We start from the raw sequence: 53564 nt of genomic DNA on the forward strand, positions 1-53564 counted from the left end.
AGAAGCCTGGCATCACTTCATTCCCCGAGATCAGTGGGACGAGCGTTTGTCCGGCGACATGACGGGTGTGGATCTGGGCGCTGCGCCCGGCGGCTGGACGTATCAACTGGTGCGCCGCGGCATGCTGGTGACCGCCATCGACAACGGGCCGATGGCGGAGAGCCTGATGGACACCGGGCTTGTGCAACACCTGATGGCCGACGGCTTCACCTACAAGCCACGCCAGCCGGTTGACTGGATGGTGTGCGATATCGTTGAAAAGCCTGCCCGTAATGCTGCACTCCTGGAAACCTGGCTGGGCGAAGGCCTGTGCCGCGAGGCCGTGGTCAACCTCAAGTTGCCGATGAAACAGCGCTACGCTGAAGTGCGCCGTTTGCTCGACCGGATCGAAGAAGGGTTCAAGGAGCGGGGCGTTCGTGTATCGATCGGCTGCAAACAGCTTTATCACGACCGTGAAGAAGTGACCTGCCATTTGCGCAGACTGGACGTCGCCAAGACAGCGCGTCCGCGCAAGGGCTGACGTGGTTGTGCGAATTAGGTAACAATGACCACCCGTTTCTGGAGCCCCCCATGCCTGAATCCCTCGAAAGCCTCACCGTTGACGCCGTGCTGGATGCCAGCGGACTGTTCTGCCCTGAGCCGGTCATGATGCTGCATCAGAAGGTGCGCGACCTGCCGGCTGGCGGGCTGCTCAAGGTGATTGCGACCGACCCGTCGACCACCCGTGACATCCCCAAGTTCTGTGTTTTCCTCGGTCATGAGCTGATCGAACAACAGGCCGGTGACGGGACCTTCCTGTACTGGATTCGCAAGAAGCTGGACTGATCAGCTGTCGCTGCCTCTCACCCTTGCTCGCACCGAGCAAGGGCCAATGCCCGACCTCAGAGAGACCTCCATGCGCATTGTCGCTGATGAAAACATTCCCCTGCTCGACGCCTTCTTTGCTCACTTTGGCGATATCCGTCGTCTGCCGGGCCGCTCCATTGACCGTGCCGCCGTTGCCGACGCCGATATCCTGCTGGTGCGTTCCGTGACGCCGGTGACCCGCGAGTTGCTGGAAGGCAGTGCGGTACGTTTCGTTGGAACCTGCACCATTGGCACCGATCATCTGGATCTGGCCTATTTTCTGGAAGCCGGAATCCAGTGGTCCAGTGCGCCGGGCTGCAATGCCCGAGGGGTGGTGGACTATGTGCTGGGCAGCCTGCTTACGCTGGCGGAAATCGAAGGTGTCGACCTCGCGCGGCGCACTTATGGCATCGTTGGCGCCGGGCAGGTGGGCGGGCGACTGGTCAACGTATTGAAAGGGCTCGGCTGGAACGTGCTGGTCTGCGACCCTCCGCGTCAGGCGGCTGAATCGAGTGATTTCGTCACGCTTGATGAGATTATCGAGCGCTGCGATGTGATCAGCCTGCATACGCCCCTCACCAGAAACGTCAATTTGCCGACCTGGCACCTGTTCGACGAATCGCGCCTGCGCCTGCTCAGGCAGGGTGCCTGGCTGATCAACGCCAGTCGTGGGGCCGTGGTCGATAACGTCGCACTGCACGACGTGCTTCTTGATCGCGAAGATCTGCAGGCCGTGCTCGACGTCTGGGAGGGCGAACCGCAGGTCAACGTGCCGCTGGCTGATCTGTGCGTTATCGCCACGCCACACATCGCCGGTTACAGTCTCGACGGCCGACAGCGCGGGACTGCGCAGATTTATCAGGCGCTGTGTGCCTTTCTCGGACAGCCCGCCTCCATTCTGCTTGAAGACTTGTTGCCCAGCCCCTGGCTTGCCCAAGTGACGCTGGATGAGAGAACCGACCCGGTCTGGGCCTTGAACATGCTGTGCCGGGGCGTTTACGACCCACGCCGGGATGATGCCGATTTCAGGCGCAGTCTGGTGGGTGATACCGCCAGTCAACGTCTGGCCTTCGACGCGCTGCGCAAGCACTATCCGCCGCGTCGGGAGATCGAAGGGCTCAGGGTCGGTCTGGTAGGCGGCTCGGAGACTCTGACGAAGCTTGTCAGCGCGCTTGGCGCAGTGGTCATCCCGGCAGCCAGTTGAGCGGTACCGCGTCCGTTGATGGATGACAGAAAGAAAAAACCCGACTGTCGAGTCGGGTTTCAAGGCATTCGGTGTTGCTCAGTTTTGTTCTTCAGGGGTGACCCAAAGCTTGTCACACGCCTGGCAGGCGGCCTGAACCATTTCCTCGGTGATCACAACTTCGCGCCCATCCTGGTCGAGAATCGCGCCGCCGACAGGCAGGTCAGGGGTTGCTCGAACGATGGTGACTTCGCTGTTGCTGCGTTCTTGCAGGCTCATGGTTTTTCTCCTCTCATCAGGGTTGCGCTTTGAAATTATCGACGCTTGATGACCGCCCGATGACACTGTTGGGTCGTTCAAGCGTGTCTGCAGTCCAGCAGAAATAGAATACATCTGCCAGCCGTTGCTTATATCAATCCCTTATAGAGATGTCGTAAAGCTGTCATACCACATGACCCTTCAGACGCTGATCTAGTTCAGAGAATTTCGCCGACATCCTTGAGCGTTTTCGTCGCCTGAGAGGTGTAGGCTGACGGATCAGTCAATCCAGACGTACAGACAGGTTGGTTTTTCATGATTTCAGTGGGTCCCCGTCGTCAGCGTCAGGCCATTCGTCTGGCTGTGGGCTTTATCGCACCTTATCGATGGCAGGCGCTGGGTGCCTTGCTTGCGCTGGTTGTCACGGCAGGCATCACGTTGTCCATGGGGCAAGGTATCAAGCTGATGGTCGATCAAGGATTCATGACCCGCTCGCCCGAATTGCTCGAACGCTCCATTGGCCTGTTCATGCTGCTGACGGTCGGTCTGGCCGTCGGTACGTTCACGCGTTTCTATCTGGTGTCATGGATTGGCGAGCGAGTCGTTGCAGACCTGCGCAAGAGCGTATTCGATCATCTGATCGAATTGCATCCCGGCTTTTACGAGAACAATCGCAGTTCCGAGATTCAGTCGCGACTGACGGCCGACACCACCTTGCTGCAATCGGTCATCGGCTCTTCATTGTCGATGTTTTTGCGCAATGCCTTGATGGTGGTGGGCGGCGTCATATTGCTGTTCGTGACCAACCCCAAGCTGACCAGCATCGTGGTGGTCGCATTGCCATTGATCATCGCGCCGATTCTGATGTTCGGCAGGCGCGTGCGCAGTTTGTCTCGCGAAAGCCAGGACCGGGTGGCCGATGTCGGCAGCTATGTGGCCGAAGCGCTGGGGCAGATCAAGACCGTCCAGGCCTACAACCACCAGCAACAGGACAAACAGCGCTTTTCAATGACGGCCGAACAGGCTTTCGACACCGCCCGCAAGCGGATCCTGCAGCGTTCCTGGCTGGTCACGGTGGTGATCGTGCTGGTGCTGGGCGCCGTCGCAGTGATGCTCTGGGTCGGCGGGATGGACGTGATCAGTGGCCGTATTTCCAGCGGCGAACTGGCAGCATTCGTGTTCTATGCGCTGGTGGTCGGCATGGCCATCGGTACCTTGAGTGAGGTGATCGGTGAGCTGCAGCGGGCAGCGGGTGCTGCCGAGCGGATCGGCGAACTGCTCCAGGCTCGTAGCGAGATAGCGGCGCCGACCATTGATCTGCAACGCCTGCCTGCACGCGTTACCGGGCGACTGGCGCTTGAAGACGTCTGCTTTGCCTACCCGTCACGTCCGGAACGCAATGCGATCGACCACCTGACCCTGGCTATCCAGGCGGGTGAGACCCTGGCTATCGTCGGGCCGTCAGGGGCGGGGAAATCAACGCTCTTTGACCTGTTGCTGCGCTTCTATGATCCTCAGCATGGACGTGTCCTGCTGGAGGGTGTGCCGGTTACCGAGGTCGATCCTCTGGACCTGCGCCGCTGTTTCGCGTTTGTCTCACAGTCGCCCGCACTGTTTTTCGGCAGCGTCGAAGACAATATCCGCTACGGCAATGCTGCAGCTACGTCCGAACAGGTCGAGGCCGCCGCACGCATCGCTCATGCCCATGAGTTCATCCTCGACATGGCTGACGGTTACCAGACTCACTTGGGGGATAGCGGGATGGGGCTGTCAGGCGGACAGCGTCAACGTCTGGCCATTGCCAGAGCGCTGCTGGTCGATGCGCCAATTCTGTTGCTGGATGAAGCGACCAGCGCACTGGACGCGCAAAGCGAACACCTCATCCAGCAGGCGTTGCCGAGCCTTATGAAAGGGCGTACGACGCTGGTGATCGCCCACAGGCTGGCCACTGTCCAGAATGCCGACCGTATCGCGGTGATGGACAAGGGGCGGCTGGTGGCAGTCGGTACACACAAACAACTGATCGCCAATAATCCGTTGTACGCGAGGCTGGCGGCGTTGCAGTTCAACGTCGGGATGGATGAAGCGGGGTAGGGAGAAGCCGTGGGAGGACAGGCCCTCCCACGTAAGTCCGTCAGCGATACTCGCACAGGTAGGCAGTGTCGACACTGACCTTGAGCTGGAATTTGCTGTTGGCGGGGACGTCGAACTGACTGCCGGTGGCAAAGGTTTCCCAGTCGGTGCTGTCAGGGAGCTTCACGCTCAGCTCGCCCGAAAGCACGTGCATGATTTCTTTTTGCGCCGTTCCGAACTCGTATTCGCCCGCAGCCATCACGCCGATGGTTGCCTGACCTTCAGCCTGGCTGAAAGCGATGGATTTGACGGTGCCGTCGAAGTACTCGTTAACCTTGAACATGGGCGATTCCTTATGAAAGGGTTAAAAAGGCTCGCCAGTATGCCCAATGGGCGAAATGCCGTCACTTTTAATACCAAGGGCTTAATACCAAGTGACTGACGGTAGTTCGCGGCGTCTTGCGGCAGACACCGGACCGTGGGAGGCAGCTTTCCGTCGATGCTGTCGACGCGGCATATCGGAAGAACCGCATAATCGTTCATCATCAGGGAGCACCGTTTTTCAGTTGGGCAGAATCAATGGCAGCAGCCTGGCCGTGTTGCGGGCGTCCACCAGCGCGCGATGCTGTTGCCCTGTGAATTGCATCCCGGCCAGTTGCAATGCACTGTTGAGCCCGACCGGGCGTTGCAACTGGCGAGCCTGGGCAAAGCGTTGTTTGAGATTGACGTAGGGCATGTCGGACAAGGCGCTGGTCATGTCGTGCTGACGCCATTGTTCCTCCAGTTGCTTGCGGTCGTAATCGCCCCAGCTCGCCCAACCCACCATCCGGGCACGGTGATGACTCAGCCAGCGCTCGAACAGCGGCCACACAATGGGGAATGTGGCTGCACCGTCGATATTGTTCTGGCTGATGTGCGTCAATTCACGGCAGAAATGAGTCAGCACAGGCCTGCGTATCGGGCGCACAAAGCGCTCGAAGTGATCCAGTTCCCGGCCGTCCTGATTGACCAGCGTCGCGCCTATTTCGATGACTTCCATTTCCATGACGGGCCAACCCCCTTCTTCAGTGGTTGCCTCAAGATCAATCACCAGCCAATGCGGCATTATCAATGCTCCCGTCAGTATGCGTCAGGTTGAGCGTAGCCATTTACGGACGGCTGTGCCCGGTGCTCTCGTCAGCCGGCAATCATGTGGACGCTTCTTGATGCGCACCTCACTCTTGCATCGACCCTGACAGCCGTTATTCGTGCGTTTTTCGTAAGTCTGAAGAACTCCCGGGAAGCACTCTACTGAATCGATACTTGTTCGCTGATTTATGCAGTTGTTTAACGCGACGAAACCGCATAGCTTGTGCGGTTTTAATCGATGTCGTTTTTATGAAGAAACATGCAGTGATAATCGAGCTGTTTGCGCGCAGGGCAGTGGTGGGAACGCTTCTGGTGGCATCGCTGCTGGCTGCATCGCAGGCTGCCGCCGTTCAGATCGTTCGCGTTGCTGCGGTGCATTTCCCGCCCTACATGGTCCGCCCCGAAAAAGGCGAGGACGCGGGTCTTCTGCCGCAGTTGGTGAAAGCCTTGAATGCCGAGCAGGACGATTATCAGTTCATCATGGTGCCCACCTCGGTGCCGCGCAGGTTCAGAGACTTTTCGGAAGGGCGTTTCGACATCGCGATCTTTGAAAATCCTGACTGGGGCTGGAAGGAGATCGCTCACGAGACCGTGGACCTTGGTCTTGAGGATGCTGAAGTCTACGTGGCCCGCCGAGCCGAAGGGCGTCAGCAGGACTATTTCAATGACTTGCATGACAAGCGTCTGGCGATCTTCAGTGGGTATCACTACGGGTTCGCCAACTTCAATGCCGATCAGAAATACCTGGCTGAGCATTTCAACATCACGTCCACCTATTCCCACGACAGCAATCTGCTGATGGTGCTACGTGGACGTGCCGACATCGCGCCCGTCACGCGCTCCTACCTTATCGATTTCATGTCGCACAACAAGGACGAGGCCTCACAATTGCTCGTCTCTGAACGTGTCGACCAGGTTTACCGGCAGTACGCACTCATGCGTCCGCATGGCGCCATAAACGGCGTGCGCTTCAGTGAGCTGTTGCAGAAGCTGCGTGAGGACGGGGAGTTGGACATTATCTTCAGGCCGTTGAACATCAAGGTCTTGCCGATGCAGGCCGGGGTCGTTCTGGAATGAAGCAGGGCTGACGGGCTCAAGCGCCTTTCAACCCTGAGGGTCAGCGGTCCTTGGCGTCCTTGGCGTCCATTTCGGCATTGCGCTCATGGACACGCTTGAGTTGTTCTTCGGTCAACGGCAGCTTTTTCGCCGTGTCGCGCAACATCATCAGGCCACCTACGATCGAGCCGATTGCAACCAACAGAATTAACCAGGCATACCAGGGCATAACGCTCTCCTTCTTGTGATACCGGTTTGAGCTGCGGTGCAGCCCATTGGTTCAAGTGTAAGCGTCATGCAGAGGCCGCGCGCGATCAATTCGCGTGCGGCCTCATGGGTTTGCGCAAGGGTAACGTCAGAGGCCGGTCAGCATGGCGTCGGCAGGTGCATCGGCGCGGGACTTGGCGGTCAGGCTGAAGTAGATGAAACCGATCGCCATCAGGCCGAGAAAGATCAGGCCGATCAGCATGTTGAACCAGGCCATTGCGATCAGGCACACCACCGCCAGGGCCAGTGCAATGCCTGGAACCACAGGGTAGCCGGGTGCACGGAACGAGCGCTCGAGTAATGGCTCGGCCTTGCGCAGCTTGAACAGGCTGAGCATGCTCATGATGTACATCACGATGGCACCGAATACCGCCATGGTGATCATCGCAGCGGTCAGTGTCATGCCGCCCAGGTTGATCAGTCCGTCGCTGTAGATGGCGGCGATCCCGATCAGGCCACCGGCGATGATTGCCCGGTGCGGCGTCTGGAAGCGCGACAGTTTGGCCAGCGACGCCGGAAGATAGCCGGCGCGGGCGAGGGCGAAGAATTGACGCGAGTAGCCCAGAATGATCCCGTGAAAGCTGGCGACCAGACCGAACAGTCCGATCCACACCAGCATGTGCAGCCAGCCGGAGCTGTCGCCGACCACGGCCTTCATTGCCTGCGGCAGCGGGTCATTGATGTTGGACAGGGTGCGCCAGTCGCCCACGCCGCCTGCAAACAGCATCACGCCCAGTGCCAGGGTCACCAGCGTCAGGATGCCGCTGATGTAGGCCTTTGGAATGGTGCGCTTCGGATCTTTCGCTTCCTCGGCCGCCATGGCTGCGCCTTCGATGGCCAGGAAAAACCAGATGGCGAACGGAATGGCTGCGAACATGCCCGCGATAGCCTCCGGGCCGAATGTCTGCGAACCCGCCCAGCCGTTCAGGGCGAAGTTGCTGAAGCTGAAGGCGGGCGCGACCACACCCATGAACACCAGCAGCTCGGCCACGGCAAGAATGCACACCACCAGTTCGAAGGTCGCCGCCAGCTTCACGCCCATGATATTGAGGGCCATGAACACAATATAGGCACCGACTGCGGCATGCTTGGGATCAAGCCCGGGATACTGCACGTTGAGGTACGCACCGATCGCCAGTGCAATGGCCGGTGGTGCGAACACGAATTCGATCAACGTTGCCATGCCGGCGATCAGGCCGCCTTTCTCTCCGAACGCGCGACGGCTGTAGGCAAACGGTCCGCCAGCGTGGGGAATGGCGGTGGTCAGTTCGGTGAAACTGAAGATGAAGCAGGTGTACATGGTCGCAACCATCAGCGCTGTTACCAGAAACCCCAGGGTGCCTGCCACACCCCAACCGTAGCTCCAGCCGAAGTATTCGCCGGAGATCACCAGCCCGACAGCGATCCCCCATAAATGCAGTGTGCCCAGCGTTGGCTTGAGTTGAGTGCTCATTGTTATCTCCCTGAGGTTCGAAATTCGTCGAAACATTTTGTTGCAGGGACTTGCAGAGGCCGTGCCAGTGCACGACAAACCGTCGTATTGCTTCAAAAGAGGTCGTTTGCAGAACGGATCGATGAATCGTTTCAGGTAGATGTGCGGCTTTGGTGCGTGCCGGTCTATGGGTGTTCTCTGCAAGTGCGGTTCGCAGGTGGTTTTCACGGCAATCGAGCTGACGTCTGAAATGGAGACCATACGCGTTGCAAATACCGATCTACGGGTCCCGTCCATCCGCAGGTTCGGCTACAATGCGCGCCGATTTCGACTTACCTGAGAACCCGCCCATGTCCGCCTGCCAGACTCCCGTTATCGTCGCCCTGGATTTCCCGACCCGAGAAGCCGCCCTGCGTCTGGCTGATCAGCTCGACCCCAAGCTGTGCCGGGTCAAGGTTGGCAAGGAACTGTTTACCAGCTGTGCGTCGGACATCGTCGAAACGCTGCGTGACAAGGGTTTCGAAGTGTTCCTTGATCTCAAATTCCATGACATTCCCAACACCACTGCGATGGCTGTCAAAGCCGCAGCAGAGATGGGCGTCTGGATGGTCAATGTTCACTGTTCGGGTGGCTTGCGGATGATGGCTGCGTGCCGTGAAGTCCTGGACCAACGCAGTGGCCCGCAGCCGCTGTTGATCGGCGTCACGGTATTGACCAGCATGGAACGCGAGGATTTGGCCGGTATCGGGCTGGATATCGATCCGCAGGTGCAGGTGCTGCGTCTGGCGGCGCTGGCGGAAAAGGCGGGTATGGACGGTCTGGTGTGTTCAGCGCTTGAAGCGCAGGCCCTGAAGACTGCTCACCCGTCATTGCAACTGGTGACGCCCGGCATTCGCCCGGCAGGCAGCGCGCTGGACGATCAACGCCGTATCCTGACCCCGCGTCAGGCACTGGACGCAGGTTCGGACTACCTGGTGATTGGCCGTCCGATCAGCCAGGCAGCCGATCCGGCCAAGGCGCTGGCAGCGGTGGTTGCCGAACTGGCATAACGGGCGACAAACCCAGTGGGTTGCAGCAAGACCTGTATACAAAGATGGCTGCTCGGCGTGGCGTGACTCAACGGGACGCTGCGTGCCAATGCCGGGCGTTGGCACGCTCATCTGACCCGGATGACGTCAATCCACCTTCAGCATCAACTTGCCGAAGTTCTCGCCGCTGAACAGCTTGAGCAGGGTTTCAGGGAAGGTTTCGAGACCTTCCTCGATGTGCTCCTTGCTCTTGATCTTGCCTTCCTTGACCCAACCCGCCAGTTCCTTGCCGGCTTCGCCGAAGCGGGCAGCGTGGTCCAGGACCACGAAGCCTTCCATCCGGGCACGGTTGACCAGCAGCGACAGGTAGTTGGCCGGGCCTTTGACGGCCGTGGTGCTGTTGTACTGACTGATTGCGCCACAGATCACGACGCGCGCGCCAACGGCCAGTTGGCTGAGCACTGCATCCAGAATGTCACCGCCGACGTTGTCGAAGTAAACGTTCACGCCATCCGGGCATTCACGTTTCAACGCTTTGTGAATGTCGCTCTCCGCCTTGTAGTCGATGGAGGCATCGAACCCCAGTTCTTCGGTCAGCAGGCTGCATTTTTCCTTGCCTCCGGCAATCCCGATCACGCGGCAGCCCTTGAGCTTGGCAATCTGCCCGGCAATGCTGCCCACGGCCCCGGCTGCGCCTGAAATCACAACGGTGTCGCCACTCTTCGGCAGACCGACGTCCAGCAGCGCAAAGTAAGCGGTCATGCCGGTCATGCCCAGCGCCGAGAGGTACAGCGGCAGTGGTGCGAGATTGGTGTCGACCTTGTAGAAGCCCTTGGGCTCGCCGACGAAGTAATCCTGAACGCCGATGGCGCCCTGCACATGATCACCCTTGGCAAATTTCGGGTTCCTGGACTCGATGACCTCGCCCACACCCAGTGCGCGCATCACTTCGCCAAGCTGAACGGGCGGGATGTAGGACTTGCCCTCGTTCATCCAGCCACGCATGGCAGGGTCCAGCGACAGGTATTTGTTTCTCAGCAGAATCTGGCCGTCTGCCAGTGCCGGGACAGGGACTTCCTGGTAAGTGAAATCATCCCGGCGCACGGCACCGGAAGGTCGTTTGGCGAGCAGGAATTGGCGATTGGAAAGATCAGTCATGGCAGGGCCTCCTAATAGAGTCAAAAAGGGATTCAAGCCTCGGACGGTAACTGAGGCAAGCGGCGGTCGTTGAGCGAATGCCGCCTGATCCATATGGTTGATAGGAGTCCCTGTGGGCGGCTGCGTTCAAATTGATACACGTTGCTGTCCCAGAGCACGTGGCTGCGCCTTGAGTCGGCCAGGCGAGTGCTCTACATTGGCCGTTCATTGAAGTACGGATCACTGGTATGTCCTCGACAAACTCGAACACCCTTCACCCCACGGTTCTGCGTGCAGGCGACGCCGTCGCACTGGTGTCTCCGGCCGGACCCGTTGACCCGCGCAAAATCGAATCGGCGGTCGAGGTTCTCAAGAGTTGGGGTCTACGCCCGCGGGTCTATCCTCATGCACTGGGTCAATATTCGTTTTATTCCGGCACTGACGAAGAGCGCCTTGCCGACCTCAATGCCGCGCTGGCTGATCCTGAAATCAGAGCCGTGATCTGCAATCGTGGCGGTTACGGCATGCAGCGGATCGTTCGCCAGGTGAATATGGATGCGGTACGCCGTGATCCGAAGCTGGTCACCGGTTTCTCTGACATCACCGCCTTGCACGGCGCGCTCTGGAGTCATGCACGTCTGGCGAGCATTCACGGTCCGGTCGCCACCCAGCTGGAACGCGGCGGGCTGTTTGCGAGCGGCATGCGCCACGTGTTGATGAGCACCGAACCTGTGCTGCTCAAGGCTGATCCTGCCGCGCCAAATGCCAGCGTGCGAACCGGCGGAACGGCGCAGGGTGTGCTGCTGGGCGGGAATCTGTGCATGTTGAGCACATCGGTTGGCACGCCGTTCATGCCTGATCTGACAGGCGCGATTCTGTTGCTCGAAGAGGTGAGCGAGGCCGCGTATCGGGTCGATCGGATGCTTACTCATCTGGGTAACTGCGGGATTCTCGAGCGTCTGGCAGGTATCGCGCTCGGTGAGTTCAGCCCTGCACCCAACACGGGAGGCACGATCAGTCCGGCCCATGTGTTGGCAGAACGCCTGAACAGTCTGGGTATCCCTGTGCTGGGTGGGCTGCCTGTGGGGCACGGGGATGCCAATCACGCCGTACCTCTGGGAACACAGGCCGTTCTGGACGCCGATGCCGGTACGCTGCTGGTGGCGGCAGCTGCTCGCGATTGAGCCTGCTTCAAGCTGCCCGGCGTGGACTTAGAATCAGCAGCGTCAGCACACCCGCCACAATGCCCCAGAACGCTGAACCGATGGAAAACAGCGTCAGCCCGGATGCCGTCACCATGAAAGTGATCAACGCCGGTTCACGTTCGCCGGGCTCGGCCATTGCGACCGTCAGGCCGTTGATGATCGAGCCAAACAGCGCCAGTGCTGCAATCGACAGCACCAGTTCTTTGGGAAAGGCGCTGAAGAGCGCGGCCAGCGTAGCACCGAACACGCCCGCCACTGCGTAGAAAATCCCGCACCAGATCGCGGCCGTATAGCGCTTGTCCCGATCTTCGTGGGCATGCGGGCCTGTGCAGATCGCTGCGCTGATGGCCGCCAGATTGACGCCGTGGGCACCGAACGGCGCGGTCAGCAACGAGGCGATACCCGTCACGGAGATCAGTGGCGAGGCAGGCGTCTGATAACCATCGGCTCGCAGTACCGCAATCCCCGGCATGTTCTGTGACGTCATGGCCACCACGAACAACGGGATGCCGATGCTGATGGTTGCCGCCAGTGAAAATTCGGGATTCGTCCAGACCGGCAAAGCCACTTCCAGTGTCAGCCCATCAAAATCGAGCAATCCGAGCAGGTACGACAAGACGACACCTGCCAGCAGTGCCGCCAGCACCGAATAGCGGGGAGAAAGGCGTTTGATGACCAGATAGGTCAGAAACATGCCGATTACCAGACCGGTACGATGCTGCACTGCGATGAAAATCTCGCTGCCGATCCTGAACAGAATGCCTGCCAACAGCGCCGCAGCAAGCGAGGCGGGCAGGCGTTTGACCATGCGTTCGAAACTGCCGGTCAGACCGCACAACGTGACCAGAATGGCGCACGTGATGAACGCGCCGATCGCTTGTGGGTACGTCACGCCACCCAGACTGGTGATCAGCAGTGCGGCCCCGGGCGTTGACCAGGCAACAGTGACTGGAGCGCGATAACGCAGCGAAAGGCCGATGCTGCACACCGCCATACCCATGAACAAGGCCCACAGCCATGATGAAATCTGCACGCTGGTCAGCGCTGCTGCCTGACCCGCCTGAAACATCAGCACCAGCGAACTGGTGCAGCCAGTCATCATGGCGATGAAGCCTGCCACAACGGAGGAGGGCGATGAGTCTGCCAAAGGACGCAGAGGCAGCTTCAGGTGAGGGTTCATGCGGGTCTTCCTTGAACGGCAGGCAGCAAAAGGCGCACAGCCTATACGGATCGCCTGACAGGCGTGCGGTACAGCGGCATAGGCAATCGCCGGAACAGTTATTTCGGTAATCAGACGACCTGAATCACTCGGTGTCCGAATGGGCGGGGCGAGCGCTGGACTGCAGCGTCTGGCCAAGCGCTTCATTGACGGTCATCCAGCCATCCACTGCGTCCTGGCCCGCGTCGGCGAATACGCGTTGCAGCAGTTTGACCTGTTCGCGGCGCAACGCCTGTTCAAATCTGATCCCTTCTTCGGTCAGCGCGAGCAGTCGCTTGCGCTTGTCGTTTTCGGGCGCCTCGCTGTGCACCAGATCCATGGCGATCAATTGCCGCAGCGGGGCGTTGAGGGCCTGTTTGCTGACGCCCAGGACGGTGAGCAGCTCCTTGACGCTCAAGTCGGGATAGCGCGCGATGAAAAACACGATGCGCTGGTGCACGCGACTGAAGCCGCGTTTGTCCAGCATTTCATCGGCCTTGGCAGTGAAGGCCTGGTAGCCAAAGAAAAAGGCTTCCATGGCGCGTTGCTGATTGGCGGGATTTTTAAGGTCAAGCATATTGACGTATCCGGGTAGCGCAGCGTAATTTAAGTCAACAAGTTTGACTCATTTATATTGGGCTCTGCCAGGGATATTGCCATGCCATTCTCCGAACGCGTTTCCCGCCTCAAAAGTTCTCTGATCCGTGAGATTCTTGCCGCTGCCCAGCGTCCGGAAGTCATGTCGTTCGCCGGTGGCCTGCCTGCCGAGTCCATGTTGCCCAGGGTCGAGTGGGCGCAGATGCCTGTCGCGCTGGGCCAGTACGGCATGAGCGAAGGTGAGCCGGCGCTGCGTGAGGCTCTGGCGGCGGAAGCCAGAACGTTGGGCATCCAGTGCGAAGCCAGTCAGGTCCTGGTGGTCAGCGGCTCGCAGCAGACGCTGGACCTGGCCGCCAAGCTGTACATAGACAAGGGCACGGAAATCCTGCTGGAAGCGCCTACCTATCTGGCTGCGTTGCAGATCTTCCAGCTCTTTGGCGCTAACTGCATTACGGTGCCTCTGCAGGTTGATGGCCCTGACCTTGTTGCCATGCGCCAGCGTCTGGAGCAGCACAAGCCTGCCTTTGCTTACCTGATCCCGACCTTTCAGAACCCTTCCGCCGTGCGCTATAGCGGCGCCAGTCGCGAAGCTGTGGCGGCATTGCTCGACGAATTCGGCGTAACCCTGATCGAGGACGAACCCTACCGCGAGCTGAGTTTCGACGGTGGCAGCGCCAGGCCCATCGTCAGCCGGTTGAAGACGTCCAGCTGGATCTATACCGGGACTGTCTCCAAGACTTTGCTGCCCGGCCTGCGCGTGGGGTATCTGATCGCCAGCCCTGATCTTTTCCCGCACCTGCTGCGCCTCAAACAGTCGGCCGATCTTCACACCAACCGCCTCGGGCAATGGCAGGCCCTGCAGTGGATCGGCACCGATCACTATCGTGAGCACCTGATGACGCTGCGTGAGTTCTATCGCAGCCGACGGGACGCGTTCGAACGTGCGCTGCAGGAGCACTTCAGCGATCTGGCTGAATGGAACAGCCCACAAGGTGGCCTGTTCTTCTGGCTGACCCTGCGCCAGCCGCTGGATACGCGCACATTGCTGGATGCCGCGCTGGCGCAGGACGTCGCCTTCATGCCCGGCGAACCGTTCTTTGCCGACCCTGACGCCAATCATGGCCATCTGCGACTCAACTTCAGTCACATTGATCCATCCCGGCTGGACGAAGGTGTGAAACGACTGGCGTCTGTCGTGCGCGCGGCACAGAATCTCAAGGCAGCCTGAATCGATTCGATCAGCAGGAACTTCGGTCATAGAAGGGGCAGGGCGATGTACAAGGTTTATGGCGATTACAACTCGGGCAACTGCTACAAGATCAAGCTGATGCTCAACTTGCTGAATATTCAGTACGAGTGGGTGCCGGTCGATATCCTCAACGGTGAAACCCAGACGCCGGCCTTCCTGGCGAAGAATCCCAACGGCAAGATCCCGGTTCTGGAACTTGAAGACGGCACGTGCCTGTGGGAGTCCAACGCGATTCTCAATTTCCTGGCCGACGGCACGGCTTACCTGCCGACCGAGCCACGCCTGCGTACACAGGTCCTGCAGTGGCAGTTCTTCGAGCAATACAGTCACGAGCCATCCGTGGCGGTTGCGCGCTTCATTCAGTTCTATCTGGGCTTGCCTGCCGAGCGCATGGTCGAGTATCGCGCCATGCAGAAGTCCGGCTACCGTGCGCTGGCCGTGATGGAGCAGCAACTGGATCGCACGCCGTTTCTGGTGGGCGAGCACTTCTCCATTGCCGACATCGCGCTCTACGCGTACACCCATGTAGCGCATCAGGGCGGCTTTGATCTGGCGCCTTATTCGGGCATCCGCAAGTGGCTGGATCGGGTCAAGGTCCAGCCGGGATACGTGGGAATGCTGGATTGATTGCAACTGAGTGAGCGGGCTTGTCCACGACAACCGTCAACCGATACACCGAGAAAAGGAACATTTCCATGCGTTTCGCGATAACTGTCCTGGCCGCCCTGATGGCGCTGGGCGTTGGCTGTTCAGCCCAGGCCGAGGACTGCGATGCCACGCAGGCAAGCATGAACCAGTGCGCGGCCAAAGAATTGACAGCTCTGGATGCCGAACTGAACACGCAGTACAACGCGCAGATGAACTGGCTGAAAAGCCCGGCAAAGAAGCAGGCGCTCAAGGACGCCCAGCGCAAGTGGATCGCGATGCGTGATGCCGACTGCCTGTATCAGGTGGGCAGGCGCGAAGATTCAGGGTCGATCTGGCCATTGCTTCAAACCCGGTGTCTGGCCGAGCAGACCAGGGTACGGATCAAGCAATTGAACGCTTACGTGGCCTGTCGGCAGGACGGTTGCCCGCGCTGAAATTGCGCGGGCGCCGGGTTCAGACTGCGCCGAAGCGCTTGTCCAGATAGTCGATGATGATGTTGGACTCATACATCCAGACCGTCTTGTCGCCTTCCTCGATGCGCAGGCACGGCACCTTGATCCTGCCGCCTTCGGTGAGCAGTGTCTGGCGATCCAGCTCATTGTTCTTTGCGTCGCGCAAGGCGACCGGAACGTTCAGGCGACGCAGCGCGCGGCGGGTTTTCACACAAAAAGGGCAGGCGTGGAACTGGTACAGCGTCAGGTTCTGCGCAGATTGGTCCACTGCAGCCTGGGCTGCCGGATCACGTTTCTTCTTGCTCGGGCGAGTGAGGAAATCGATGCCGATGACCAGTTGGCCGAGACCGACCCTGAGTGCTTTCATGAACACGATCACAACCTCTTGCGATAGGGGGATGGAGCAGCAGCCCCGCCGGAACGCGTGACTGCCAGCCGGGGATCACTTGATCAGGCTGAGAAACTCGCTGCGGGTCGCTGCGTTTTCACGGAACTCACCCAGCATCACTGAAGTGATCATGGCCGAGTTCTGCTTCTCGACGCCGCGCATCATCATGCACATGTGCTTGGCTTCGATGACTACCGCAACACCCAGCGCACCCGTAACCTGCTGAATGGCCTCGGCGATCTGACGGCTGAGGTTTTCCTGGATCTGCAGGCGGCGAGCGTACATGTCGACGATGCGTGCAACTTTCGAAAGGCCCAGCACCTTGCCATTCGGGATGTACGCGACGTGAGCCTTGCCAATGAACGGCAGCAAGTGGTGCTCGCACAGCGAATACAGCTCGATGTCCTTGACCATGACCATCTCGCTGGCATCGGAGCTGAACAGCGCCCCGTTGGTCACCTCTTCAAGGGTCTGCGCATAACCGCGACACAGGTACTGCATGGCCTTTGCGGCACGTTTCGGTGTGTCGAGCAGGCCTTCGCGGGAGACGTCTTCGCCCAGTTGCCCCAATATGGCGGTGTAATTCTGTTCCAGTGTCACAGGACTGTGTTTCCGTGTGGGTTTCGATAAACGCGAAGGCATGACCCCTTCGCCAAGGCGCACATAGTAACTTACGCGCAGTGACTGGTGCACGGCGGGGCTGCAAAACGGCGTTTTGTATCGGTTTGCTTACTCGATGGCAACGCACTGGCTACCCATTTTTCCTGGGTGACGCGGTCTGATGGACAGGTTTTCAAATACTGTCCGTTGAAAGAGTGAATCCGGGATGTTAAGTCGAATGGTAAAAGTGGCGATGTTCGCCGTCGTGTTGTCGTCAATGTCGGGCTGCTGGCCGTTCTGGCCCGGTCCGGGCGGACATGGCGGTGGCGGGGGAGGCGGCGGTCACCACCAGGGGCCTGGCGGTGGTCCGGGCTTCGGTCCTGGTGGCGGTCGCTAAGGTCAAGGGCGAAAGGCCGCCTTACTTTCCCATCGCCAGTACGCCATGGGGATGGCTATCAACGGGAGAGGGCGACAAGGAACAGCCGTTATCGCTGAGCTGATCGTCGTGAAAAGTATTTTGATGACGGGGCAGAGATAACCGCGGTCCAAAATGCCTGTGCTCTCAAATGGGGGGAGGCAAGCACTGAACTGCCAGCCGGGTGTTTGCCCGGCTATTCGTCGCGACCTTCCATCATCGTACGCTTGAGCATCACGTACACCGCGCCCGCGCCGCCGTGCCTGGCCAGGCATGAGCAGAAACCCAGAACCTGGGAATGCTGACGCAGCCAGGTGTTGACGTGGCTTTTGATCATCGGGCGCTTGCCGTCCAGTCGTACGGCCTTGCCGTGGGTGACACGCACGCAACGAATTTCAAGTTTCGTGGCTTCGGCCAGAAATTCCCACAGTGTTTCCCGGGCCAGCTCGACGTTCATGCCGTGCAGATCCAGCGTGCCTTCGAAGCTGATCTGCCCCAGCTTGAGCTTGCGCATCTGGCCTTCCTGAACGCCGTCGCGCGACCAGTTCAGCACGTCTTCAGGGCCGACATCGATCACGAACTGATCTGACAGGCCATCGACTGTCACCGCATCGGTGCGCACGGTCGCCGACTGGCGCAGGCGGGCCAGCAACTTTCGATCAGTTCTGGGTTTGCCGACATCGGCGTGTTCGTGTTTGATGGGCTTGACGCCACGCGTCTCGCTTCTGAACAGGGAAAAATCGTCGTCTTGCATGGGGCCTCCGCGAAGGGGGCTAGTTTAACCGGGAAGACGAAGCGCTCATTCGTGTTTTTTCATCAGGTGGGCTGACATGCTCAATCCACCGGAGCTGCGTGGTCCGCGACCGCTTCTGCGCCACAGCCACATGCCCAGGAAAAACACCAGCAGACCGGCCACGGCAACCACCGCAGCGCCCGCCGGATTGGCGTTCAGATCGCCGAGTGCCTGAGGATGCAGGATCAGACTGGACCCTCCGGTCAGGGCCAGCGCCACGCCGGATACCAGAAACACGAAGGCAATCGTCTTGCCGATTCGTGTCCGCCAGTTACTCCGCCCTTTGGGACGCAGCCTGCGGGCGTCGAAACCATCGGATATCTTCATTCCGGTTTCCTCAGTGTTTATCGGCGCTCTGACCAGAACAGGCGGACCTGGGTTCCCGTTCCGGACGCAAGGGAGGGTAATAAGGGATGGGCGGTTACGTGAAGTGCTTCACACAGCCTGCCCGCGGCGGCAGGGCTCAGATCAGGTCTTTGGTCAGTGCCAGTGTTGCAAAGTTGTCGGCCATGATCGCCATCTCGGTGCGATGCACGACCTGGGCGCTGACCACGCCGTGTGGGCTTGGCAGGTCGCGGGTGGCGCAGGCATCGTCGACCAGCGTGCAGCGATAGCCATAATCCTTGGTAGCGCGAACGGTCGTGCTGATGCTCGAGTGGCTCATGAATCCGCAGACCACCAGATCCAGATGACCCAGGCTCTGCAGCAGTTCATGCAATCCGGTGCCGTTGAAGGCATTGGGCAGGCGTTTTTCAACCAGATGTTCGTCTGCCTGTGGCAGGAGCTCCGGGACCAGTTGCCCGCGCTCGCCCTGAGGGTCGAACAGGCCGCCCACGGTTCCGAGGTGCCGGACATGCACGATCGGGCACTTCACGGCGCGGGCCTTGGCGACCAACTGGCCGATATTGGCCAGGGCTTCGTCGACGCCGGTAAGGGCCAGCGGACCGCTGAGGTATTCTTTCTGCGCGTCGATGATGATCAACGTGGCATTGCTCAGGCTGGCCGGCGCATGAACACGGCCGCTGAGTTGAAACATGGTCTTGATGGAAGGCATTCGAGGGCTCCTTTTGAATGGGGCTTTTGCGACATTGTCCTCTGGCTGAAGGGTTATGGGAATGGTCACTGTTGCAAGTCACGGTTTTAATGGCCTGCAGGGCATCTGGATGGCCGGATAGCTGGCGGTTTGCCTTGATGGCGGGTCGCGAATGGGCGAAACTTCCAGGCCTGCACGCGCCGCTCAGAGATCAGGCGCCTCGCTTCGTCCTGCACCCGGCCTTTTCAAGTGGCCTGTCGTTTTCTCAAGGAGTCTTTCCATGATCACTTCCCGCTTGCGTACCGTGCGCGACCACATTCGTTGGGCCGTCAGCCGGTTTCACGAGGAAGATGTATTTTTCGGTCATGGCACCGACAACGCCTGGGATGAAGCACGACAACTGGTGCTGGGCGCTTTGCACCTGCCTTGGGAAATTGCCGACAGCTACCTGGACTGCCGTCTGGAAGTGGATGAGATCTCCGAACTGCAAGGGTTGATCAAGCGACGCATCAACGATCGCATCCCGACGCCTTACTTGCTCGGTGAGGCCTGGTTCTGTGGCATGTCGTTCATTGTCGATGACCGCGTACTGATTCCGCGTTCGCCAATTGCCGAGCTGATCGAAGCGCGTTTTGCGCCCTGGCTGGCCAGCGAGCCGACCCGCATTCTTGACCTGTGTACCGGATCGGGCTGTATCGGCATCGCGTGTGCCGACGAGTTCAAGGACGCCGAAGTCGCCTTGGCCGACCTGTCGTACGATGCGCTTGAAGTCGCCAACCAGAACATTGAGCGCCACGGCATGGAAGACCGCGTCTACACCGTGCAGGGTGACGGCTTTGAAGGTCTGCCTGGGCAGCGCTTCGACCTGATCGTCTCCAACCCGCCGTATGTCGATGCCGAGGATTTTGCCGACATGCCGGACGAATACCAGCATGAGCCTGAACTGGCACTGGCCTGTGGCAGTGATGGATTGAATCTGGTACGTCGCATGCTCGCCGAGGCAGCCGACCACTTGACCGAAAAAGGTTTGTTGATCGTTGAGGTGGGCAACAGCCAAGTCCATGTCCAGGCGCTTTACCCTGAAGTCGACTTCGCCTGGCTGGACTTCCAGCGCGGCGGACATGGTGTGTTCATGCTGAGCGCCGAACAGTGCAGCGCGCATCAGGCACTGTTTCAGTCGAGGGTATAAATCCCGCGTGGCGGCCCATCAGGTGCCGCCGTATCAACGGTGGGTCGCGATCCAGATCAGCAGGCCCGCCTGAAATACCGCAAATGTCACCAGACAGGCAATCGTGAAGCGCAGGCTGCTGTCTTCGCGCTTGTACTTGCCGACCCGGTCCTCATGCTGGCGGATGGTGACTTCCTGCTCCAACAGGTTTTTCTCGGCTTTCTCCAGCATGTGCGAAGCTTCGAGAATCTCGATGATCTGCACCTTGTCGTTGTTCCAGGTGCTGTGCAGATTGCCAACGTGCACGTCCTTGATGCTGCCTTTCATGTGCTGGGCGTCGGCGTAAACCACCTCGAAACCCAGCGTGCGCAAAAAGTGGTCGCGACGCAGGCGCGTGTCCTCGTTGAGGCCGTCCTTGCTCGCCAGCGCGACGCTTTCGATCTTGTACGAAGACCATTTGCGTTGCGCCCAGTGCACGCCGTGTGCGATCAGAAAGCGCCCGATGCCGCGGTTCCATGGCTCGATCTGCAGGCCCGACTCAGGGCCGAAACGCACCATACGTTTTTCATGGTCCACCCAGATATCCAGATTGTTCTGTTCCTTGCGCACGCGCTGGCCGGGCAGCTGAATGTTGATGCGCAGCAGGCTCAGTTCCTTGCTGTGACGCTCGGCGCGCCCGAACTGAACGAAACGCAGCGGTCGCCCACCCGTGGCACGGTCGGTGGGCAACGGCGAAAGGCGCAGCATCTGGAAATTCTCCGGCACCACGTCTTCCCACGGCTGGGGTGGTGTGGGCGCAGCGGCTTCTGCGCTGTCGGGTGCAGCAACGGTTTCGGTCATGGCGGTATCAGTCATGGAGGCGGTCCTTTCCATGGCGTTGTGCAGCAAACACAAAGCCAGCATTCCGCTATCGGCAGTGTTTGCCCAGACTGAAGGGCCAGACGGCGGGTTTACAGATTACTGGCGTCAAATCTTCCCTCAGGCAGGCGGCAAAGCCTGGATGAAGCGCAGAATGCGGGCCGTAACCTGCCTGGCCAGCGGTTGAGTGGGATTGCGATAGGACAGCAGTTGTTGCTCCAGATTGTCAGGAACAATGCGCAAGACGTGATTCATGCCCTCGATCAGCGCCAGTTCGGCATCCGGTTTGGCTTTCTGAAGCAGCAACGCATCGCCCACGCCCACCTGAATGTCGTTTCTGCCCTGAACGATCAACGCAGGCATTGTCAGCGAGCCAAAGGCGGCGATAGGGTCCTGCCGAAACAGCGATATCAGATAAGGCTGCACACTCGGTCTGAACACCACTTCGAGTTCTTGCGGCACCTTGTCATCGGTCTTGCCTGCCTTCAGCTCGTCCAGCAGTTGGTTGCTGCGCTGTAACAGCTCGGGGGGCAGGCGCTCCTGAAATTGTTCGCGCAGCACCTGATCCACCGGGCGACCGGTGCCAGCAACCGATATCACTGCGGCAGCGTCGGCTTTCTCGGCGGCAAGGGCCGCCACCAGCGCACCTTCGCTGTGACCCAGCAGAATAAGCTGACCGAGGCGCGGGTTGGCGCGAATCGCTCTGACCCACAACTGCACGTCGGCCACGTAGCGTTCGACACTCAGGTCACGCTCATCGGGGGTCACCGCCTTGCTGGCCGCCACGCCGCGTTTGTCATAACGCACGCTGGCGATGCCGTGGGTGGCGAGGAAGACCGCCAGACGCTTCATGCTGTCGTTGCGTCCACCTTCAGGGTTATTGCCATCCCGGTCGGTGGGGCCGGAGCCTGCAATGATCAGCACGACAGGCACCGGCCTGTCTGCGCGTGGCATCAGCAGCGTGCCGTAAAGCTTGCCGTTTCCGGTGTCCACGTTCATGGGGCGTTGCACGACGTTGGGGGTGGCTGCGCTGACCGTTGCGGCGAACAGGCTGAGTATCAGTGTCATCGGCAGGATCAGCAGGCGCAGCATGTTTGAAGCTTTCATCGAAGAATTACCAGATAACATCGCAGGGCCATCATAGGGCAGGGTCTCGCTTGGACGCACGCCTTAACGGAAGGTTCGAGGATGAACTGTACGGCGAGCCTGCGTATACTGGCGCGCTTGATTCAATGATCTGGTTTTTTGGCTGATTTTTCGGAGCGCCCGCATGTCCGGCAACACTTTCGGCAAGCTGTTCACTGTCACCACCGCCGGCGAAAGCCATGGCCCGGCGCTGGTCGCTATCGTCGACGGCTGCCCGCCCGGTCTGGCGCTGGACCTGCAGGACCTGCAGCGCGATCTGGATCGCCGCAAGCCGGGCACCAGCCGGCACACCACGCAGCGCCAGGAAGCCGACGAGGTCGAGATTCTTTCCGGGGTGTTCGAAGGCAAGACCACCGGTGCCTCCATCGGCCTGCTGATCCGTAACACCGATCAGAAGTCCAAGGATTACTCGAACATCAAGGACCTGTTCCGGCCTGCGCACGCCGACTACACCTATCACCACAAGTACGGTGTCCGCGATTACCGTGGCGGCGGTCGCAGCTCGGCGCGTGAAACGGCCATGCGTGTGGCAGCAGGTGCTATCGCCAAGAAGTACCTGGCGACCCAGGGCATTGTCATTCGCGGTTACATGAGCCAATTGGGTCCGATCCCGATTCCGTTCAAGACCTGGGATTCGGTCGAGCAGAACGCGTTTTTCTGTCCCGATCCTGACAAGGTGCCGGAACTCGAAGCCTACATGGACCAGTTGCGTCGCGATCAGGATTCGGTTGGCGCGAAGATCACTGTGGTAGCCGAAGGCGTCATGCCGGGTCTGGGCGAGCCGATCTTCGACCGTCTGGATGCCGAACTGGCCCATGCGCTGATGAGCATCAATGCCGTGAAGGGTGTGGAAATTGGTGCAGGCTTCGACTGCGTCGCCCAACGCGGCACCGAGCACCGTGACGAAATGACGCCGGAAGGTTTCCTGTCCAATCAGGCCGGCGGCATTCTGGGCGGGATTTCTTCCGGCCAGCCGATCATTGCGCATCTGGCGCTCAAGCCGACGTCGAGCATTACCACGCCGGGTCGCTCCATCGATGTCGATGGCAACGCTGCGGACGTCATCACCAAAGGCCGCCATGACCCTTGCGTCGGGATTCGTGCCACGCCGATTGCCGAAGCCATGATGGCGATCGTTCTGCTGGACCATCTGCTGCGCCATCGCGGTCAGAACGCCGACGTCAGCGTCACGACGCCTGTGCTGGCTCAGCTGTAATGAGCGTGGCCACTGTCGCGGACCGCTAACGTGGCGCCACTTCCCCAAGGGCAGCTTCCTTACTGGCGGCTGTCCGGTTTCTATCTGTGTTACTTCGCCTTGCTTGGCTCGTCCGCGCCGTTCATGGCGCTGTATCTGCACCATCTCGGGTTTTCCAGCGCGCGGATCGGCGAGTTGATCGCCATTCCCATGCTGATGCGATGCGTGGCGCCCAATCTCTGGGGCTGGCTCGGCGACTACACCGGGCGGCGGCTGGCCATCGTGCGCTTCGGCGCGGTCTGCACACTGCTGGCGTTCTCGCTAATCCTGCTGGATCACAGCTATGCCTGGCTGGCGATGGTCATGGCTCTGTACGCGTTCTTCTGGCATGCGATTCTGCCGCAGTTCGAGGTGATTACCCTCGCTCATCTGCAAGGCCAGACCGCTCGATACAGCCAGATCCGCCTTTGGGGCTCGATCGGTTTCATTCTGGCGGTGGTGGTGCTCGGGCGGTTGCTCGAATGGTTCAGCCTGGACCTCTTCCCTCATATGCTTCTGATGGTCATGGCCGGCATTGCGATCAGCAGTTGGTGGGTGCCCAATGCGCAGCCGCCCGTTTCATCAAGACCGTCGGACGAGGGTGGCTTTCTTCGGCAGTTGTCCCGTCCCGGGGTGCTGGCGTTCTACCTCAGTGTCGCGCTGATGCTGCTCAGCCATGGCCCGTATTACACGTTTCTGACCCTGCACCTCGAGGCGCTGGGCTACAGTCGCAGCCTGATCGGCGTGCTGTGGTCAGTGGGCGTGGTGGCTGAAGTCCTGATGTTCATGGTGATGAGCCGTGTTCTTCAGCGCTTTTCCGTGCGTCAGGTGTTGCTGGCCAGTTTTCTGCTGGCGGCGGTCCGGTGGCTGCTGCTGGGTGCATTTGCCGAACACCTGCTGGTCTTGCTGGTGGCTCAGGTGATGCACGCCGCGACCTTCGGCAGCTTTCACGCCGCTGCCATCCATTTCGTGCAACGTAGCTTCGGTCCGCGTCAGCAAGGCCAGGGGCAGGCGCTGTATGCCGCACTGTCCGGCGTCGGCGGTGCATTGGGCGCGTTGTACTCAGGTTATAGCTGGAATGCGTTGGGGCCTCTCTGGACCTTTGCCATCGCCAGCCTTGCGGCACTGGCCGCAGCCATCATGATTGTCACACCCAGGAAAGAGGAAGGTGTATGACCCGCGAACACTTGGCGCAGCAGATCATCGAAGCCGGCCGGTTTCTGTATGGACGCGGCTGGTCGCCTGCCACCAGCAGCAATTATTCGGTCCGCCTGTCGGCCAGCGAGGCGCTGCTGACAGTGTCCGGCAAGCACAAGGGTCAACTGGGCGTTGACGATGTGCTGGCCACCGATCTGCACGGCAACACGCTGGAACCGGGCAAGAAGCCATCCGCTGAAACGCTGCTGCACACCCAGTTGTACAGCTGCAGGCCGCAGGTGGGTGCTGTATTGCACACGCATTCCGTGAACGCGACCGTGCTGTCCAGGCTGACCGATGCCGACCATCTGGTGTTCGAGGATTACGAACTGCAGAAAGCCTTTCAGGGCGTGGCCACTCATGAGTCGCGAGTCGTGGTGCCGATTTTCGACAATGATCAGGACATTGCCCGTCTGGCCGCGAAGGTGCAGCCCTGGCTCAATGCCCACCCTGACTGCGCCGGTTACCTGATTCGCGGTCATGGGCTCTACACCTGGGGCGCGCAGATGAGCGATGCGCTGCGTCAGATCGAGGCGTTCGAATTTCTCTTTGAATGTGAATTGAAGATGCGCACGGTCTTGAACCGTTGACCGCCACGCGTTAAACACGTGTGTATGCCTGACCGGCCTGTAAAAGCCGGAAGGCCTTGCCAAGCCCAAGCCGAGGATTCAATGCCATGAGCAGCCTGTCCGTTTACCACGTTTCAAGCCCTGATGTGCCCAACAAGGTACTGACCCACCTTGAAGACATCACCTCGACCCTGGCCGAGCAGGGCGTGTCATTTGCGCGTTGGGAAGCTGCCGCGCCGATCACCCCGGGTGCTTCTCAGGAAGAAGTCATTCATGCCTATCGCACCCAGATCGATGCATTGATGACCGAGCACGGTTATGTGACCGTGGACGTCATCAGCCTCAACAACGATCACCCGCAAAAAGCTGAATTGCGCGCGAAGTTTCTTGAAGAACATCGTCATGGCGAAGATGAAGTGCGCTTCTTCGTTGCCGGCAGAGGTCTGTTCACGCTGCACATCGAGGATTACGTGTACGCCGTGCTGTGTGAAAAGAACGACCTGATTTCCGTGCCTGCCGGCACGAAGCATTGGTTCGACATGGGCGAAAACCCGCACTTCGTCGCCATTCGCCTGTTCAATAACCCTGAAGGCTGGGTTGCGAACTTTACCGGTGAAGACATCGCAGGCCGTTTCCCCAGGCTTGAAGACTGATGCGCCCGCCGTTTGCTTATGTACCGCTCTAAAGGAGCCAGACCCTGATGCCCATCAAAGCCATCCTCACGGATATCGAAGGCACCACCAGTGCGGTGAGTTTCGTGTTCGACGTGCTGTTCCCGTTCGCCAAACAGCACTTGCCGGATTTCGTTCTCCAGAACGCCGACACACCTGCCGTTGCACAGCAATTGCAGGCCGTGCGTGCCGACAGTGGCGAGCCACAGGCCGATGTGGAACGGGTCATCGAGATTCTCTTGCAGTGGATTGCCGAGGATCGCAAGTCCACGCCGCTAAAGGCACTGCAGGGCATGGTCTGGGAGCAGGGCTACAACGCCGGGCAGTTGAAGGGGCATGTCTACCCGGACGCTGTCGAAGCATTGAAGCGCTGGCACGCCGAGGGTTACCGGCTGTACGTCTATTCCTCGGGTTCGATTCAGGCTCAGCAATTGATTTTCGGCTGTTCTGAGGCGGGTGATCTTTCCGGCCTGTTCAGCGGCTATTTCGATACCACGTCCGGTCCCAAGCGTGACGCACAGTCCTACCGCACCATCACGCAAGCCATCGGCTGCGAGGCGGGCGAGATTCTGTTTCTGTCAGACATCGTCGAAGAACTGGACGCGGCGCAGGCGGCCGGCATGGCGACCTGTGGTCTGGTACGCGCCGAGGGCGTTCTGGCAGGCCATGAAAACGTATCGAGCTTCGCGCTGATCGACCCCGCTGCCTGGTCATAATATTCCCTCGAACGCTGTCGCCGGCAATTTCTGTCGGCAGCATCCTGCGCTTGAGTGGGAAGCTGCCTTTCTGTAAGTGCGTTAATCCTGTTTGTTTAACGCGTTGTTTTCAGGCGCTTTCTATCGTGTAACTTTCGCGCTTTCAAACCCTCGTCGAGCCAATACCACGGGTTTCATCGAGCAGGGCAGGGGAGCGGCCACGATGTGCAGTGCCATCACAGAAAACGCGACAATGGGGTTATTGATAGAACAGATGGTCAGTACGATCACTGAAATCGATGGTCAGACAGCGATCAAAAATGCCCTTCGATGGCTGAGACAGGAGTGCCAGTGTGAACGGGCCATGTTTTACCAGGTCAAGGACTTGCAGTTGCTGACGTTCGTGACGTCCAACGTCAATGATATCTGGGGCGAAGCCTACCGTCGTCAGCAGATGATTTCCCACGATCCGGTGGTCCGTCATTTTCGTAACAACCTCGGGTTTCTGGCATTGGACGATGCGATCAGGCAGTACCCTCCGCCCGCCTGGTATGAAGAAACAATCAATATCTGCGACCTTGCGCCGGCGCTTTCATACGGCTACACCAGCCACTGCCGGGGTGTCGACGGTGTGACGTCAATCCTCACACTGGCGGGGCTGAAGCGTAATACCACCCAGAACGACAAGTACCTGATCACCAGTCTGGTGCCTGTGCTGCATAGGGTCGGTCGTGGCATACAGTCCAGTTCCAGAGGGCTCACCCGCAAGGAACTGGAGATTCTTCAGTGGGCCAGAGACGGAAAGACTGCCTGGGAGATCTCGATGATTCGGGAGATTTCCGAAGCCACGGTGAAGTATCACCTGAAGACCATCTACTCCAAGCTGGGCGTCGCCAATCGGGCTCAAGCGGTGGGTGAGGCGCTGTGTCGAGGATTCATTACCTGACAATCAAAACCTGGCAGGCAAAAAAAACCGCGAGAACAAAAAATGTAATCGCGGCGAACAAGGGATGAGAGAGCGTACAACGACGTCACCGGGCACGGTGACGCGAAAACATTAGCGCGTATGGTAAGTCGGCAGATCGAAGCGGTGCTGACTTTGCAGCATCGAGATAGCCGGAAGCTCGCTGGCTTGTGCGGCCAGATCGCGACGAATTGCGCTGATTACCCATTCCAGTTGAACTGGAGTGTGCAGTTGTGCATAAGACACGGAGCGACGGATTTGTTTGCCTTCATCGTTGCGCAGCGACAACAACACGCCGCCGTCAGGACGAGGCTGGGTGGTCACGGTGTAGTCGGAGAATACGGAAGCGAATTTTTCTTGAATAAAAGTCATGTCTAGCGGCTCCATTGCTCATGGGATAACAAGCTTGGAAGTACTAGTGCAGTGTCTGTGCCACATTTGGTGTTAAATTTTTTCCTTTAAAATCAATAAGTTAAAATAAGTACTTTTTGGTGGCTTCGTGCATTTTGCATGAAAGCCTATCGGGCATCCTGCATTTTGCCGTTTGAGGGGAACCAAATGGCTGGAAAGCGGACCAAGTCGGTATTTTTTCAATCGAGGGCCTGACTTGACCCTGATCGAACAGCTGGCAAGACTTGCGGTCAGTGTGTTTACCGCTGCCGGGTACATCGGATTCCCGGATGACCGTGCGCCAAGGAGTTATTGATGACCGATTCAAATACCAGTCAACCGAAGACTATGACTGACGAAGAGACTGCCGAGTTCGCTGAACAGGTATTCAACGTTGCGCGTCAGGGCGATGCAGTGATGCTGGAGCGTCTGCTCAAAAAAGGCCTTCCTGCAGACCTGCGCAACCATAAGGGTGACACCTTACTGATGCTGGCCAGCTATCACGGCCACCTGGATGCAGTTCGTGTGCTGCTTGAGCACAAGGCCAACCCGGAAATTCGCAACGACAACGGTCAGAGCCCGATTGCAGGTGCGGCCTTCAAGGGCGACCTCGCGGTGGTGAAGCTGCTGGTGGAAAATGGCGCCGAAGTGGAAGGGGCTTCAGCCGACGGACGCACTGCGCTGATGATGGCTGCGATGTTCAACCGGATGGAAATCGTCGACTACCTGATCAGCAAGGGTGCCGATCCGCATGTTCGTGATGCCAAGGGTGTGAATGCGCTCGCGGCCGCCCAGACGATGGGTGCCACCGGAACAGCAGAGCAACTCATCAATCTGGGTGTTCAGCCCGTTTGACCTGGACCCTCTGGCTGTTATCAGCCTGAGGGCATAGAGGTGCGAAGGATTTCCCGCTATCCTTCGCGCCTCTTTTTTTGCCCGCAATCAGGATGTTTCTCATGAAAGACGCGCTCGCCGAATTAATCGGCAAAATCAGTTCGGGGTGCATGGGCGATGAAGAGATCCTGCGCGTGGCTGACGAAGCCGCTCAGGCCTACGCCGACCCGCAGGCTTTTCTAACCGCCAATCCTGATATCAACTATGACGACAGCTTTCCGATCCCGCTGGGTGAATGGGTTGTGGTGGGCAGCTTGCCCGAGACTGTCCTGTTTCAAGCCGATACCTACGCTGACCTGTTCGAACAGATCGTCCAGTCGTTTGGCAAGGATGTGACGTTCAACATCAAGTCCAAACAGCTGAGCAAGGTAGAGCCGCTGGTGGCGCTCAATCGAATCCAGATCCAGCTGAGCAGCATGAACAAGGAAATGGGTGGCTACACCCTGATGGATTTCAGCGAGCCGCTGGATGATGAATTGCAGGCGGTGCTGGTCTACGGCAAGGATGAAGCACGTGTGCTTGAACTGGCAGCGACGGCAGGCATTCATGCCGCGCCATCGCTGCAGGCGTTGCGCGGTTAACCCAGCGCAGTATCCAGAAACATCATCACCGCAAATCCGCCCATCAGCCCCAGTGTTGCCGATGTCTGGTGACCATTGCGGTGGGTTTCCGGGATGACTTCGTGTGACACCACAAAGATCATCGCACCCGCCGCCAGGCCCATGCTCAACGGATAAGCAATGGCGAAGCCGCTGGAAATCCCCAGGCCGACCAGTGCGCCCAGCGGCTCCATAAGGCCCGAGCCGATGGCGACCAGCATGGCTTTGAACGCTGAAAGCCCCGTCGCCCTCAACGCCAGGGCTATCGCCAGGCCTTCTGGAATGTCCTGAATAGCAATGGCCGTGGTGAGCGGCAGACCGACGTTCATGTCACCGCCCGCGAAGCTCACCCCGATCGCCATGCCTTCCGGCAGGTTATGCAGGGTGATCGCCAGCACGAACAGCCAGACCCGATTGATACGCTCCGAATGCGGCCCCTGCCGGCCCACGCTTTCGTGTTCATGTGGGGTGAACCTGTCCAGGCCCAGCATCAGCAACACGCCCAGCGCCAGACCGGTCACAACGGTCGCTGCCGCAAACGGCCCGGTGCCGGTGATTTCCCGAGCGGCTTCAAGCCCCGGCAGAATCAACGAGAAGGAGCTGGCGGCCAGCATCATGCCGGCTGCGAAACCCAGCATGATGTCCTGAGTGCGTTGCGCCACATTACGGAAAGCAACTGCCATGATTGCGCCGAGGGCCGTCGCGGCGAAACCCGCGGTGCCGCCCAGCAGGGCGTAATTGAAATTGGTCTGGCTGGTGCCGAAAAAGGCGTTATAGAGGCTGATGGCTCCGAGGATCACGACGATCACTGAGGCGAATATAAAGCCCAGGCTCACCAGCGGGCTGCTTTGAAGCTGGGCGAGCCAGGTCGCCCTCAGGGTTCTTGGGTGCGCGGAAGGTTGCATGCAGAGCGGTACCTTTTGCTGATGGGCCGGTAGCCAGAATCATGAGCTGAACACGATCAAACAGGTTGTTGAATTCGGAGCCTGAAAATAAGCAGTTGGTTCAACGGAACCCCGGAACTGCACGATCATCCTAGAAGTATCAGTAATCAATCAGGGGCAACACCATGGGTTCCACCTTCAACGGTCTGGTCGGTTTGATCATCCTGGCGCTCGATATCTGGGCCATCATCAATGTGTTGAAGAGCGGAGCGGAAACCGGGGCGAAGATTCTCTGGATCCTGCTGATTGTGCTGCTGCCTGTATTGGGGCTGATCATCTGGGCTATCGCGGGTCCGCGTGGCAACGTGCGCATCTGACGCCACACAGGTCTGATCGAAGACGCCTGATTACGTGAGTAATCAGGCGTTTTTTGCTTTCTGGGGCCGGAAGGGCGACACGTGCATTGTGGCCTGTGAGCACAGAGGTTCGACCTGTCATGTTCCGCGACGTAGAATGCGCGCCTTTGTTGAGGGCGGTCGGCCGTCCTGTCATCTGTCTTTTTCGGGAGCTTACCCATGAGTGATTATCAGGAAACGCTATACGAAGGCTACGGCCAGCGCTTTCGTATCGAAAAAATGCTGCACGAAGTGCGCACCGATCACCAGCACCTGGTGATTTTCCAGAACCCGCGCATGGGTCGCGTCATGGCGCTCGACGGCGTGATTCAGACCACCGAGGCCGATGAGTTCATCTACCACGAAATGCTTACCCACGTGCCGATCCTGGCTCACGGTGCAGCCAAGCGTGTACTGATCATTGGTGGCGGCGACGGCGGCATGCTGCGTGAAGTGACCAAGCACTCGACAGTCGAGCACATCACCATGGTCGAGATTGATGGCACTGTGGTCGAGATGTGCAAGGAATTCCTGCCGACTCACTCCAATGGTGCTTTCGAGGATTCGCGTCTGAATCTGGTGATCGACGACGGCATGCGCTTCGTGGCGACCACCGAAGAGAAGTTCGATGTGATCATCTCCGACTCCACCGACCCGATAGGTCCTGGAGAAGTGCTGTTTTCGGAAAACTTCTACCAGGCCTGCCATCGCTGCCTGAACGAGGGCGGCATTCTGGTCACTCAGAACGGCACACCTTTCATGCAGCTCAGCGGTGTACAGACCACGGCCGGGCGCATGAACGGCCTGTTTGCTGACTGGCATTTCTATCAGGCTGCCATTCCGACCTACATCGGCGGAGCCATGACCTTTGCCTGGGGCGCCACCGACAAGGCGTACCGCAAGTTGCCGCTGGAAACCCTGCGTCAGCGTTTTGCAGGCAGCGGCGTTGTTACGCGTTATTACAACCCTGACGTGCACATCGGCGCGTTCGCGCTGCCGCAGTACGTGCTCAGTGCGATCAAGAAACCGAGCAACGACTGAGTCCGGCATCCGACGTTTCAGGCCTGAGCGCCTGAAACGTCATGCCTGCCGGGTGGAACGCGACACAATTTTCACACTCCTTGTCTCAGAATTGCGCGCGACGCTGAACGCGCAGATAGCCTCTGACCCTGAACAAGACGCGTTGAACGAGCCCCAAACGCCTGTCGATCAAGTACTATCTGCCCCCCTTGCAGCCTGCCGCTCACTCGATGGAGCGCCGGTATCGCACGTCTGAACCCAACCCTGAATCCACCGGATCCTGACAACCATGGCCAAAACGGACGCCCAGATTCATCGGCAAGCCTTGTCCCGCCTGCAAAACCCGACCGTCAAATCACATCTGGCTTATACATTGCTCAGCGGCCTGGCCCTGATGGTGATGTACACGCTGCTGCGTATCGGTCTGTTGGTCTATAACCGCGAGATGATTGGCGACACACCTGCGTCGACCTTCATCGAGGCGCTGTTCAACGGCATGCGTTTCGACCTGCGTCTGACGGTCTATCTGCTGATTCCGCTGATGCTGTCGCTGTTCAGCGCTCGGGCCATGGCGGCGCGTGGCTTCTTCCGGTTCTGGCTGACCCTGGTCGGCAGCATCACGCTGTTCCTTGGCCTGATGGAAATGGACTTCTACCGTGAGTTCCATCAACGCCTGAACGGTCTGGTGTTCCAGTACGTCAAGGAAGACCCGAAGACCGTTCTGAGCATGCTCTGGTACGGCTTCCCGGTCGTGCGTTATCTGCTGGCCTGGGCCGTGGTCACCTGGCTGTTGAGTCTGGTGTTCAAAGGTATTGATCGCGTTACGCGGCCGCGCAATGCATTGTCGGGCGGCGGTGCTGGCACTCGCTCCATTGCGCCATGGTACATGCGCATAGGTGTCTTCTTCCTGGTCTTGATCGTTGCCGTGATCTGCGCCCGTGGCACCTTGCGCCAGGGTCCGCCACTGCGTTGGGGGGATGCGTATACCACTGAGTCGAATTTCGCCAACCAACTGGGTCTCAACGGTACGCTGACCTTGATCACGGCTGCCAAGAGCCGGATGTCTGAGGATCGCGATAACGTCTGGAAAGCCACGTTGCCCCAGGCCGATGCGCAACAGACTGTCCGCGAGATGCTGCTGACGCCCCATGACAAGCTGGTTGAGCCGGACATCGCTGCAGTACGTCGTGATTTCACGCCGCCTGCGGAAAACACCCTGCCGATCCGTAATGTCGTCGTGATCCTGATGGAGAGCTTCGCCGGTCACTCGGTCGGTGCGCTGGGCAGTGATGCCAATATCACGCCGAACTTCGACAGGCTGTCCAAGGAAGGCCTGCTGTTCGATCACTTCTTCTCCAACGGCACCCACACCCACCAGGGTATGTTCGCCACCATGGCCTGCTTCCCGAACCTGCCAGGTTTCGAATACCTGATGCAGACGCCAGAGGGCAGCCACAAGCTGTCGGGCCTGCCGCAGCTGTTGAGCACGGGTCGCAACTACGACGACGTCTACGTCTACAACGGCAACTTTGCCTGGGACAATCAGTCGGGCTTCTTCAGCAATCAGGGCATGACCAACTTTGTCGGCCGCGAGGACTTCGTCAATCCGGTGTTCTCCGATCCGACGTGGGGTGTTTCCGATCAGGACATGTTCGACCGCGGCGCTCAGGAGCTGAAGGCGCGTCAGAACGGCAAACCGTTCTATGCCCTGCTGCAGACACTGTCCAACCACACGCCTTACGCATTGCCGGAAAACCTGCCGGTCGAGCGTGTGACTGGCCACGGTTCGCTGGACGAGCATTTGACTGCCATGCGTTATTCCGACTGGGCGCTGGGCCAGTTCTTCGAGAAGGCCAAAAAAGAGCCTTACTTCAAGAACACCCTGTTCGTCGTATTGGGTGACCACGGCTTTGGCAACAACCGTCAACTGACCGAAATGGACCTCGGCCGCTTCAATGTGCCGCTGTTGTTGATCGGCCCGGGCGTGCAGGAAAAGTTCGGCCAGCGCAGCAGCACTGTCGGCACTCAGGTGGACGTCGTACCGACCATCATGGGCCGTCTGGGTGGTCAGACGCGTAACCAGTGCTGGGGACGCGATCTGCTCAACCTGCCGGAAGGCGACAAGGGCTTTGGCGTGATCAAGCCGTCTGGCAGCGAGCAGGTGGTGGCAATCATCAGCGGCAACCGTATTCTGATCGAGCCGACCGAAATGCCGGCCAAGCTGCTGACGTACACGCTGGGCGCCGCTCCGCACGCGGAAGAAGTACCCAACGCTCCGGATACCGAGGAACTCAAGCGCAAGCTGGAAAGCTTCCTGCAAACCGCGACCAAGAGCCTGCTGGACAACACAGCAGGTGTGGAAGCCAGCAAGAACAGGAACTGACCGCTGTCGTCTTTGCCCGATGTGAATCGGGCAAGACGCGCAGTTGACCGTTTCAGCAACGAAGAAGGCCCTCGGCATCCATTGCGAGGGCCTTTTTAGTGAGCCATTTGAGTCCGTTTCCCGCACGCAATCCATTGGAACGAATGGACGCGGCGCAAGGTCCAGAGTAGGTAAGTCAGAGTGCCTGGCTTGCTTATTCTGGAGGCATTGATGAAACAGTGGGCCATTTTGTATCTGGACAAGGATGGTGTGCAGCAACGTCGTGAGGTGCAGTGGCAGGAACGCCCCAGCGAAGAGGATGCTGCACGTCTGTTGCGCAGGGACTTGTATCCCGTCACAGATGAGTTGGATCTCAATGACCTGGAAGGTCGAACCGACGAGCCGACGGTCAAGACACTCAAGGACCATAACAGTGTCCAGATCATTTCCATTACAGAAACGAACTGATCCATCTGAAAAAAAATCTTGATGCGCCAATCACTTGGCAATGGCCCCTCGATGGGTCTACTCTGCAAATGAGGCCGTGAAGACGGCCTCTGACACCTGTCCATCCCCGGCCTGTTCAAGGTCCGGTCAGCGACATGCTTGATTCCCCACGTCGGAGTAACTGCCGTGCGGTGACCTTCTTTTCAATGGTCACTCGGGAAGAGTTGAAACTCTATCTATCGTTGCATAGGAGGACGTTTCATGAGCACAGCCTATCAAGAGGACATCAGCAGTAACGTACTGCGCCGCATGAAAGAAGGCGGTTTTGACTTCGCACGAATTCATCCCATCGAGTTCTATGCCATTTTTCCCGACGAGGAACGGGCGCGGCAGGCTGCAGACAAATTTCGTGGAGAGTCCCTCAATACACAGATCAATGTACGCGACGACGGTGCCTGGCACCTGCAATTGAGCAAGGTGATGTACGCCACCTACGACGGTATCGGTGACTTTGAACAAGACTTTCAAATGGCCATTTCGCCAATGGACGGGGAGGTTGAAGGGTGGGGTGTGAAACAGGAGATCAGAAGGCTGCACGCCTGATCCGCTGCAACTGAATTGAAACATGCGGGCTGACCGGCCGACCTGGAGAAACCTGCCGGGGCGGCCGGTTCTGTTTTCAGAGGTCAGTCAATCTGGCGCAGGAGCTGTTCACGAGCAGCCCGCTCGCCGGGGCTGCGTAACGTCCGAAGCTATTATCAGTGCGCAAAAAAAAGCCACTCAAGAGAGTGGCTCAAAGGGAAGTTCGGTCGTGAGTACGTGAAGGTGCGTGGTACTCGCCGGAAAATGGGGTCAAGGGCAAAAGTGACGTTTGATGCCCTGTTTGCTCGGTTGCTGGCGATTGTGGCGAACTAATATCGTGTTCGGAAATCAACTCTGACTATGCTGGTCATAGATTTCGCGACGCAAAGACGCTTCCGAATGACGCATGAAAGAGGTAGCTGGGGCGTTTGGCGCACAGGAATGGTGCGCAGCCTGCAGGTTTTATATCTAACTTATTGATATTTAAGCGTTTATGCCGGTGGCACGGGCCTTGCGAAGCTTAAGGTGTCCATGGTGACAAGGAGTACGGCATGATCCGCACCTTTTATGACGAGATGTACGATGCTGGCGGTCTGGTCCGTCCGCATTATCGGGAATTCGCCCGCTGGCTGGGCGATACGCCGCCTGAGCTTCTGGCTCAACGCAGGCGTGAAGCCGATCTGCTGTTTCATCGCGCCGGGATCACGTTCACGCTCTACGGTGACGAGCAGGGCACCGAGCGGTTGATTCCGTTTGATACCATTCCCCGCAGCATTCCGGCCAGTGAGTGGCGGGTAGTGGAGCGAGGCTGCATTCAGCGCGTCAAGGCGCTGAACATGTTCCTTGCCGACCTTTATCATGACCAACGCATCATCAAGGCCGGGATCATTCCTGCCGAGCAGGTGCTGGCCAACGAGCAATATCAGTTGGCGATGCAGGGTCTGAATCTGCACCGTGACCTGTATTCGCACATCTCCGGCGTCGACCTGGTCCGTGATGGCGATGGCACCTATTACGTGCTCGAGGACAACCTGCGCACGCCCAGCGGCGTGAGCTACATGCTCGAAGACCGCAAGATGATGATGCGCCTGTTCCCCGAGCTGTTCGCGGCACAGCGCATTGCGCCCATCGATCATTACCCGAACCTGTTGCTGGACACGCTCAAAAGCTCCAGTCCACTGGATAACCCGAGTGTGGTGGTGCTGACGCCCGGGCGCTTCAACAGTGCGTTCTTCGAACATGCTTTCCTGGCCCGCGAGATGGGGGTCGAGCTGGTCGAGGGTGCCGATCTGTTCGTGCGTGATGATCGCGTCTTTATGCGCACCACCGATGGCCCCAAGGCCGTTGATGTGATCTACCGTCGTCTGGACGATGCATTCCTCGATCCGCTGGCCTTCAATCCTGATTCGATGCTGGGCGTGCCCGGTCTGCTGGCGGCGTATCGCTCCGGCAACGTGGTGCTGGCCAACGCCATTGGAACTGGTGTCGCGGACGACAAGTCGGTGTATCCGTATGTCACCGACATGATTCGTTTCTATCTGGACGAAGAGCCGATCCTCAAGAACGTACCGACCTGGCAATGCCGCAAGCCCGAAGAGCTGTCCCACGTGCTGGCCAATCTGAAGGATCTTGTCGTCAAGGAAACCCAGGGTTCCGGCGGTTACGGGATGCTGGTCGGACCTGCCGCCACGGCCGCCGAGATCGAAGCCTTCCGGGTGCGTCTCAAGGCCAAGCCGCATGCGTACATCGCTCAACCGACACTGTGCCTTTCGACCTGTCCGACGTTTGTCGAGAACGGCATCGCCCCGCGCCATATCGATTTGCGCCCCTTTGTTCTGTCCGGTCGTGAAACCCGCGTTGTGCCCGGCGGCCTCACCCGAGTGGCCTTGCGTGAAGGCTCGCTGGTGGTGAATTCGTCTCAGGGTGGCGGAACCAAAGACACCTGGGTGGTCGAGGATTAAGGATGCCTGCCAATGTTAAGTAGAACTGCCTCGGATCTTTTCTGGATGTCGCGTTACCTGGAGCGAGCGGAGAATCTCGCCCGCATGCTGGACGTGAGCTATTCGCTGTCGTTGATGCCTCAGGACGGGCGCGGCGACGGGCTGGATGAAATAGCCATGCCGTTGTTGATCACCGGCACGCTGGAAACCTATATCGAGCGGCACGGCGAGTTGCACGCCGAGCGCATGCTGCATTTCTTCGCTCTGGATGCGAGCAACCCGGCCAGTATCTATAGCTGTCTGGGTGCGGCCCGTGCCAGTGCCCACGCTGTACGCGGCCGGATCACCGCCGACATGTGGGAGAACATCAACTCCACCTGGCTGGAAATCCGTGGCATTGCCCAACAGGGCCTGACGCGTTACGGCATGAGCCGTTTCTGTGAGTGGGTCAAGGAACGTTCGCACCTGTTTCGCGGCGCGACCTACGGCACCATCATGCGCAACGACGCATTCCGCTTCATTCGTCTTGGAACCTTCATCGAGCGCGCCGACAACACCATGCGCATGCTCGACGCGCGTTATGAAATGCTTGAACTGCGCGGTCCTCAGGCCAACGCGGCCGCTGACAATTCCGCCGCCGGTTATTACCAGTGGAGCGCGTTGTTGCGTGCGTTGTCGTCGTTCGAGGCGTATACCGAGGTTTATCGCGATGCACCGGGCGCCCGCCAGGTTGCCGAACTGTTGCTGTTGCGCGCTGACATTCCGCGCTCGTTGCGTGCCTGTCTGGAAGAGATGGACCTGATTCTTGCCAGTCTGCCCGGCGTCAACGGCCGGCCTGCCCAGCGCATGGCGGCCGAGATGGATGCTCGTTTGCGCTACACCAGTATCGACGAGATCCTGGATGAGGGCCTGCATGAATGGCTCAACGAATTCATCCCGATGCTCGCCCAATTGGGTGATGCTATCCACACTTCGTACCTGGAGGCTGCATGAGACTCTCAATTAGCCACGAAACCACCTATCACTATGATGATCAGGTGCGCTCCAGTATCCAGTACCTGCGCCTGACTCCCCACGACAGCGAGCGTCAGAAAGTGCTCAGCTGGCAGTTGACGCTGCCACGCGAAGCGCGTGCACAAGTCGATCCGTTCGGCAATATTCTGCACGTCCTGAGCCTTGAAGAGCCTCATGAATCGATCATCATCGGCGCGCGCGGACAGGTCGAAATCGACGCGTCGTGTGAAGCCGAACACGAAACCCAGTCACCGCTGCCGTTCCTGCGCGTGACGCGCCTGACCGAGCCGGATGAGGCCATTCGCAGCTTCGCGGCCGCGCAATGCGGCAAGCGGGTCGACCGCACTGCGTTGATTGATCTGATGCAGGCGTTGAATCAGCATATGACGTACACGCAGGGTGCGACGGAAGTCGATACCAGCGCGGCTAAAGCGTTCGCCGGACGCTCCGGCGTTTGTCAGGACCACACTCATGCCTTTCTGGCCTGCGCCCGGACTCTGGGCGTGCCGGCGCGTTATGTTTCGGGTTACCTGTGCAGCGAAGACAGCGATCACCTGTCCAGCCATGCATGGGCCGAAGCCTGGATAGATGACGCGTGGTACAGCTTCGACGTAACCAATCAACTGGCCATTCCCGAGCGTCATTTGAAACTGGCAGTGGGTCTGGACTATCTCGATGCGTGTCCGGTACGCGGGATGCGTCGTGGAGGCGGGGCAGAGCAGATGCACGCCAAGGTAGTGGTGTCGCCGATGGTGAGTGTGCCTAAGACCAAGGCCAGAGCTCAGGGTCAGGCACAACATCAATGATTCCGAATACCTGATCCTGATATCAGGCCGTACACTCACCACGGTGCACGGCCTGATGTTCAAGCGGGTTATTCACGCATGTGAATATTATTCCGCCGGGTCATCCGTAATGTCATACAACGCGTTGTGCAACTCTTCATAGTTGCCGCCATTGATCACACTGTAATAACCCGCCTTCATCAGCTTGTCCTGCGCTTTACTGGCTTTTTCATTGGAACTGCTGAAAATGACGAACACAGCGTTCCTGTCATTGAGCACCAGCTTCATCTGGTTCACCAGGCGTACCTGATCGACGCGTACGGCGTTCAGTACAGTGCCGGCGTCGTAATCGGTCTGGCTGCGCACATCCATTGCCAGCTTGCCTTCCTTCAACGCCGCAACGGCTGCAGCCTGATCCACTTCGCCCGCCTGTACGGCAAGACTGCCTGTCAGGGCAACGAACAACGCGATCCATTGGCGCATGGGCCTTTCTCCCTTCATTCGAGTGGGAAGAGTGGCATAGTTGCGCGCAGTTCGATAGCGCAAGTTGACTAGCCGAACAGTCGATTCAGGTTCGGCAGAATCAATAAAAGAGTGGTGGCGAAGACGATAAGACCCGCCTGACGTACTTTCGAATGTTTAAACATGGCTGACTGCCTTTTGTTGTTATTCCCGAGCGACAAAAGCTGACCGGTACATGAGCGGTAATGCGGCAGCTGGCAAAGGTGCAGGCCTTGAACAGGCGGGTTCGATCAAATGACCGCAACCTGACGCAGAACTGTGTTTTATCGCGCCGTCCTGTTACAGACTTAACCTTAGAGGTCGCGTGCCCGACGCTTTAGATCGGTTGGGAATTTAAACAGGAATTTTTCGATTAAATGGTTATCAGTGCGAGGGCTGTTCGGCTTACAGCCCTTAACTAGACACCTCACGCCCGATGACAGACTTTCTACCGTTCGTCCGGGTCGGAAAGCTCCTACAGTCTCTGTTCAGGAGGTTATAGCTGTTTGTTTCCAGCGGGGGGTAGGCGTAGACATTTTCTGCCTTCTCGCGTGGCTGTACCGTTTCAGTTGCACTCAGGTCTGCGAAGCGCCGCTTGATTTGCAGGGGCTGTCAAGGCAGGCTGCTCGCTTGCGCTGTCGCCCACTACTGTTTCAGGTCTATTTATATGCCGTTACGCATCTGCATTCTGGAAACCGACATTTTGCGCCCGGAACTGGTCGAGCAGTATCAGGGCTACGGACACATGTTCGAGCTGCTGTTCGCTCGCCAGCCGATTGCCGCAGAGTTTGAAGTCTATAACGTGATGCAGGGCATTTATCCTCCCGAAGACGACAGCTTCGATGCCTATCTGGTGACCGGCAGCAAGGCCGATTCGTTTGGCAGCGATCCGTGGATTCAGGTGTTGAAAGCGTACCTGCTCACGTTGTATGAGCGCGGCGACAAGCTTTTGGGTGTCTGCTTCGGTCATCAGTTGCTGGCGCTATTGCTGGGCGGCAAGACCGAGCGTGCCGTTCAAGGCTGGGGCGTGGGCATTCATCATTACCAACTGGCACCCGCCGCGCCATGGATGACGCCAGCCGTGGACAAGCTGACGCTGCTGATCAGTCATCAGGATCAGGTCACCACCTTGCCCGATAACGCCACCGTGATTGCTTCAAGCGACTTCTGCCCGTTTGCGGCGTATCACATCAACCATCAGGTGCTGTGTTTCCAAGGGCATCCGGAATTCATTCACGACTACTCGCGGACCCTGCTCGACATCCGCCAGGAGTCGCTGGGTGAGCAGATCTATCAAAAGGGCGTGGCCAGTCTCGATCACGACCACCACGGCGTGACGGTAGCCGAATGGATGATGCGGTTCGTGGCGCACAAGCCGGATGCGGCGGCGTTGTGAGCTGAGTTCTTTCAGCAAATGAAGGGCCGCGGGAGGCCTCGCCATGCCTCCCACGCCAATATCCGAGCATTGACCTTCAGTGTTACAGCCACCCCGACCGTTTGAAACTGGCAAACAGCGCAGAACATCCTCCGACGATCACGCCCAGCACGATGAAGTAACCGTAGTGCCAGGTCAGCTCGGGCATGTTCTCGAAGTTCATACCGTAAATGCCTGCAATCGCCGTCGGAAAGGCCAGAATGGCTGCCCAGCCGGCAAACTTGCGCTGCACGATGCTTTGTCGTGAGGACTCCAGCAGCAGGCCGATCTCGATGGTCTGGCTGGCGATGTCGCACAGGTTGCCCAGGTCTTCCATCTGCCGTTTGACGTGAATCTCGACATCCCGAAAGTAAGGCCGCATGTTTTTGTCGATGAAGGGAAAGCTGAGCTTCTGCAGCTCTTCGCCCACTTCCACCATTGGCGCCACATAACGCCGCATTCTCAGCAGATCGCGACGCAACGCGTGAATGTGCTGAATATCCGCTTCGCGCAACGACCCACCCAGGACGTTCTGCTCCAGCACTTCCAGTTCAGCGTGAATAGCTTCGGTGACCGGCTGATAGTTCTCGGTCACGAAGTCCAGCAAGGCATACAGCACAAAGTCTTCGCCGTGTTCCAGCAGCAGCGGCCGTGCTTCGCAACGCTGGCGCACCAGTCCGTAGGACTTGGAGTGGCCATTGCGGGATGTGATGACATAGCCCTTGCCTGCGAAAATATGGGTTTCTATGAACAGCAACTTGCCGTTGTCGCGTACCGGAGCATAAGTCACGATGAACAGCGCATCGCCGAAGGTCTCCAGCTTCGGACGGCTGTGAACTTCCATCGCATCTTCCAGCGCCAGTTCGTGCAGGTTGAACTGTTCCTTCAGGCTGGTCAGTTCCTGAGCATTGGGTTGCTCCAGCCCGATCCAGACAAAGTGACCGGGCTTGGCGGCCCAGGCTGCGCCTTCGTCCAGTGTGATATCGGTAACTTTTTTGCCTTTGCTGTAAACCGCGGCTGCAACAACTCGACCCATGGTGCTATCGCTTCTTCAATATGGCTGTGGCGCAAGAGGGAATGCGCGGTAGCTGATCAGATTAATCAAACGCGGATGAGTTCGCCGGCAAATAAAAGCCCGCAGTCGCGGGCTTGTCGGTGGCCTCAAACAAAACTCTTTTTGTCCAGTTCGATGGCCGCGTCCAGGGTGTCCAGAAACGCTTTTCGGGTCTTGAGCTTGGTCTTTCCGTGGGCGTTCATGTTGATTTTCTTCAACTGCGTGGCAACCGTGCGTGCTGTCTCGGACAAGGCTTCGACGCTGACCAGCTGATCCAGAAAGCCCGCCTGCATGGCGCCTTCAGGGTTGAAGATTTCGGCGTTTATGACCGAGCGATTGAATGCCGATTTGCGCAGGCGATCACGGGCCAGTTCGATCCCTGCATGGTGCATGGTCATGCCGATCTGCACTTCGTTCAGGCCGATATTGAAGGGCCCTTCGACACCGATACGATAATCGGCCGACAACAGCAGAAACGCGCCCTTGGCGATGGCATGGCCGGGGCACGCGACAATGATGGGGAAGGGGTGCGACAGCATGCGTCGGGCCAGAGTCGAGCCCTGCGTGACCAGACTGCCGGCCGCTTCGGGGCTGGACGTCATGACTTTCAAGTCGTAGCCACCCGAGAGAATGCCGGGCTGACCGGTCACGATCACCACTGCCCGATCCTTTTCGGATTGATCCAGCGCGGCATTGAACGCGGCGATGACGTCCGGGGAAATGGCGTTGACCTTGCCATTGTTCAAGGTCAGCGTGGCGATGCCATCGTCCAGATGGTACGAGACCAGATCACTCATGACGCGATTCCTTTTTATTGAAGTGAGCAGACGTTACGCACCCGCGCTGGACAGGTAAAGCGCTGACTGGCGGGTCACTCATTTTTGCTGAAACACCGGTTACACCTGAATATCGTTCAGCTCGCAGTACTCGTCCCAGTCCATGCCCAGCGCCTCGGCAACCTGCGCATGGGCTTCCAGACGCATCTGTTTGAGCTGTTCCGGTGATTCGGCGATCAGCTCCAGCGCCAGCTCCCATGGCTCGATCCCCTGGCTTTCAGCTTCATCTTCAAAGGCCCACTGAAGCTGCTGCTTCTGTTCGGCCACGCTGAGCTGGCTGATCTCATCTTTCAGTGTGGGGTGGGTCGAGAGGTATTTCGCCAGGGCGGCTTCGTTCCACTCAAGAGCGTTCATGCAGTGTTCCTCGATCTGACTGGGCGGCCGTAACCTGTTGCATCGCAGGCCGGCCAAACAGCGTGATTGTGCGGGAAGGGAGAAATACCTGCCAGTGGTGTCATAACACTTTGCCGTGCGTATCGCGGTAGAGTGCCAACGCAAATTTACCTGCCACCTGGAGAATATCGACATGATCAAAGTCAGCGTGCTGTACCCCTACAAGGAAGGTGCCCGGTTCGACCACGACTACTATCGCGACCAGCACATGCCGCTGGTGCAGTCTCTGATGGGCGAGCACTGCAAACGCTACAGCGTGGACAAGGGGCTGGGCGGTGCAACGCCAGGCTCCACGCCGGTCTACATCGGCATGTGCCACATCTACTGCGATTCGATTGAGGCATTCCAGGCCGGCATGGGGCCGCATCAGGAGCGGATCGATGCCGACATCATCAACTACACGGACCTGATTCCACTCGTGCAGATCAGTGAGGTCAGGGCTGAGTAAGGCTCAATGGTCAGGTCCGGGTTTTGCGAATGAAGCGCCGCCCGACGGATCGAAACATTGACTGTCATAGCGCGGACTCTGGCATTGTGAGGGTACGCCTGGCGGCGGTAGATGACTTCTTTGAAAAGCTTTATAGCTTTCCGTTTCGTACACGTTGACCTTGGCGCGGCCGCTGACTTGCAGGTATTCAGTGGCCTTCAGATTGACCTTGTGGGCATGGTCGACCGGTTCGCCCTGACGCAGCATTTTCGGCGGACCGGGCCGTTGAATCGCAGTCTCTGCCGCGCCCTCGCAGGGAATGGCCGCGTAGCTCACATGGCCCTGCGCCGACGTGCATTTGAAGATCTCGCTGTGCGCCATGCCTGAACCCGCCGCCGCCGTGATCGCGAGCAACATTGAAAGCCTTTTCATCGTCATCCTCCGTGAGTGGCACAAGGCTACCAGCCCTTGTGCGCGGCGCAAAGTGTTCGTGCCAGCTCCGTTCGTCAGTCCCGTCGCACGCCTGAGCCAATCAAGCCTCTGAAGAACAGGTTGTATGTTTTAACCCTATGGAGGCGCCTATGACTGGCAACAAGCCAAGTGACAACAGTACCGACAAACCGGATTTCAATACCGAATCACCGGATGCCGGCGATCCGCAAGTTGACCCGGTCAAACCCGCGAAAACGCCTGCCAAGGAGCACGGCACCCAGGACGATTACCCGCCCTACGAATCCGACAAGTAAGTCGACAGAACACATACTGGCCCCCGAAGCGATTCGGGGGCTTTTCATTTCAGGGGATCATTTGTTTGCGTCGAGGTATTCCAGCAGGTCTTCCATACGCTGGTCGTTACCCATCCACCACAGCTTCATGCGCGTGCCGGGTACGACGTCCCCCGGATCCTTGATGTAAGTGGTGAGTTGCTCGCGGGTCCAGGTGATGCCCGAGTTTTTCATCGCGTCCGTGTACACATAGTCAGGATGCTGGCCTGCCTTGCTTCCGATGATGCCGTTGAGTGGTGGGCCAAAGGCGCTACGGGCACCGGGTCCGATCTTGTGGCAGCCTGAGCAGAGTCGGGTGAATACCGCCTTCCCGGCTTCTGCGTCGCCAGCCCCTTGGGCAGTCGCGTGTATCGCCAGCGCGAGCAGGAATAACGCAGTGTTTTTCATCGATCTCCCATCGCGGGTCTGCATAGCCTGATGTTCAAGCGGTGCATGCTAACGCAGTCACTGATGCGCTGAAACCTCCGGTCATTCACGGCATGCGGCATGGAACCAGTTGCCCGGCCTGACCACCCATTGCCATCTCATCGTTCAGGACACGATCATGGCTCAGCAGGCTGTCAGCACCTTTCAGTTCGTCAAAGAATTCTCATGCCTTGCCGAGCGCTGCGAGGACAACTGTTGCAAGGTCTGGCCGGTATCGGTAGGGCCCAGGACTGTAGAGCTCTGGGATCAGAAACTGCCCCAGTTGCTTAACCTGATAGTCAAGGATGATGGCGGCACCTGGATGAAAAAGACCGACGGCGACTGCGTGGCGTTCGACAACGGGCGCTGCTCCGTTCATGCGACCCACGGCGAAGATGCGCTTTCCGACACCTGCCGAATCTATCCGCGCATGTACCGGCGTATCAACGGCGCGCTGACCGGATCGGCCAGTATGAGCTGTCCCGAAATCGTGCGGCTGGTCCTCAAAAGCGCGACACCCTTTGCGCCAGCGCAGGTCACGGTGGAAGACAAGACGCTTTCTGCGTATCCGGACAAGGATTTCCCCGGCATCGATGCGGAGCAGCGTGCCGCTGTCGTTCAGCAACTGAACGAGCTGGTGCTTCAGAGCCAGCAGACCACCCGCCACGCTTTGCTTAGGGTGCTGGACCTGGCGCTCAAGCTGGAAAACATTGCCTGTGAGGACTGGTTGTACGCACTGCCCGGGCTGATCATGGATTACCAGACGCCTGCCGGTTCGGGCGAGGCGCCGAATGTCGATCCGGTCATGGTGGTGTTGATCCAGATGCTCAACGGGCCAGGCGTGACAGAGGCGATGCGCGAGCAGGTCATCCGCTCGGTTGACGTCACACCGGCCCAAGGTGATCAGCCTCAGGGCATGCGGCTTAAAACCGAGTTTCTGGACCTGGCCGGCGGGCAGGCCGGGCAGACCCTGGAGCCTGTCTTGAAACGCTTTGTCTGCGCCGAGATGTCCCGCACCGGCTTTCCATTCATCTCGACCACCGCGTATGGCCAGGACTACGGCACAAGCCTGAGTCAGTGGGCATGCACACTGGCGCTGCGGACTCTGGCCTTGCGCTGTCTGCTGCTGGTGCACTGCGATCCGGTCACCCGGCAAGCGCCCGATGAGCAAGCGATTGTCGATCTGGTCTACCGCTTCTGTCGCAGCGCCAACCACAGCGTGGCGACAGGCGCAGAGCTGTTCTTCAGGCAAAAACTGGGTGAGCAGGGCCTGGGATACCTGCGGGTGCTGACTGACCTGGCTTGATTTATCAGGATGCCCCAGTCTGATTCTTGAAAAGCTCTCGCACCCGGCTGGGTGACGAGGGTTCGTGACCTGCAAGCCCCACAGTGCCACGGCGTTCTGCCGTTAAAATCGAAAGCCCCTGCTATTCAGGGGCTTCGTTCAATATTCATGGGCGCAGGCTGGAACCACGACGATTCAAGCCGAGGCGCTCACAGCCCAGAATGATTCCCGTACAAACCATGCCCGCCAGCATGCCTGTAAATGCGAAAAATACCGCGCCTTCCAGGAAGGATTTCGGCAAGGCATGATCGCCTGCCGACAACATCGCGTGCATGGCTTGGACAAGGTTTTCCAGGGTAAAGCACAGCCAAATCAGCAACCCGGTGACAATACCTCCCGCGATGTAACGCAGCGGCGTCTTCAGATAGCGCTCGATAAACCACAAGACTGGCCAGCCAGCGAGCATGCTCAGAAATGCCCCGACCAGACATGCCATAACAAATGCCGACAGACCGATGTCGGGACCGGAGAAAGCCAGTATTGTGGTCGTCCCCAGTGTCAGTGCGCCGGACAGAGGAACGGCATACAGAGCAGCGCGCTTCGCCGGGCGGCTCTGGTTATCGCTCTTGCCCAATTTTTGAATGCCGTAGATCGTGGCTGAAAAGAGTAATCCGAGAGCCACGCCACGACCTATGGCCAGTGGCTCTATGATAACGAGATAAGCGTCTGCGCACTTTTTGCCTGGCCCGAGCCTCTCGGACAGCAGGTTTGTTATCTCACCAATGTGCCTGCTGATGACGGCATACGGTTGGCATGAAAACCGTACGCAAACGAAAAAGCCCCGACGTTCGCAGGGAAGGTCGGGGCTTTTCGTGTATCGAATATGGCGGTGAAGGAGGGATTCGAACCCTTCTACCAATGCGCGTATACCGCTGTAGGCCGCGTAAAGCTTAGGCATTACGGTGTTCAGTTGGCGCGTAACGGTCTATAGCGGCTGGCGTTTGGTCCTAAAATGGTCCTAACGTCAGCGAGCTGTTTCGGCATCGTCGGGCCTGAAGCCCATCATCTGCGAGACGAGGCCAGCAAGGCTCTTTGTGTCGCCGGGTATCCATCGCTCGTAATGCTTTTTCACCATTGTGGTGTCGGTGTGGCCCAGTTGTCGAGCCACCCATTCAACGGGCACGTAGCTCGACAGTGCCTGGCTGGCAAATGTATGCCGACATTGGTTCGGCCCTCGATGCCGAACGCCGACAGACTTCAGGTGCCCGCCGAACCAACGGCCGACGCTGGACGCGTGCCACGGCTCGCCGCTCTGGCCGTTCCGGAACACAAAGCGCATGTCCTCCTGCTTCACCGTGATGTTGTCGCGCTGGACGACGTCGATCGTAACTGAGGGCAGATCGAATGTGATCGCGCGCTGAGCCCGCAGGTAATGAACGGCAGGATCAATCAGCTCCATGCGCCTGGCGCGACTCTTCTCCTTCGGGATCTTGTATTCCGTCTCAACTCGCGCACGTCGAACCATGATCGTGCCGCTCTCCAGATCCACGTCATCCCACCCCAAGGCGATCAGCTCTGACACAGACAGGCCAGCCCAGCAATCGAACAGGATCATGTTTATATCCTACTGCCGTGCGGTTTTGATCTTGCTCAGCCTCTCCATCTCATCCCTGGTGAACGGGTCCGCGCTGTCATCATCTGCGTCCCGCTCAATGTTCTTGATGCGCTCGAGCGGATTAGAACGAATGGCTCCGTCGGCGTAGGCATCGCCCCAAACCCCACGGACGACGGTGAAAATGTCGTTCACCGTCTTTGGCGACAGTCCGCTTTTGAGCAGTTGTGCCTGGAACAACTCCAGATCGCTCTTGTTCACGTCGGCGATTCTCTGCTTACCAAATCTCGCTGTGACGTGTTTCGCCTTGGACTGGTAGTTTCGGCTGCTCGCTCCCGGCCGGCTTGGACAGGGCGAAGGCTCGCAGCTCATGCACAAAGTCATACTCTTCATCCGGGTCAAAAGATTTGAAACCCTCATCCATACCCATGCGGGCCCGGACGTTTATGCAGTGCTCAACCATGCCCTTCATTACGCTGAGTGCTTCGGGGGAAAGCTGGTCCAGCTCAGCATTCCGGGCCTTGAGCTGTACTGCCTCTGAGTTCAGTTCGGCGATCTGCTCCCAGCGCTCGGCAAGGTAGGCCTGTAGCGGGGCGAGGCGGTAATCCAATATCCCCTTCAGCTCAGCCATGCGGACATGCACGGCGTTGGGACTTTCGTCTGGTTCGGTTTCGCACAGGTCGCGGATGATCTCGGCCACTAGCTCCCCGCCGAGCGCTCGCGTTTGAGGGGCTGCGGCGGCGTGCTCAAAGTAAGTCTGTGTCACGGTACGCATCTGCGTGAAGACGCCGCAGGGACCAAGCTTGCGAACTTCGTCCTCGATGCGGCTGAACTGGGATCGTAGCCAGTCGGGTATTGGGTGCTTGCCCATGCTGATTCCTCGGCGCCGGTTTCAGGGTCCACGAACAGACCACGGTCGATGATGTAGCTCTCTGGAAAGCCCTGTGCCCGCTTCAGCTCAGGCGGCTGCAGCATGCGCAGCGTGATATCGACCAGGACGTAACCGCCGACCAGGATTAACTCAGCTGGGTCTTTGAAGTGCTCAGGCAGGTAATCGTGCATGAACGCTGCGCAGCGGCGCGCACCTTCCATTTGTTCTGGCGTGAGCGTGTCTGGAACCTGCACCACCTCAATTAGCGCAACCCGGTCTTTCGTGGGCAGTGTGTGCATTGGCTCAGTGAGCGAGATACCGTCCTTCTCGTTGCCGTAGTACTTCATCAGGTAGGAGCTGACCAGGCGTTGATTTGCGCCGGACTGGCACACGGTCGAGAGCGGATCCATTGGCGGATCGGCCGTCGCCGTCGTAGAAACCTCTGTTGGCCTGCTCAAAGAACGCTGACACGATTCCGTGACGTGTGGCACCAGCCAAGGCTGTTTGCATTGGCTCCGCAGGCGAGCGACCTATAGCGTTCTGACCAAACGCCGTCATGTGGGCGGCAACCATTGCAAAATGACCGCCCTTCACCTGGGCCACCTGCGTGCGAAACGGCTCCTGTGCGTCGAAGTTGCGTTGGGATGAACCGTTGGCGCATTCAGTAAGGAATGGAGCCAGCGCGGGTTGAACCAGCGCGTGATGCGTGCCGCCCGCGCTGATTGTAGAAAGGGCTTCGTCCATTCCGTGCGAACTGGTATGCGACGGCGACGTGCCACGCATCGGCACTACGAATGGCGTGGCGTTGGTAAGCACGTGGCGCCAGCAGCCTTTCGCAACGCGGCGCATGGTGTTTGCAGCCATTGGTTTGTCACGAAAAATTGTCTTGCCTACGTTGCCCCAGTCGATGCACTCCGCAGCACCACGCCACGGCAACTGTTTGCCGACCGGCTTTTTGCGTCTAACGGGCGCTGGCCACACAATCGGCTTGCCATCGCTACGAGCCACCAGGTACAGGCGTTTGCGGATTGTAGGAGCGTTTGCGTTCGCTGCGATTCGCTCCCGCCAGTCAACGTTGTATCCGAGGCCGCGCACAAGGCTTGCCATCTGCACGAACTCGCCTATTGATTCCATGATTTCAGGCATGTCGGGGTGATCCGCTGGAAGCCCGGTGCTCAGTGCCGAAATGAATGCTCGGAACGTTCGGCCTTTTCCGATTTGATCGGCTGCCCCTCGTCATCGACCGGGCCCCAATCGCAAAATTCTTCGACGTTCTCCAGGAACATCAGGCGCGGGCGGGTGGCGAATGCCCATCGTATAACGACCCACGCCAGGCCACGCACTTTGCGATCACGCGGCGCGCCGCCCTTGGCCTTGCTGTGGTGGCGGCAGTCAGGCGAAGCCCATAGGATGCCCACCGGCTGCCCGCCAGTTGCCAGCACCGGATCAACCTCGAAGACGTCAGCCACATAGTGAGCGGTCTGTGGGTGATTGGCGCGGTGCACGGCCAAGGCAATTGGGTTGTGGTTTACGGCCACATCAGGCTCGCGATACGCCCGTGCAATGCCGGTACTCGCGCCGCCACCACCCGCGAAAAGATCAACGACCAGCTCTTTTTCGAATGGCAGGCCGAGCGACATTGCGGGGCCAAGAGGGTGTTTCTTCTGGTGAGCGGACATAGTTCATCCTCGCCGAGGTGGCGTGAAGTTGTTGAAGTGGGTTTAGGAAGAGGTATTCGACCTGCTGCCTCTCGGACCAATTCACATTGGCTCACTGGCGAATCAACACAATATCTGGGCTGAACGTCGCATTCAGGGTGTTTAGGTTACGGGAAACAAACGGTTACAACAGTCTCGACTGTCCACACCCTGTATTTACGGGGAACACTGCCTATACCCGACGGACGGCGGTAGTGGTGAATGGCTTGCTTGACGACATAGGGGAACATGACCTGGAGTTCTCGATATGATGCTTCGCAAACTTAATCTCGCCCCTCGATCCGCCGTCTGCTTCGGACTGTTCTGTCTGATGATCCTCGCATTAGGACTTATTTCACTTAGGCAGGCGTCAAGCTTGAATGCTTCCGAAAAATTCGTCGAAACGAACGTGGTACCAAGCATCTCGCTCGTGGGATCAATGGACCGTGAGTTCGTGAGTATCAGAGGTAGCAATTCCAGACTGCGCAATCCTATTGAACCTGCCGATCGCAAAGCCGCTGCATTGGAAGACGTGAAAAGATCAAAACAGGCAGTACAGGATTTAATTTCGAAACTGCAGCCATTAATAGTGACACCAAAGGGCAAGCAACTTTTCGGAGAGCTATCCCAAGCCTATTCTGCATATCAAATCCTTCAAGACCAATATTTGGCCCTGATCGCTGCAGCAAATATTGACGAAGCCGTTAAGCTGTCCAGTGGGGCAATGAAGCAGTCTGCTGATACCGTAGAACAACTCATGAAGAGTCTGATTGAGCTGAACAACGCTAAAGCGAAAAAGGCCGGCGATGAAGCTACTGATATTTATGAGGACACGAAGCTGATTGTCGGAGGGTTTATAGCGGCGAGCACGATCGCAGCGATAATGCTTGCGCTGATGTACACCCGTAGCATCACATACCCTGTTAGCCAGTCTTTGCTCATAGCCGAGCGTATTGCCAAAAACGATTTGACCGAAATCATAGAGCCTCAAGGACACGATGAAGTGGCCCAACTGATGATGGCCTTGAAACTTATGCAAAGCGGATTGCGTACGACACTTTCGTCAATCTCCGATTCCTCAAATCAGCTCGCTTCGACGGCTGAGGAAATGCATGCAGTCACCGAGGATGCAAGCAAAGGCATGCTGCGCCAGAACAACGAAGTCGAAATGGCAGCGACGGCGGTTACTGAGATGAGCGCCGCAGTAGAGGAAGTCGCCAGGAATGCTTCGGCAGCATCCGAGGCTGCAACCCGTTCAAATTCTGCAGCAGTTTCTGGTCGCGCACGAGTAGATCAAACAGTCGAGGCGATCAGTCTGATGGTTGGGAGCGTTGAAGACGCAACCCAAGAGGTTCAAGGGCTCGCTGTGATGGCTACAGACATCAGCAAGGTGCTTGATGTCATTCGTGCGATCGCTGAGCAGACCAACCTTCTCGCATTGAACGCTGCAATCGAGGCTGCTCGAGCAGGTGAGGCTGGTCGTGGATTTGCGGTGGTAGCGGACGAGGTTCGAGCATTGGCCCATCGCACCCAGCAGTCCACTAGCGAGATCGAGCAAATGATCAGCTCGATACAGAAGGGCACCGGAGCTGCTGTCTCCGCAATGAGCCACACGAACGCGCAAGCTCAGAAAACGCTTGATACTGCTCATGGCGCAGGATCTGCCTTGGTCGAAATCACCGAGTCCATCGACAACATCACAGAGCGAAATGCACTGATTGCAACGGCTTCGGAAGAGCAAGCCCAAGTTGCCAGGGAGGTGGACCGCAGCTTGGTGAGCATTCGAGACCTGTCGAATCAATCTTCTGAAGGGTCTACTCAAACGGCCATCGCGACAGCTGAATTGACCAAGTTAGCTGTTGAGTTGAATCGCCTGGTCGCCCAGTTCCGCATGTAGGCTCCTTTCCAAATATTTGCCCCGCAATGCGGGGCTTTTTATTAATAGGGTAATTTCGCCGCCGGCGTTGAATCGTGAAACACATCCATCTGCGCAGCGCCATCCATCCAGGCCGCGTCGATCCGGGCACGTGCCAGCGCCGCGTACTCTGGGTTCAGCTCGCAGATGATTGAGCGGCGACCTTCCTGCATCGAAACCAGAGACGTGGTACCGGCACCGCCGAATGGGTCAAGTACCACGCCGCCTCTCGGCGCGCTGGCCAGAATGCATGGCCTGATCAGGTCAGACGGGAAGGTTGCGAAGTGTGCTTTCTTGAATGCGTGGGTCGCCACGGTCCAGACGCTGCGCTTGTTGCGCGTCGCTGTGTCGTGGGTGCTTTCATCCCGGTCAGGCCGGTGTGTGCCTTTTGATTGGCCGGGAATGGCTTGCTCGCGCTTCGATTCCTCACGCTTGAAGCTGTCCCGCCGCTTCCGTTCAGCGCCATTTTTGTGAAAAGCCCCGTGGCCACCCTCGCCGGTGGACGTATCCCAGCCGGTCGGTACCGTCACCCGCGGGCGGTTCCGCGAGGCTTTGTCTGTGCCGTGACCCCAGCCGACACCGTTGTTCGGTACCGTGTTGCCAGAACTGGTTCGCTTGCCGCCTTCTGCATTGTCGAAGGTAGAACCGTTCACGTAGGCCCCGCCACGGTACCCGTTGGCGTTTCCCTTGCCGGTTAGGTTGGCGGGCTCTCTGATTGCATCGCTGTCGTAGTGGTACCGCCGCGACTTACTGGGCAAGAACAGATACTCATGGGCCTTTGTGCAGCGGTCCCGCGTTGACTCCGGCATAGGGTTGGGCTTGTGCCAGATGATGTCCTGTCGTAGATACAAGCCTTCTTCCTGCAGCGCGAAGGCGAGACGCCAAGGCATGCCCATCAAGTCCTTGTGTTTCAAGCCGGCGGGTGCTGAGCGCCAGCCCGTTGCGCTACGTTTTCCCCTCCATGCTGCGTCACCACGCTCTGCCATGTAGCTCCCGCCACCCCCACGCCCGCCAGTGGCATAGCTGTCGCCCATGTTCACCCAGATCGTGCCGTCAGCACGCAGCACCCGTCGCACTTCGCGGAACACATCGACCAAGCGGTCGATGAACTCGGCAGGGGTTTCCTCATGACCAATCTGTCCTTCTACGCCGTAGTCGCGCAGACCATAGTAGGGTGGGCTGGTCACGCACGTATGCACGCTTTCATCTGGCAGCGTGCGCATCATGTCGATGCAGTCGCCTACCAGCATCTGGTGGAGCTGGCTCATATCGAATTCCAGGCATGCGCCGCCCTCCGTGTCCGGTGGTGGCAAATTGGTTGGGGGTGAGCTATGGATGATGACCGGCATGGAGCCGGACAAAAGGAAAATTGACGATGGAAGAACACTTCAAAAAAATCACCCTTCCGGAAGGGCATACCCTGGTTGATGCGGGAATGAAGGCTCTAGGATCAAGGCGCGGTCGGGATACAGACATCTACTGGTACGACGAGCTCAATGCGGCCGGCGAAGTTGTCGCCACTCACGAGGTGTCAGACAGCATGTCGATATACCCGCCAAATGCGAGGAC

61 protein-coding genes and 1 pseudogene (2 of these 62 cut by a window edge) are annotated in these 53564 nt (G+C 58.5%); 33 read left to right on the forward strand and 29 right to left on the reverse strand.

Annotated features, from left to right (window positions below; all coding sequences use genetic code 11):
• The 3 genes from rlmM to pdxB all read left to right on the forward strand — a co-directional run.
• Positions 1–520, forward strand: partial view of a 23S rRNA (cytidine(2498)-2'-O)-methyltransferase RlmM gene (gene rlmM / locus KDX39_RS12720; RefSeq protein ID WP_210042911.1) — the 3' portion only. The gene continues 563 nt to the left of window position 1, outside the view; only the last 520 of its 1083 coding nucleotides appear in the window; the start codon falls outside the window, past its left edge; the stop codon is at positions 518–520.
• Positions 521–570: 50 nt separating this feature from the next.
• Positions 571–825 carry a sulfurtransferase TusA gene (gene tusA / locus KDX39_RS12725; protein ID WP_231660605.1) on the forward strand — a complete coding sequence of 85 codons (255 nt, stop codon included), beginning with the start codon at positions 571–573 and terminating at the stop codon, positions 823–825.
• 70 nt (positions 826–895) lie between these two features.
• Positions 896–2050: a 4-phosphoerythronate dehydrogenase PdxB gene (gene pdxB, locus KDX39_RS12730; protein WP_231660606.1), complete on the forward strand. Its 1155-nt coding sequence runs from the start codon at positions 896–898 to the stop codon at positions 2048–2050.
• Between the two features lie 78 nt (positions 2051–2128).
• Here the strand turns inward: pdxB and KDX39_RS12735 are convergent, their stop codons facing one another.
• A complete protein-coding gene (locus KDX39_RS12735; protein ID WP_029242830.1) occupies positions 2129–2308 on the reverse strand; it encodes a PA1571 family protein in 180 nt (59 codons plus the stop codon).
• A 294-nt stretch (positions 2309–2602) separates the two neighbouring features.
• On the opposite strand from KDX39_RS12735, the gene KDX39_RS12740 reads away from it, so the two are divergent.
• Entirely contained in the window at positions 2603–4381 is a 1779-nt protein-coding gene (locus tag KDX39_RS12740) for an ABC transporter transmembrane domain-containing protein (RefSeq protein WP_231660607.1), read from the forward strand.
• A 40-nt stretch (positions 4382–4421) separates the two neighbouring features.
• On the opposite strand, the gene ppnP is transcribed toward KDX39_RS12740, so the two are convergent.
• Both ppnP and KDX39_RS12750 read right to left on the reverse strand, forming a co-directional pair.
• Positions 4422–4703: a pyrimidine/purine nucleoside phosphorylase gene (gene ppnP / locus KDX39_RS12745; RefSeq protein WP_099229001.1), complete on the reverse strand. Its 282-nt coding sequence runs from the start codon at positions 4701–4703 to the stop codon at positions 4422–4424.
• A gap of 219 nt (positions 4704–4922) precedes the next feature.
• Positions 4923–5465 (reverse strand): exonuclease domain-containing protein, encoded by a 543-nt coding sequence (locus tag KDX39_RS12750; protein ID WP_231660608.1) that lies wholly within the window; start codon positions 5463–5465, stop codon positions 4923–4925.
• Positions 5466–5737: 272 nt separating this feature from the next.
• Between KDX39_RS12750 and KDX39_RS12755 the strand changes: the two genes are divergently transcribed.
• The gene (locus tag KDX39_RS12755) at positions 5738–6565 is read left to right on the forward strand and encodes a substrate-binding periplasmic protein (protein WP_184323310.1); all 828 of its coding nucleotides are present in this window, start codon (positions 5738–5740) and stop codon (positions 6563–6565) included.
• Positions 6566–6605: 40 nt separating this feature from the next.
• On the opposite strand, the gene KDX39_RS12760 is transcribed toward KDX39_RS12755, so the two are convergent.
• On the reverse strand, positions 6606–6773 hold the full coding sequence (locus KDX39_RS12760; RefSeq protein WP_003378661.1) for a DUF2897 family protein: 168 nt from the start codon (positions 6771–6773) through the stop codon (positions 6606–6608).
• A gap of 126 nt (positions 6774–6899) precedes the next feature.
• The gene (gene eat, locus KDX39_RS12765) at positions 6900–8264 is read right to left on the reverse strand and encodes an ethanolamine permease (protein ID WP_184323208.1); all 1365 of its coding nucleotides are present in this window, start codon (positions 8262–8264) and stop codon (positions 6900–6902) included.
• Positions 8265–8593: 329 nt separating this feature from the next.
• On the opposite strand from eat, the gene pyrF reads away from it, so the two are divergent.
• Complete coding sequence (gene pyrF / locus KDX39_RS12770; protein ID WP_231660746.1) at positions 8594–9292, forward strand: orotidine-5'-phosphate decarboxylase; 699 nt, start codon at positions 8594–8596, stop codon at positions 9290–9292.
• A gap of 126 nt (positions 9293–9418) precedes the next feature.
• On the opposite strand, the gene KDX39_RS12775 is transcribed toward pyrF, so the two are convergent.
• On the reverse strand, positions 9419–10429 hold the full coding sequence (locus KDX39_RS12775; RefSeq protein ID WP_231660609.1) for an NADP-dependent oxidoreductase: 1011 nt from the start codon (positions 10427–10429) through the stop codon (positions 9419–9421).
• A 227-nt stretch (positions 10430–10656) separates the two neighbouring features.
• Here KDX39_RS12775 and KDX39_RS12780 point away from each other — a divergent pair, with 227 nt between their 5' ends.
• Positions 10657–11592 (forward strand): S66 peptidase family protein, encoded by a 936-nt coding sequence (locus KDX39_RS12780; protein ID WP_231660610.1) that lies wholly within the window; start codon positions 10657–10659, stop codon positions 11590–11592.
• Positions 11593–11599: 7 nt separating this feature from the next.
• On the opposite strand, the gene KDX39_RS12785 is transcribed toward KDX39_RS12780, so the two are convergent.
• Both KDX39_RS12785 and KDX39_RS12790 read right to left on the reverse strand, forming a co-directional pair.
• Positions 11600–12793 carry a benzoate/H(+) symporter BenE family transporter gene (locus tag KDX39_RS12785; RefSeq protein ID WP_231660611.1) on the reverse strand — a complete coding sequence of 398 codons (1194 nt, stop codon included), beginning with the start codon at positions 12791–12793 and terminating at the stop codon, positions 11600–11602.
• A 124-nt stretch (positions 12794–12917) separates the two neighbouring features.
• Positions 12918–13388 (reverse strand): MarR family winged helix-turn-helix transcriptional regulator, encoded by a 471-nt coding sequence (locus tag KDX39_RS12790; protein WP_210071614.1) that lies wholly within the window; start codon positions 13386–13388, stop codon positions 12918–12920.
• A gap of 81 nt (positions 13389–13469) precedes the next feature.
• On the opposite strand from KDX39_RS12790, the gene KDX39_RS12795 reads away from it, so the two are divergent.
• From KDX39_RS12795 to KDX39_RS12805, 3 genes are all read left to right on the forward strand, one after another.
• Positions 13470–14636, forward strand: coding sequence for an aminotransferase-like domain-containing protein (locus KDX39_RS12795; protein WP_231660612.1), 1167 nt, complete (start codon positions 13470–13472; stop codon positions 14634–14636).
• Positions 14637–14681: 45 nt separating this feature from the next.
• Positions 14682–15284 (forward strand): glutathione S-transferase family protein, encoded by a 603-nt coding sequence (locus KDX39_RS12800; RefSeq protein ID WP_231660613.1) that lies wholly within the window; start codon positions 14682–14684, stop codon positions 15282–15284.
• A 68-nt stretch (positions 15285–15352) separates the two neighbouring features.
• Positions 15353–15739, forward strand: a complete 387-nt coding sequence (locus KDX39_RS12805) for a lysozyme inhibitor LprI family protein (RefSeq protein ID WP_231660614.1) — start codon at positions 15353–15355, stop codon at positions 15737–15739.
• A 19-nt stretch (positions 15740–15758) separates the two neighbouring features.
• Here the strand turns inward: KDX39_RS12805 and KDX39_RS12810 are convergent, their stop codons facing one another.
• The 5 genes from KDX39_RS12810 to KDX39_RS12830 all read right to left on the reverse strand — a co-directional run bounded on the left by KDX39_RS12810 (position 15759) and on the right by KDX39_RS12830 (position 19007).
• The gene (locus KDX39_RS12810) at positions 15759–16130 is read right to left on the reverse strand and encodes a glutaredoxin family protein (RefSeq protein ID WP_180274364.1); all 372 of its coding nucleotides are present in this window, start codon (positions 16128–16130) and stop codon (positions 15759–15761) included.
• Between the two features lie 69 nt (positions 16131–16199).
• Complete coding sequence (gene folE / locus KDX39_RS12815) at positions 16200–16745, reverse strand: GTP cyclohydrolase I FolE (RefSeq protein ID WP_002552836.1); 546 nt, start codon at positions 16743–16745, stop codon at positions 16200–16202.
• A 611-nt stretch (positions 16746–17356) separates the two neighbouring features.
• A complete protein-coding gene (locus tag KDX39_RS12820; protein ID WP_099228987.1) occupies positions 17357–17914 on the reverse strand; it encodes a Smr/MutS family protein in 558 nt (185 codons plus the stop codon).
• 45 nt (positions 17915–17959) lie between these two features.
• A complete protein-coding gene (locus KDX39_RS12825; protein WP_099228986.1) occupies positions 17960–18280 on the reverse strand; it encodes a hypothetical protein in 321 nt (106 codons plus the stop codon).
• 136 nt (positions 18281–18416) lie between these two features.
• Positions 18417–19007, reverse strand: coding sequence for a cysteine hydrolase family protein (locus KDX39_RS12830; protein ID WP_029242943.1), 591 nt, complete (start codon positions 19005–19007; stop codon positions 18417–18419).
• A 259-nt stretch (positions 19008–19266) separates the two neighbouring features.
• Between KDX39_RS12830 and prmB the strand changes: the two genes are divergently transcribed.
• Entirely contained in the window at positions 19267–20175 is a 909-nt protein-coding gene (gene prmB, locus KDX39_RS12835; RefSeq protein WP_099228984.1) for a 50S ribosomal protein L3 N(5)-glutamine methyltransferase, read from the forward strand.
• 33 nt (positions 20176–20208) lie between these two features.
• Here prmB and KDX39_RS12840 read toward each other — a convergent pair whose 3' ends face one another.
• Together KDX39_RS12840 and KDX39_RS12845 are read right to left on the reverse strand one after the other, a co-directional pair.
• Positions 20209–21009 (reverse strand): hypothetical protein, encoded by an 801-nt coding sequence (locus KDX39_RS12840; protein ID WP_099228983.1) that lies wholly within the window; start codon positions 21007–21009, stop codon positions 20209–20211.
• Between the two features lie 123 nt (positions 21010–21132).
• A complete protein-coding gene (locus KDX39_RS12845) occupies positions 21133–22140 on the reverse strand; it encodes an alpha/beta hydrolase (RefSeq protein WP_231660615.1) in 1008 nt (335 codons plus the stop codon).
• Between the two features lie 142 nt (positions 22141–22282).
• On the opposite strand from KDX39_RS12845, the gene aroC reads away from it, so the two are divergent.
• The 6 genes from aroC to KDX39_RS12875 all read left to right on the forward strand — a co-directional run bounded on the left by aroC (position 22283) and on the right by KDX39_RS12875 (position 27470).
• Positions 22283–23374 (forward strand): chorismate synthase, encoded by a 1092-nt coding sequence (gene aroC / locus KDX39_RS12850; RefSeq protein ID WP_099228981.1) that lies wholly within the window; start codon positions 22283–22285, stop codon positions 23372–23374.
• 30 nt (positions 23375–23404) lie between these two features.
• Positions 23405–24568 carry an MFS transporter gene (locus tag KDX39_RS12855; RefSeq protein ID WP_231660616.1) on the forward strand — a complete coding sequence of 388 codons (1164 nt, stop codon included), beginning with the start codon at positions 23405–23407 and terminating at the stop codon, positions 24566–24568.
• Entirely contained in the window at positions 24565–25179 is a 615-nt protein-coding gene (locus KDX39_RS12860; protein WP_231660617.1) for a methylthioribulose 1-phosphate dehydratase, read from the forward strand. Before KDX39_RS12855 ends, KDX39_RS12860 begins: the two co-directional genes overlap by 4 nt.
• Before the next feature lie 86 nt (positions 25180–25265).
• Positions 25266–25811, forward strand: coding sequence for a 1,2-dihydroxy-3-keto-5-methylthiopentene dioxygenase (locus KDX39_RS12865; protein ID WP_231660618.1), 546 nt, complete (start codon positions 25266–25268; stop codon positions 25809–25811).
• Between the two features lie 47 nt (positions 25812–25858).
• Positions 25859–26545, forward strand: a complete 687-nt coding sequence (mtnC, locus tag KDX39_RS12870) for an acireductone synthase (RefSeq protein WP_231660619.1) — start codon at positions 25859–25861, stop codon at positions 26543–26545.
• Between the two features lie 202 nt (positions 26546–26747).
• Positions 26748–27470 carry a helix-turn-helix domain-containing protein gene (locus KDX39_RS12875; RefSeq protein WP_231660620.1) on the forward strand — a complete coding sequence of 241 codons (723 nt, stop codon included), beginning with the start codon at positions 26748–26750 and terminating at the stop codon, positions 27468–27470.
• A 111-nt stretch (positions 27471–27581) separates the two neighbouring features.
• Here the strand turns inward: KDX39_RS12875 and KDX39_RS12880 are convergent, their stop codons facing one another.
• On the reverse strand, positions 27582–27860 hold the full coding sequence (locus KDX39_RS12880) for a DUF3509 domain-containing protein (protein WP_024688140.1): 279 nt from the start codon (positions 27858–27860) through the stop codon (positions 27582–27584).
• Positions 27861–28193: 333 nt separating this feature from the next.
• Here KDX39_RS12880 and KDX39_RS12885 point away from each other — a divergent pair, with 333 nt between their 5' ends.
• Together KDX39_RS12885 and KDX39_RS12890 are read left to right on the forward strand one after the other, a co-directional pair.
• On the forward strand, positions 28194–28733 hold the full coding sequence (locus KDX39_RS12885) for an ankyrin repeat domain-containing protein (protein WP_004880928.1): 540 nt from the start codon (positions 28194–28196) through the stop codon (positions 28731–28733).
• Positions 28734–28834: 101 nt separating this feature from the next.
• Positions 28835–29353 (forward strand): hypothetical protein, encoded by a 519-nt coding sequence (locus tag KDX39_RS12890; RefSeq protein ID WP_231660621.1) that lies wholly within the window; start codon positions 28835–28837, stop codon positions 29351–29353.
• Here KDX39_RS12890 and KDX39_RS12895 read toward each other — a convergent pair.
• Complete coding sequence (locus tag KDX39_RS12895; protein ID WP_231660622.1) at positions 29350–30276, reverse strand: ZIP family metal transporter; 927 nt, start codon at positions 30274–30276, stop codon at positions 29350–29352. The two genes, KDX39_RS12890 and KDX39_RS12895, sit on opposite strands and share 4 nt — an antisense overlap.
• 164 nt (positions 30277–30440) lie before the next feature.
• Here KDX39_RS12895 and KDX39_RS12900 point away from each other — a divergent pair, with 164 nt between their 5' ends.
• The 8 genes from KDX39_RS12900 (at position 30441) to KDX39_RS12935 (ending at position 38821) form a co-directional block, all read left to right on the forward strand.
• Positions 30441–30632 (forward strand): PLDc N-terminal domain-containing protein, encoded by a 192-nt coding sequence (locus KDX39_RS12900; protein WP_057408127.1) that lies wholly within the window; start codon positions 30441–30443, stop codon positions 30630–30632.
• Positions 30633–30830: 198 nt separating this feature from the next.
• Positions 30831–31691 (forward strand): polyamine aminopropyltransferase, encoded by an 861-nt coding sequence (gene speE / locus KDX39_RS12905; RefSeq protein WP_099228973.1) that lies wholly within the window; start codon positions 30831–30833, stop codon positions 31689–31691.
• A gap of 268 nt (positions 31692–31959) precedes the next feature.
• The gene (locus KDX39_RS12910; protein ID WP_231660623.1) at positions 31960–34053 is read left to right on the forward strand and encodes an LTA synthase family protein; all 2094 of its coding nucleotides are present in this window, start codon (positions 31960–31962) and stop codon (positions 34051–34053) included.
• Between the two features lie 210 nt (positions 34054–34263).
• Complete coding sequence (locus KDX39_RS12915) at positions 34264–34500, forward strand: hypothetical protein (protein WP_099228971.1); 237 nt, start codon at positions 34264–34266, stop codon at positions 34498–34500.
• 240 nt (positions 34501–34740) lie between these two features.
• Positions 34741–35082, forward strand: coding sequence for a ribonuclease E inhibitor RraB (locus tag KDX39_RS12920; protein ID WP_122419010.1), 342 nt, complete (start codon positions 34741–34743; stop codon positions 35080–35082).
• Between the two features lie 530 nt (positions 35083–35612).
• Positions 35613–37022 (forward strand): circularly permuted type 2 ATP-grasp protein, encoded by a 1410-nt coding sequence (locus KDX39_RS12925; protein WP_099228970.1) that lies wholly within the window; start codon positions 35613–35615, stop codon positions 37020–37022.
• 12 nt (positions 37023–37034) lie between these two features.
• Positions 37035–37994 (forward strand): alpha-E domain-containing protein, encoded by a 960-nt coding sequence (locus KDX39_RS12930; protein ID WP_004880946.1) that lies wholly within the window; start codon positions 37035–37037, stop codon positions 37992–37994.
• A complete protein-coding gene (locus KDX39_RS12935; protein WP_099228969.1) occupies positions 37991–38821 on the forward strand; it encodes a transglutaminase family protein in 831 nt (276 codons plus the stop codon). The genes KDX39_RS12930 and KDX39_RS12935 overlap by 4 nt, the downstream gene beginning before the upstream one ends.
• Before the next feature lie 87 nt (positions 38822–38908).
• Here KDX39_RS12935 and KDX39_RS12940 read toward each other — a convergent pair whose 3' ends face one another.
• A complete protein-coding gene (locus KDX39_RS12940; protein ID WP_099228968.1) occupies positions 38909–39283 on the reverse strand; it encodes a rhodanese-like domain-containing protein in 375 nt (124 codons plus the stop codon).
• A gap of 685 nt (positions 39284–39968) precedes the next feature.
• On the opposite strand from KDX39_RS12940, the gene KDX39_RS12945 reads away from it, so the two are divergent.
• The gene (locus tag KDX39_RS12945; RefSeq protein WP_231660624.1) at positions 39969–40697 is read left to right on the forward strand and encodes an amidotransferase; all 729 of its coding nucleotides are present in this window, start codon (positions 39969–39971) and stop codon (positions 40695–40697) included.
• 82 nt (positions 40698–40779) lie between these two features.
• Here KDX39_RS12945 and KDX39_RS12950 read toward each other — a convergent pair whose 3' ends face one another.
• The 3 genes from KDX39_RS12950 to KDX39_RS12960 all read right to left on the reverse strand — a co-directional run bounded on the left by KDX39_RS12950 (position 40780) and on the right by KDX39_RS12960 (position 42959).
• Positions 40780–41751 carry a magnesium and cobalt transport protein CorA gene (locus KDX39_RS12950; RefSeq protein ID WP_099228966.1) on the reverse strand — a complete coding sequence of 324 codons (972 nt, stop codon included), beginning with the start codon at positions 41749–41751 and terminating at the stop codon, positions 40780–40782.
• Between the two features lie 125 nt (positions 41752–41876).
• The gene (locus KDX39_RS12955) at positions 41877–42566 is read right to left on the reverse strand and encodes a crotonase/enoyl-CoA hydratase family protein (protein WP_231660625.1); all 690 of its coding nucleotides are present in this window, start codon (positions 42564–42566) and stop codon (positions 41877–41879) included.
• A gap of 99 nt (positions 42567–42665) precedes the next feature.
• A complete protein-coding gene (locus KDX39_RS12960; RefSeq protein ID WP_099228964.1) occupies positions 42666–42959 on the reverse strand; it encodes a DUF6388 family protein in 294 nt (97 codons plus the stop codon).
• A 172-nt stretch (positions 42960–43131) separates the two neighbouring features.
• On the opposite strand from KDX39_RS12960, the gene KDX39_RS12965 reads away from it, so the two are divergent.
• Positions 43132–43446 (forward strand): EthD family reductase, encoded by a 315-nt coding sequence (locus KDX39_RS12965; protein ID WP_231660626.1) that lies wholly within the window; start codon positions 43132–43134, stop codon positions 43444–43446.
• 3 nt (positions 43447–43449) lie between these two features.
• Here the strand turns inward: KDX39_RS12965 and KDX39_RS12970 are convergent, their stop codons facing one another.
• Positions 43450–43857, reverse strand: coding sequence for a DUF4124 domain-containing protein (locus KDX39_RS12970; RefSeq protein WP_231660627.1), 408 nt, complete (start codon positions 43855–43857; stop codon positions 43450–43452).
• A gap of 149 nt (positions 43858–44006) precedes the next feature.
• On the opposite strand from KDX39_RS12970, the gene KDX39_RS12975 reads away from it, so the two are divergent.
• Positions 44007–44171, forward strand: a complete 165-nt coding sequence (locus KDX39_RS12975; protein ID WP_184323224.1) for a DUF6021 family protein — start codon at positions 44007–44009, stop codon at positions 44169–44171.
• 57 nt (positions 44172–44228) lie between these two features.
• Here the strand turns inward: KDX39_RS12975 and KDX39_RS12980 are convergent, their stop codons facing one another.
• On the reverse strand, positions 44229–44597 hold the full coding sequence (locus KDX39_RS12980) for a c-type cytochrome (RefSeq protein ID WP_231660628.1): 369 nt from the start codon (positions 44595–44597) through the stop codon (positions 44229–44231).
• 157 nt (positions 44598–44754) lie between these two features.
• Between KDX39_RS12980 and fliB the strand changes: the two genes are divergently transcribed.
• Complete coding sequence (gene fliB, locus KDX39_RS12985; protein ID WP_231660629.1) at positions 44755–45921, forward strand: flagellin lysine-N-methylase; 1167 nt, start codon at positions 44755–44757, stop codon at positions 45919–45921.
• A 145-nt stretch (positions 45922–46066) separates the two neighbouring features.
• On the opposite strand, the gene KDX39_RS12990 is transcribed toward fliB, so the two are convergent.
• The 5 genes and pseudogenes from KDX39_RS12990 to KDX39_RS13010 all read right to left on the reverse strand — a co-directional run bounded on the left by KDX39_RS12990 (position 46067) and on the right by KDX39_RS13010 (position 50062).
• On the reverse strand, positions 46067–46858 hold the full coding sequence (locus KDX39_RS12990) for a hypothetical protein (protein ID WP_231660630.1): 792 nt from the start codon (positions 46856–46858) through the stop codon (positions 46067–46069).
• Between the two features lie 66 nt (positions 46859–46924).
• Entirely contained in the window at positions 46925–47515 is a 591-nt protein-coding gene (locus KDX39_RS12995) for a site-specific integrase (RefSeq protein ID WP_231660631.1), read from the reverse strand.
• A 9-nt stretch (positions 47516–47524) separates the two neighbouring features.
• A complete protein-coding gene (locus KDX39_RS13000) occupies positions 47525–47773 on the reverse strand; it encodes a hypothetical protein (RefSeq protein ID WP_331462080.1) in 249 nt (82 codons plus the stop codon).
• Positions 47774–47789: 16 nt separating this feature from the next.
• Positions 47790–48383, reverse strand: coding sequence for a hypothetical protein (locus KDX39_RS13005; RefSeq protein WP_231660633.1), 594 nt, complete (start codon positions 48381–48383; stop codon positions 47790–47792).
• Positions 48275–50062 (reverse strand): annotated as a pseudogene (locus KDX39_RS13010) (DNA cytosine methyltransferase). The gene KDX39_RS13005 and the pseudogene KDX39_RS13010 overlap by 109 nt, the downstream one beginning before the upstream one ends.
• Positions 50063–50348: 286 nt before the next feature.
• Here KDX39_RS13010 and KDX39_RS13015 point away from each other — a divergent pair.
• Positions 50349–51977 (forward strand): methyl-accepting chemotaxis protein, encoded by a 1629-nt coding sequence (locus tag KDX39_RS13015; RefSeq protein ID WP_231660634.1) that lies wholly within the window; start codon positions 50349–50351, stop codon positions 51975–51977.
• A 41-nt stretch (positions 51978–52018) separates the two neighbouring features.
• Here KDX39_RS13015 and KDX39_RS13020 read toward each other — a convergent pair whose 3' ends face one another.
• Positions 52019–53263 (reverse strand): DNA-methyltransferase, encoded by a 1245-nt coding sequence (locus tag KDX39_RS13020; protein ID WP_231660635.1) that lies wholly within the window; start codon positions 53261–53263, stop codon positions 52019–52021.
• Positions 53264–53370: 107 nt separating this feature from the next.
• On the opposite strand from KDX39_RS13020, the gene KDX39_RS13025 reads away from it, so the two are divergent.
• A protein-coding gene (locus tag KDX39_RS13025; protein ID WP_116830799.1) for a hypothetical protein crosses the window boundary here: on the forward strand, positions 53371–53564 show its 5' portion. 37 nt of this gene lie beyond the right edge of the window; the window shows 194 of its 231 coding nt (coding positions 1–194); the start codon lies at positions 53371–53373; its stop codon lies beyond the right edge, outside the window.

The organism is Pseudomonas sp. CDFA 610, assembly GCF_021147865.1.
GTDB classification, from domain to species: Bacteria; Pseudomonadota; Gammaproteobacteria; order Pseudomonadales; family Pseudomonadaceae; genus Aquipseudomonas; species Aquipseudomonas alliivorans.

Excerpts from the sequence above, each read along its gene's own strand:
- tusA (WP_231660605.1), top strand. The coding sequence starts at position 571 with ATGCCTGAATCCCTCGAAAGCCTCACCGTTGACGCCGTGCTGGATGCC.
- pdxB (WP_231660606.1), top strand. The coding sequence starts at position 896 with ATGCGCATTGTCGCTGATGAAAACATTCCCCTGCTCGACGCCTTCTTT.
- KDX39_RS12735 (WP_029242830.1), bottom strand. The coding sequence starts at position 2,308 with ATGAGCCTGCAAGAACGCAGCAACAGCGAAGTCACCATCGTTCGAGCA.
- KDX39_RS12740 (WP_231660607.1), top strand. The coding sequence starts at position 2,603 with ATGATTTCAGTGGGTCCCCGTCGTCAGCGTCAGGCCATTCGTCTGGCT.
- ppnP (WP_099229001.1), bottom strand. The coding sequence starts at position 4,703 with ATGTTCAAGGTTAACGAGTACTTCGACGGCACCGTCAAATCCATCGCT.
- KDX39_RS12750 (WP_231660608.1), bottom strand. The coding sequence starts at position 5,465 with ATGCCGCATTGGCTGGTGATTGATCTTGAGGCAACCACTGAAGAAGGG.
- KDX39_RS12755 (WP_184323310.1), top strand. The coding sequence starts at position 5,738 with ATGAAGAAACATGCAGTGATAATCGAGCTGTTTGCGCGCAGGGCAGTG.
- KDX39_RS12760 (WP_003378661.1), bottom strand. The coding sequence starts at position 6,773 with ATGCCCTGGTATGCCTGGTTAATTCTGTTGGTTGCAATCGGCTCGATC.
- eat (WP_184323208.1), bottom strand. The coding sequence starts at position 8,264 with ATGAGCACTCAACTCAAGCCAACGCTGGGCACACTGCATTTATGGGGG.
- pyrF (WP_231660746.1), top strand. The coding sequence starts at position 8,594 with ATGTCCGCCTGCCAGACTCCCGTTATCGTCGCCCTGGATTTCCCGACC.
- KDX39_RS12775 (WP_231660609.1), bottom strand. The coding sequence starts at position 10,429 with ATGACTGATCTTTCCAATCGCCAATTCCTGCTCGCCAAACGACCTTCC.
- KDX39_RS12780 (WP_231660610.1), top strand. The coding sequence starts at position 10,657 with ATGTCCTCGACAAACTCGAACACCCTTCACCCCACGGTTCTGCGTGCA.
- KDX39_RS12785 (WP_231660611.1), bottom strand. The coding sequence starts at position 12,793 with ATGAACCCTCACCTGAAGCTGCCTCTGCGTCCTTTGGCAGACTCATCG.
- KDX39_RS12790 (WP_210071614.1), bottom strand. The coding sequence starts at position 13,388 with ATGCTTGACCTTAAAAATCCCGCCAATCAGCAACGCGCCATGGAAGCC.
- KDX39_RS12795 (WP_231660612.1), top strand. The coding sequence starts at position 13,470 with ATGCCATTCTCCGAACGCGTTTCCCGCCTCAAAAGTTCTCTGATCCGT.
- KDX39_RS12800 (WP_231660613.1), top strand. The coding sequence starts at position 14,682 with ATGTACAAGGTTTATGGCGATTACAACTCGGGCAACTGCTACAAGATC.
- KDX39_RS12805 (WP_231660614.1), top strand. The coding sequence starts at position 15,353 with ATGCGTTTCGCGATAACTGTCCTGGCCGCCCTGATGGCGCTGGGCGTT.
- KDX39_RS12820 (WP_099228987.1), bottom strand. The coding sequence starts at position 17,914 with ATGCAAGACGACGATTTTTCCCTGTTCAGAAGCGAGACGCGTGGCGTC.
- KDX39_RS12825 (WP_099228986.1), bottom strand. The coding sequence starts at position 18,280 with ATGAAGATATCCGATGGTTTCGACGCCCGCAGGCTGCGTCCCAAAGGG.
- KDX39_RS12830 (WP_029242943.1), bottom strand. The coding sequence starts at position 19,007 with ATGCCTTCCATCAAGACCATGTTTCAACTCAGCGGCCGTGTTCATGCG.
- prmB (WP_099228984.1), top strand. The coding sequence starts at position 19,267 with ATGATCACTTCCCGCTTGCGTACCGTGCGCGACCACATTCGTTGGGCC.
- KDX39_RS12840 (WP_099228983.1), bottom strand. The coding sequence starts at position 21,009 with ATGACTGATACCGCCATGACCGAAACCGTTGCTGCACCCGACAGCGCA.
- KDX39_RS12845 (WP_231660615.1), bottom strand. The coding sequence starts at position 22,140 with ATGTTATCTGGTAATTCTTCGATGAAAGCTTCAAACATGCTGCGCCTG.
- aroC (WP_099228981.1), top strand. The coding sequence starts at position 22,283 with ATGTCCGGCAACACTTTCGGCAAGCTGTTCACTGTCACCACCGCCGGC.
- KDX39_RS12860 (WP_231660617.1), top strand. The coding sequence starts at position 24,565 with ATGACCCGCGAACACTTGGCGCAGCAGATCATCGAAGCCGGCCGGTTT.
- KDX39_RS12865 (WP_231660618.1), top strand. The coding sequence starts at position 25,266 with ATGAGCAGCCTGTCCGTTTACCACGTTTCAAGCCCTGATGTGCCCAAC.
- mtnC (WP_231660619.1), top strand. The coding sequence starts at position 25,859 with ATGCCCATCAAAGCCATCCTCACGGATATCGAAGGCACCACCAGTGCG.
- KDX39_RS12875 (WP_231660620.1), top strand. The coding sequence starts at position 26,748 with ATGTGCAGTGCCATCACAGAAAACGCGACAATGGGGTTATTGATAGAA.
- KDX39_RS12880 (WP_024688140.1), bottom strand. The coding sequence starts at position 27,860 with ATGACTTTTATTCAAGAAAAATTCGCTTCCGTATTCTCCGACTACACC.
- KDX39_RS12885 (WP_004880928.1), top strand. The coding sequence starts at position 28,194 with ATGACCGATTCAAATACCAGTCAACCGAAGACTATGACTGACGAAGAG.
- KDX39_RS12890 (WP_231660621.1), top strand. The coding sequence starts at position 28,835 with ATGAAAGACGCGCTCGCCGAATTAATCGGCAAAATCAGTTCGGGGTGC.
- KDX39_RS12895 (WP_231660622.1), bottom strand. The coding sequence starts at position 30,276 with ATGCAACCTTCCGCGCACCCAAGAACCCTGAGGGCGACCTGGCTCGCC.
- KDX39_RS12900 (WP_057408127.1), top strand. The coding sequence starts at position 30,441 with ATGGGTTCCACCTTCAACGGTCTGGTCGGTTTGATCATCCTGGCGCTC.
- speE (WP_099228973.1), top strand. The coding sequence starts at position 30,831 with ATGAGTGATTATCAGGAAACGCTATACGAAGGCTACGGCCAGCGCTTT.
- KDX39_RS12910 (WP_231660623.1), top strand. The coding sequence starts at position 31,960 with ATGGCCAAAACGGACGCCCAGATTCATCGGCAAGCCTTGTCCCGCCTG.
- KDX39_RS12915 (WP_099228971.1), top strand. The coding sequence starts at position 34,264 with ATGAAACAGTGGGCCATTTTGTATCTGGACAAGGATGGTGTGCAGCAA.
- KDX39_RS12920 (WP_122419010.1), top strand. The coding sequence starts at position 34,741 with ATGAGCACAGCCTATCAAGAGGACATCAGCAGTAACGTACTGCGCCGC.
- KDX39_RS12925 (WP_099228970.1), top strand. The coding sequence starts at position 35,613 with ATGATCCGCACCTTTTATGACGAGATGTACGATGCTGGCGGTCTGGTC.
- KDX39_RS12930 (WP_004880946.1), top strand. The coding sequence starts at position 37,035 with ATGTTAAGTAGAACTGCCTCGGATCTTTTCTGGATGTCGCGTTACCTG.
- KDX39_RS12935 (WP_099228969.1), top strand. The coding sequence starts at position 37,991 with ATGAGACTCTCAATTAGCCACGAAACCACCTATCACTATGATGATCAG.
- KDX39_RS12940 (WP_099228968.1), bottom strand. The coding sequence starts at position 39,283 with ATGCGCCAATGGATCGCGTTGTTCGTTGCCCTGACAGGCAGTCTTGCC.
- KDX39_RS12945 (WP_231660624.1), top strand. The coding sequence starts at position 39,969 with ATGCCGTTACGCATCTGCATTCTGGAAACCGACATTTTGCGCCCGGAA.
- KDX39_RS12950 (WP_099228966.1), bottom strand. The coding sequence starts at position 41,751 with ATGGGTCGAGTTGTTGCAGCCGCGGTTTACAGCAAAGGCAAAAAAGTT.
- KDX39_RS12955 (WP_231660625.1), bottom strand. The coding sequence starts at position 42,566 with ATGAGTGATCTGGTCTCGTACCATCTGGACGATGGCATCGCCACGCTG.
- KDX39_RS12960 (WP_099228964.1), bottom strand. The coding sequence starts at position 42,959 with ATGAACGCTCTTGAGTGGAACGAAGCCGCCCTGGCGAAATACCTCTCG.
- KDX39_RS12965 (WP_231660626.1), top strand. The coding sequence starts at position 43,132 with ATGATCAAAGTCAGCGTGCTGTACCCCTACAAGGAAGGTGCCCGGTTC.
- KDX39_RS12970 (WP_231660627.1), bottom strand. The coding sequence starts at position 43,857 with ATGAAAAGGCTTTCAATGTTGCTCGCGATCACGGCGGCGGCGGGTTCA.
- KDX39_RS12975 (WP_184323224.1), top strand. The coding sequence starts at position 44,007 with ATGACTGGCAACAAGCCAAGTGACAACAGTACCGACAAACCGGATTTC.
- KDX39_RS12980 (WP_231660628.1), bottom strand. The coding sequence starts at position 44,597 with ATGAAAAACACTGCGTTATTCCTGCTCGCGCTGGCGATACACGCGACT.
- fliB (WP_231660629.1), top strand. The coding sequence starts at position 44,755 with ATGGCTCAGCAGGCTGTCAGCACCTTTCAGTTCGTCAAAGAATTCTCA.
- KDX39_RS12990 (WP_231660630.1), bottom strand. The coding sequence starts at position 46,858 with ATGCCTAAGCTTTACGCGGCCTACAGCGGTATACGCGCATTGGTAGAA.
- KDX39_RS12995 (WP_231660631.1), bottom strand. The coding sequence starts at position 47,515 with ATGATCCTGTTCGATTGCTGGGCTGGCCTGTCTGTGTCAGAGCTGATC.
- KDX39_RS13005 (WP_231660633.1), bottom strand. The coding sequence starts at position 48,383 with ATGGGCAAGCACCCAATACCCGACTGGCTACGATCCCAGTTCAGCCGC.
- KDX39_RS13015 (WP_231660634.1), top strand. The coding sequence starts at position 50,349 with ATGATGCTTCGCAAACTTAATCTCGCCCCTCGATCCGCCGTCTGCTTC.
- KDX39_RS13020 (WP_231660635.1), bottom strand. The coding sequence starts at position 53,263 with ATGAGCCAGCTCCACCAGATGCTGGTAGGCGACTGCATCGACATGATG.